Below are 56,134 nucleotides of genomic sequence, written 5' to 3' on the forward strand. Positions count from 1 at the left end.
CGGTCTGATCCGCGCCAACCAGATCCTCGGCTTCGCCTTCTGTGAGGCGCTCGCCCTCATCGGTCTGGTCATGCCGTTCGTCTACAGCTGACGAACCGCGACCACTAGTCCGATTAGACGAAAGGCACTGATGTGAACCTCCTGGTTCTCGCGGCAGAGACGGAAAACCCGCTCTTCCCGCCGATCCCCGAGCTCGTCATCGGTCTGATCGCCTTCGTCATCGTCTTCGGTGTCCTCGCGAAGAAGCTCCTCCCGAACATCAACAAGGTTCTGGACGAGCGTCGCGAGCAGATCGAGGGCGGTATCGAGAAGGCTGAGGCCGCTCAGACCGAGGCCCAGAGCGTGCTGGAGCAGTACAAGGCCCAGCTCGCCGAAGCCCGGCACGAGGCCGCGCGCCTGCGCCAGGAAGCGCTGGAGCAGGGCACTGCGCTCAAGGAAGAACTGCGCGCAGAGGGCCAGCGGCAGCGTGAGGAGATCATCGCTGCCGGCCACGCCCAGATCGCGGCCGACCGCAAGGCCGCCTCTCAGGCGCTGCGCCAGGACGTGGGCAAGCTCGCCACCGACCTGGCCGGCAAGCTCGTCGGCGAGTCCCTCGAGGACGCCGCCCGGCAGAGCCGCACGATCGACCGCTTCCTCAGCGAGCTTGAGGAGAAGGCCGAGGCGGCCCGATGAACGGAGCGAGCCGCGAGGCGCTGGCCTCCGCGCGCGAGCGTCTCGACGCGCTGACGGACAACACGTCCGTCGACGCGACGAAGCTCGCCGGCGAGCTGGCAGCCGTCACCGCGCTGCTCGACCGTGAGGTCTCGCTGCGTCGGGTCATCACGGACCCGGCGCAGTCCGGCGAGGCCAAGGCCGAGCTGGTCGGCCGTCTGCTGTCCGGCCAGGTGGGCGGGGAAACCCTCGACCTGGTGTCCGGCATGGCGCGCTCCCGCTGGTCGCAGTCCCGCGACCTGGTGGACGCGCTGGAGGAGCTGGCGGCCACCGCCGACCTCACGGCGGCCCAGCAGACCGGTGCGCTCGACAACGTCGAGGACGAGGTGTTCCGCTTCGGCCGGATCGTCGCCTCGAGCACCGAGCTGCGTTCCGCGCTGACCGACCGCGCGGCCACCGCCTCCGCCAAGAGCCAGCTGCTGCGCAGCCTGCTCGGCGGCAAGGCGAACGCCGTCACGGAGCGCCTGGTCATCCGTCTCGTCACGCACCCGCGTGGACGTAGCCTGGAAGCGGGACTCGAGTCCCTCTCCAAGCTCGCCGCCGAGCGCCGTGACCGCATGGTCGCCACCGTGACCAGCGCGGTTCCGCTCAGCGACGTGCAGAAGCAGCGTCTCGGCGCGGTGCTGGCCAAGCTGTACGGCCGCCAGATGCACCTGAACCTCGACGTGGACCCCGAGGTCCTCGGCGGGATCTCGGTGCGGGTCGGCGACGAGGTCATCGACGGCACCATCGCGGACCGCCTTTCCGAGGCGTCCCGCCGCATGGCCGGCTGACCTCAGCCACCAATAGAACAACGCATTCCTAGCGGCCCGGTTGGGCCGTGCAGAACTTGCAGAAGATTCCTGGGGGTCGCCCCCAGACCCCTAAGAAGCTTCAGGCCCAACAAGGAGAGCAGGGAACCCAGATGGCGGAGCTCACGATCCGGCCGGAGGAGATCCGGGACGCACTGGAGAACTTTGTCCAGTCGTACCAGCCGGACGCGGCCTCGCGCGAGGAGGTCGGAACGGTCAGCGTTGCCGGCGACGGCATCGCGAAGGTGGAGGGCCTGCCCTCCGCCATGGCGAACGAGCTGCTGAAGTTCGAGGACGGCACCCTCGGTCTCGCCCTCAACCTCGAGGAGCGCGAGATCGGTGCGGTCGTCCTCGGCGAGTTCAGCGGTATCGAGGAGGGCCAGCCGGTGCAGCGCACCGGTGAGGTTCTCTCCGTAGGCGTCGGCGAGGGCTACCTCGGCCGCGTCGTCGACCCGCTCGGCAACCCGATCGACGGTCTCGGCGAGATCGCGACCGAAGGCCGTCGCGCCCTCGAGCTGCAGGCCCCGGGCGTCATGGTCCGTAAGTCGGTGCACGAGCCGATGCAGACCGGCTACAAGGCCATCGACGCGATGGTGCCGGTCGGCCGTGGCCAGCGTCAGCTGATCATCGGTGACCGTCAGACCGGCAAGACCGCTCTGGCCGTCGACACGATCATCAACCAGCGCGACAACTGGCGCTCGGGTGACGTGAACAAGCAGGTCCGCTGCATCTACGTCGCGATCGGCCAGAAGGGCTCGACCATCGCGTCCGTTCGCGGCGCCCTGGAAGACGCCGGCGCGCTCGAGTACACGACGATCGTCGCCGCCCCGGCGTCCGACCCGGCCGGCTTCAAGTACCTGGCGCCGTACACCGGTTCCGCCATCGGCCAGCACTGGATGTACGCCGGCAAGCACGTCCTGATCATCTTCGACGACCTGTCGAAGCAGGCCGACGCCTACCGTGCCGTGTCGCTGCTGCTGCGCCGCCCGCCGGGCCGTGAGGCCTACCCGGGTGACGTCTTCTACCTGCACTCCCGTCTGCTGGAGCGCTGCGCGAAGCTCTCCGACGACATGGGTGCCGGTTCGATGACCGGTCTGCCGATCGTCGAGACCAAGGCGAACGACGTGTCGGCGTTCATCCCGACCAACGTAATCTCCATCACCGACGGCCAGTGCTTCCTGGAGTCCGACCTGTTCAACGCGGGCCAGCGCCCGGCGCTGAACGTCGGTATCTCGGTCTCCCGCGTCGGTGGCTCCGCCCAGCACAAGGCCATGAAGCAGGTTTCCGGCCGTCTGCGCCTGGACCTCGCCCAGTACCGTGAGCTGGAGGCGTTCGCCGCCTTCGGTTCCGACCTGGACGCCGCGTCGAAGGCTTCGCTGGAGCGCGGCAAGCGTCTGGTCGAGCTGCTGAAGCAGGGCCAGTACCAGCCGATGCCCGTCGAGGAGCAGGTCGTCTCCGTCTGGGCCGGTACCACCGGCAAGATGGACGACGTTCCGGTCGGCGACATCCGTCGCTTCGAGTCGGAGCTGCTGGAGCACCTGCGCCGCGAGCGCAAGGACCTCCTCACCTCCATCGCGGACGGCGGCAAGATGTCGGACGACACCCTGTCCTCCATCGCGGACGCCATCGCCGGCTTCAAGCAGCAGTTCGAGACCTCGGACGGCAAGCTCCTGGGCGAGGACGCGCCGGCCGTCAACGTCTCCAAGTGACGACGGAAGGGACCTGACTCATGGGAGCGCAGCTCCGGGTCTACAAGCGTCGCATCCGTGCCGTCACGGCGACCAAGAAGATCACCAAGGCGATGGAGATGATCGCCGCCTCGCGCATCGTCAAGGCGCAGCGCAAGGTGGCGGCATCGATGCCGTACGCGACCGAGCTCACCCGTGCGGTGACCGCGGTGGCGACCGGTTCGAACACCAAGCACGCCCTGACGACCGAGGTCGAGACGCCGACCCGTGCCGCGATTCTGCTCATCACGAGCGACCGCGGTCTGGCCGGCGGCTACTCCTCCAACGCCATCAAGCAGGCGGAGCGGCTCACCGAGCGGCTGCGCGGCGAGGGCAAGGAGGTCGACACGTACATCGTCGGCCGTAAGGGTCTGGCCTACTACGGCTTCCGCGAGCGCAAGGTCGCGGATTCGTGGACCGGCTTCACCGACAGCCCGGCCTACGCCGACGCCAAGCGCGTCGCGGGACCGCTGATCGAGGCCATCCAGACGGAAACGGCCGAGGGCGGCGTCGACGAGCTGCACATCGTCTACACGGAATTCGTGTCGATGATGACGCAGAACGCGGTCGACGGCCGGATGCTGCCGCTCAGCCTCGACCAGGCTCCGGAAGAGGACGGTGCGAAGGGCGAGATCCTTCCGCTGTTCGACTTCGAGCCGTCGGCGGAGGACGTCCTCGACGCCCTTCTGCCGCGCTACGTCGAGAGCCGCATCTACAACGCACTGCTGCAGTCGGCCGCTTCCGAGCACGCCGCCCGCCGCCGCGCGATGAAGTCGGCGACCGACAACGCCGGGGATCTCATCAAGAGCCTCTCCCGGCTTGCCAACGCGGCCCGCCAGGCCGAAATCACCCAGGAAATCAGCGAGATCGTCGGTGGCGCGAGCGCCATGGCTGACGCGACCGCGGGGAGTGACAAGTAATGACGACCACTGTTGAGACGGCCGCCGCCACGGGCCGCGTCGCCCGGGTCATCGGCCCGGTCGTCGACGTGGAGTTCCCCGTCGACGCCATGCCCGAGATCTACAACGCCCTCAAGGTCCAGGTCGCAGACCCGGCCGAGGACGGCAAGCTCAAGACCCTGACCCTCGAGGTCGCGCAGCACCTGGGTGACGGCCTCGTCCGTACCATCTCGATGCAGCCGACCGACGGTCTGGTCCGCCAGGCCGCGGTCACCGACACGGGCGCGGGCATCACCGTCCCCGTCGGTGACTTCACCAAGGGCAAGGTCTTCAACACCCTGGGTGAGGTGCTCAACTACCCCGAGGCGAACGCCGAGGTCACCGAGCGCTGGCCCATCCACCGCAAGGCGCCCCGCTTCGACGAGCTTGAGTCGAAGACCGAGATGTTCGAGACCGGCGTCAAGGTCATCGACCTTCTCACCCCGTACGTCAAGGGTGGAAAGATCGGTCTGTTCGGTGGTGCCGGTGTCGGCAAGACCGTTCTGATCCAGGAAATGATCTACCGCGTCGCCAACAACCACGACGGTGTGTCGGTCTTCGCGGGCGTCGGTGAGCGTACCCGTGAGGGCAACGACCTCATCGAGGAAATGGCCGACTCGGGCGTCATCGACAAGACGGCGCTCGTCTTCGGCCAGATGGACGAGCCCCCGGGCACGCGTCTTCGCGTCGCGCTCGCCGGTCTGACCATGGCGGAGTACTTCCGCGATGTGCAGAAGCAGGACGTGCTCTTCTTCATCGACAACATCTTCCGTTACACCCAGGCCGGTTCGGAGGTGTCGACCCTTCTGGGCCGCATGCCGTCCGCCGTGGGTTACCAGCCGAACCTGGCTGACGAGATGGGTCTGCTGCAGGAGCGCATCACCTCGACCCGCGGTCACTCGATCACCTCGATGCAGGCGATCTACGTCCCCGCGGACGACCTGACCGACCCGGCGCCGGCCACCACCTTCGCCCACCTCGACGCGACGACGGTTCTCTCCCGTCCGATCTCCGAGAAGGGCATCTACCCGGCCGTGGACCCGCTGGACTCGACGTCCCGCATCCTCGACCCGCGGTACATCGCGGCGGACCACTACGCCACGGCGATGCGCGTCAAGGGGATCCTCCAGAAGTACAAGGACCTCCAGGACATCATCGCGATCCTCGGTATCGACGAGCTGGGCGAGGAGGACAAGCTCGTTGTCCACCGTGCCCGTCGCGTCGAGCGCTTCCTGTCGCAGAACACCCACGTGGCGAAGCAGTTCACCGGCGTGGACGGTTCGGACGTTCCGCTCGACGAGTCGATCACCGCGTTCAACGCGATCTGCGACGGTGACTACGACCACTTCCCCGAGCAGGCGTTCTTCCTGTGCGGTGGCATCGAGGACCTGAAGGCCAACGCCAAGGAGCTGGGCGTCTCCTGATCCGGCGCGCTCCTCGCGGAGCGCTTCCGGTTCGCAGGTTTCGCGGAGAGGGGCGGGTGTGTCCCGTCCCTCTCCCCACGCCCATTAGAATTTGACCCAACACCCGGCTGACCCGCCGGGTGGTGACCCGAGGAGCCACCTTGGCTGCTGAGCTGCACGTCGAGCTGGTCGCGGCGGACCGCAATGTCTGGTCCGGCGAGGCCACCCTTGTTGTCGCCCGCACCACGTCCGGCGACATCGGCGTCATGCCCGGTCACCAGCCGCTTCTCGGTGTGCTGGAATCGGGCCCGGTGACCATCCGTACCAGCGAGGGCAACACTGTCGTCGCAGCGGTGCACGGCGGTTTCATCTCGTTCGCGGACAACAAGCTGTCCCTGCTGGCCGAGATCGCCGAGCTCGCTGACGAGATTGACGTCCAGCGGGCGGAGCGGGCACTGGAGCGCGCGAAGTCGGAGGCCGATGCGGCCGCCGAGCGTCGCGCCGATGTCCGGCTGCGCGCGGTCACGGGGCACTGAGCCCCGTACCGAACAGGTTTGAGACCTCAGCCGCGGTCCGGTCTGGAATTTTCCAGACCGGGTCGCGGCTGAGGCGATGCAGGTCGTTTTTCGTTTGAGGTATTCGATGAGCGAGGAGGTCGGTGAAGATGCTCCTCGCTCTGCTTGTGAGCGGCCTGGTCGTAGCCCTGGTGGTGATCGGGCTGTTTGTCTTCGGGCTGCGCCGCAGACTGATCCAGCGATCCGGTGGCACGTTCGACTGCAGCCTGCGCTGGGGAGTGTCCGAGGAACCCGACATCTCCGGCAAGGGCTGGGTGTACGGGGTCGCTCGCTACAGCGGTGACCGCATCGAGTGGTTCCGCGTCTTCTCGTACTCTCCGCGGCCGCGCCGGCTGCTGGAGCGCTCCTCCATCGAGGTCGTCGCCCGCCGCGCCCCCGAGGGCGAGGAGGAGCTGGCACTGCTGTCCGACGCCGTCGTGCTCGGCTGTCTCCACCGTGGGACCCGCCTGGAGCTGGCGATGAGCGAGGACGCGCTGACGGGTTTCCTGGCCTGGCTGGAGGCGGCGCCTCCCGGCCAGAGGGTGAACGTGGCCTGAGGGTCGGCGGGGCTGGATTGTCGCCGCCGGACGGAGTCCGGCGCAGTGGCGCGAAGCCGGGGAGGCCCCCAGGGGCCGAGCCGTGCGAGTGGCGCGTCAAGAAGGAGAAGCCGGGGAGACGGGGGCGGACCCGTCTCCCCGGCTTCGTCCGTGTTACTGGAGTCCGGCGTGGATCGCGCCCGCGAGCTCGCCGTTCGCCGTGTCGCCGCTGAACTCCCAGAAGAAGGCGCCCTTGAGGCCCTGCTGCTTGGTCCAGTTCATCTTCCCGGCGATGGTGGCGGGGGTGTCGTAGCTCCACCAGTTGCTGCCGCACTTGGCGTAGGCCGTGCCGGCGACGGTGCCGGTCGCCGGGCAGCTGCCCTTGAGCACCTTGTAGTCCTCGATGCCCTGCTCGTACGTGCCCGTGGCGGGCCCGGTCGCGGTGCCGCCGGGGGCGTCCTGGGTGACGCCGGTCCAGCCGCGGCCGTAGAAGCCGATGCCGAGGTTCAGCTTCGAGCCGGCGATGCCCTTGCCCTTGAGCTTGGTGATCGCGGCCTCGGAGTTGAAGCCGGCGATCGGGATGCCGGCGTACGAGGTGAGCGGGGAGTGCGGGGCGGTCGGGCCCTTGGCGTCCCACGCGCCGAAGAAGTCGTACGTCATGACGTTGTAGAAGTCGACGTACTGGGAGGCGCCCGCGTAGTCCGCGAGGTCGAGCTTGCCGCCGTTGGAGCCGTCGGCGGAGATCGCGGCGGTCACCTGGTTGCTGCTGCCGAACTTGGTGCGCAGCGCGGACAGGACGTTCTTCAGTGAGGCGGCGCCGCTGGTGTCGCAGGACAGGCCGCAGGCGTTCGGGTACTCCCAGTCGATGTCGATGCCGTCGAAGACGTCCGCCCAGCGCGGGTCCTCGACCAGGCTGTAGCAGGAGTCGGCGAAGGCGGCCGGGTTGGCCGCGGCCTGGCCGAAGCCGCCGGACCAGGTCCAGCCGCCGAAGGACCACAGCACCTTGATGTTCGGGTACTTCGCCTTGAGCTTGCGCAGCTGGTTGAAGTTGCCGCGCAGCGGCTGGTCCCAGGTGTCGGCGACCCCGTCGACGCTCTGGTCGGCGGTGTAGGCCTTGTCGTAGTCGGCGTAGGAGTCACCGATGGTGCACTTGCCGCCCTGGACGTTGCCGAACGCGTAGTTGATGTGGGTGATCTTCGCGGCGGAGCCGGAGGTGACCAGGTTCTTCACGTGGTAGTTGCGCCCGTAGACGCCCCATTCGGTGAAGTAGCCGAGCTTGACCTTGCCGCCCGGGTCCGGGGGAGTGGTGCCGCCGCCGGTCGTGGTGACCGAGACGGAGCCGGAGGCCGGGCCCGTCTGGTCGGCGGTGTCGCGGGCGATGATGCTGTACGTGTACGTCGTGCCCTTCGTCAGGCCGGAGTCGTCGTAGCTCGTACCGGTGACGGTCGCCACCTTGGCGGCGCCGCGGTAGACGTCGTAGTTCTTGACGCCCTTGTCGTCGGTGGCCGCGGCCCAGCCGATGGTCAGCGAGGTGTCGGTGACCCCGCTCGCGGTGGGGGTGCCGGGGGCCGACGGCGGGCTGTCGGTGGGGGTCGATCCGCCGTCGCAGGAGCCGCCGTTGACCTTGCAGCCGCTGGGGGCGCCGGAACCGGCGCCGTTGAAGCCGAAGCTGATCGTGGCACCGGGGGCGAGGGTGCCGTTCCAGCCCACGTTCTTGCCGGTCCAGTGGGTGCCGGAGCTGGTGACGGTGGCGTCCCAGGCGGAGGTGACCGTCGTGCCTGAGGGGTAGTCCCACTCCACGGTCCAGCTGGTGAGGGTGGTGGTGCCGGTGTTCTTCACCGTCCACTTGCCCTCGAAGCCGGTGCCCCAGTCGGAGACCTTGGTGTACGTGGCCGTCGCGGAGGCGGCGGCCTGGGCGGGGCCGGCCAGGGCCACGAGTCCGGTGATGGGCAGGGCGAAGGCGGCCACGGTCGCGGCGAGCCTTCGCAGCAGTCGCATGCGGGGTGGGGGTGCCGTGCCTGTTGCGCTTGCTGTGCTCAAGGGTGCTCCTCCGTAGGTCCGTCGCGGTCGTGGGGCCGACCGGGACTGGGGATGGGACCTGCGCCGCCCGTGAGCACGCTTGTCATGGCACGCTCACCACAGTTGCCGCGAGCGTAGAAAGGTCTGGACCAACCGTCAAGAGGTCCAGACCTTCGCTCCGGTGGGCCTCTAGAGGCCCAACTCCTGGGCCAGCACGGCCGCCTGGACCCGGCTGCGCAGCTCCAGCTTCCCCAGCAGCCTGCTGACGTGCGTCTTCACCGTCGCCTCCGCCATCACCAGCCGCAGCGCGATCTCCGCGTTCGAGAGCCCCTCGCCCAGAGCGCCGAGCACCTCCCGCTCCCGCCGCGTCAGCGAGGCCACCGCCGCGGCCGTCTCCGGCGACACCGGGGCCTTCACGGGCCGCGGAGCGGAGAACTCGGCGATCAGCCGCCGGGTCACCGCCGGGGCGATCAGGCCCTCCCCGCGCGCGACCGTCCGTACCGCCTCGATCAGCTCCGCCGCGTCCGCGTTCTTCAGCAGGAAGCCCGCCGCCCCCGCACGCAGGGCGCCGAACACGTACTCGTCCAGGTCGAAGGTGGTGAGGACCAGGACGTCCGCCAGCCCCTCCCCGACCACCTGGCGGGTCGCCGACACCCCGTCGAGCCGCGGCATCTGCACGTCCATGAGGACGAGGTCCGGCCGCAGCTCCCGCGCCAGGCGCACCGCCTCCTCCCCGTCCGCCGCCTCGCCCACGACCTCGACGTCCCCCGCGCTGCGCAGGATCAGCACCAGCCCGGCCCGTACGGCACTCTGGTCCTCGGCCACCACCACCCGGATGTTCATCCGGTCACCGCCTTCTCTTCCGCGGGCAGCTCCGCCCGCACCAGCCACACCGATCCCGTACGGCCCGCCGCGAACTCGCCGCCCAGCAGCTCCGTCCGCTCCCTCATGCCGATCAGCCCGGCCCCCGAACCGGGGGCGCGGGGGCCCGGCCGGTCCCCGTACGGGGACTCCACCCGTACGGTCAGCAGCCCGTCCGCGCGCGCCACGCCGACCCGGACCGTGCCCGGGGCGGCGTGCTTGAGGGTGTTCGTCAGCGACTCCTGGACGATCCGGTACGCCGCCAGCTCCACGGGGGCCGGCAGCTGCTCTCCGGGCGGCCGGTCGTCGAGCAGTACGAAGTCCAGCCCGCTCGCGGCGCCGTTGACACGGGCCTGCTCCAGCAGGGCGTCGAGCCCGCCGAGGGAGGGCGTGGCGACCGCCTCCTGCTCGGCGCCCGCCTCCCGCAGCAGCCCGATCAGGCGGCGCATCTCGGCCAGCCCCTGCACGCTGTTCTCCCGGATCACCCCGAGGGCCTCCCGGCTCGTCCCGGGGGAGTCGATGGACAGTGCGGCCGTGGAGTGGATGGCGATGGCGGAGAGGTGGTTGGCCACCATGTCGTGCAGCTCGCGGGCCATCCGGGCGCGCTCGGCGACGACGGCCTGGCTGCGGTCCATTTCGGCCAGCAGCGCGGTCTGCTCGGCGCGCAGCCGGGCGGCCTCGGCGGCCTCGCGGTGGTTGCGCAGGGTGGCGCCGGTCACGGCCGGGCCGAAGCAGACGATGCCGGTGATCACGCCGATCATCAGGGACTGCGGGGTGCGCAGCCAGGCCACGGCGGCGATGGTGACGGTGATGGTGGTCAGTCCGGTGGACACCGGGAGCCGCCGGGCCATGGCGGGTTTGCCGTAGACGACGGCCGCGTACATCAGGTCCGTGAAGATCAGGACCGTGGCGAGATTGCCCACGGTGAACTGGTCGGCGACCACGCCGATCGTGCCGACGGCCAGGGTGGTGTTGGGCGCGGTGCGGCGCAGCAGCTCCATCGGGCCGAGCACGAGGAGCGGGACGAGGGCGGCCCACGGGGGGAAGAAGTGCCGGTTGCTCGTGCTGTAGATGCCGAGCGACCAGAGCAGCAGGCCCGCGAGCACGCTGAACACCGCGAGGAGGACGTCGTCGCGGTGGGGGCGGAAGGTCCTGGCGGGCGTCGCAGGGGCGATGGTCGGGGTCACGGTCCCATCCAACAGGGTGGCGGAGGGCTGGGCGTCGCCTCCGGGGCGGAGCCCGGGCGGGGCGGCGCTACACCGAAGGATGCAGTCACGGTTCGTCACCGGCGACGACGAAGCGGTACGGATCGGGCGGGAGGCTGGATGCACCGGTTGTCGAAGCGGCAACGGAAGGGAGAATCCGGTGCTCGTCGTACTGATCATCGCCTGCGAGGTCGGCTTCTGGGTGCTGCTGGCCGGAGGACTGGCGCTGCGCTACCTCGCGAAGATGCCGAGGCTGGGGGCGACGGTCCTGCTGTGCGAGCCGCTGCTGGAGCTGGTCCTGCTGGTGGCCACCGCCGTGGACCTCAAGAACGGGGGTGAGCCGAGCTGGAGGCACGGCCTGGCCGCGCTCTACATCGGCTACACCGTCGGCTACGGCCACTACACGGTGGAGTGGCTCGACCGGCACGCGGCGTACCGCCTCGCCGGGGGCCCGAAGCCGCCCGGCCCGAAGTACGGCAAGGCCAGGGCGGTCCACGAGTGGAAGCTGTGGACGCGCACGCTGCTCGGGGCGGCCGTCGCGCTCGGGCTGCTCCAGGGCGCGATCTGGTACGTGGGCGACGCGGCCGACACCGGCAGCCTCCAGAGCTGGCAGTACGTCGCCCTGCGCGTGCTCGGCATCCAGGCCGTGATCGCCGCCTCGTACACGTTCTGGCCGCGAAAGCCCCCTGCGGCCCGGCCGCAGGAGGAACGGGCCGCGGCCGAGCGCCGGAGCCGGCTCTAGCGCTCGCCGCCGGGCACCCAGAGGACGTCGCCGACCTCCTTGTTGGCCGTACGGGCCAGGATGAAGAGGAGGTCGGAGAGGCGGTTGAGGTAGGTCGCGGTCAGCGGGTTCATCACCTCGCCGTGCACCTCCAGGGCCGCCCAGGTGGAGCGCTCGGCGCGGCGGACCACGGTGCAGGCCTGGTGCAGCAGGGCCGCGCCGGGGGTGCCGCCGGGGAGGATGAAGCTGCGCAGCTTCTCCAGCTCCTCGTTGAAGGTGTCGCAGTCGGCTTCGAGCTTGTCGACGTAGAACTGCTCGACGCGCAGCGGCGGGTACTCGGGGTTCTCGACGACCGGCGTGCACAGGTCGGCGCCGACGTCGAACAGGTCGTTCTGCACCCGTACCAGGACCTTCACGACATCCTTCGGCAGCCCGCCGAGGGCGATCGCCGTGCCGATGGCCGCGTTTGCCTCGTTGGCGTCGGCGTAGGCGGAGATCCGCAGATCGGTCTTGGCCGTCCGGCTCATGTCACCGAGAGCGGTCGTGCCCTTGTCGCCGGTGCGGGTGTAGATGCGCGTGAGGTTCACCATGCGGCCAGCCTAGTGAGCCGTGCTGGAATCCCGCACGCGGACCTCTCGGCGGTGCGCCTCGGTGGTCTCCGGGTGAACTGGCTGCGGGCGGGGGGACGCTGGGCCGGATCGGTGTGATGTCCGTCAGTTGAGACGTGACGCGTGTTACTTCGCGGTCACACGAACCTCCGCTGGCGCTAGTCTCCGCCGGAGAGGCTTACGAGACTGGGCCGTATGGAAGAACGTGGGGTGTGCAGTGGCTGGGAAGCTCGCCGTCATCGGTGCCGGACTGATGGGTTCCGGAATCGCTCAGGTCTCCGCTCAGGCGGGGTGGGACGTCGTACTGCGTGATGTCACCGACGCCGCGCTGACCCGCGGCACCGACGGCATCAAGGCCTCGTACGACAAGTTCGTCTCGAAGGGCAAGATGACGGCCGGGGACGCCGAGGCCGCGCTCGCCCGCATCAAGACCACCACCGACCTCGACGCGGTGGCCGACGTCGACATCGTCGTCGAGGCCGTCTTCGAGAAGCTCGAGGTCAAGCACGAGATCTTCCGTGCGCTCGACAAGCTCGTACGCGACGACGCGATCCTCGCGTCCAACACCTCCGCCATCCCGATCACCAAGATCGCGGCCGTGACGGAGCGTCCGGAGCGCGTCGTCGGCGCGCACTTCTTCTCGCCCGTCCCGATGATGCAGCTCTGCGAGCTCGTCCGCGGCTACAAGACGAGCGACGAGACCCTCGCGACCACCCGCGCGTTCGCCGAGTCCGTCGGCAAGACCTGCATCGTCGTCAACCGCGACGTCGCCGGTTTCGTGACGACCCGTCTGATCTCCGCCCTGGTCGTCGAAGCCGCGAAGCTGTACGAATCGGGCGTGGCCTCCGCCGAGGACATCGACATCGCCTGCAAGCTGGGATTCGGCCACGCCATGGGGCCGCTCGCCACCGCCGACCTCACCGGCGTCGACATCCTGCTGCACGCCACCAGCAACATCTACACCGAGTCCCAGGACGAGAAGTTCGCGCCGCCGGAGCTCATGCGCCGCATGGTGGACGCCGGCGACATCGGCCGCAAGAGCGGTCAGGGCTTCTACAAGCACTGAAGCGACACTGAGCGCCAGTTCGAATATCCGCACCCGCACGGGTGAATTAGGTATCGGTTCGCTCACGGTCGGCAACCTCGCTGCCCGAACGGCAGTCAGATGCAGTGAGAGTTGCCGACCGCGGACCAGTCGGATCCCTACGTACCCGTACCCAGGACTGCCGGGAGCACATATGCACATCAGGGGCGACCACGCCGAACTCGCTGTCGGGGGCCGCCTCGACGTGCGCAGCGCGGCGGACGCCCGTACGGCCCTCCACGCCGCCCTCGACGACGGCCACGGCGACCTCGTGCTGGACCTCACCGGTCTCGACTCCTGGGACGCGACCGGGCTCGGCGTGATCATGGGAGCCCACCGGCGGGCCGGCCGGACCGGCCGCCGCCTCGTCCTGCGCGGGGTGCCGCCGCAGATGCAGCGCCTCCTCGTCGCCACCCGGCTGCACCGCATCCTCGCGATCGAGGGCGGGCTGGAAGCGGAATCCCTCCCGAGGGTCTGACGCGGCCACCGTCCACCATTCCTGCGGAAACGTAACGGTCCGGTGGTGATGGCACCCCTGCGGTTCCGTGCACGACCGGGCACCGTCTAGGGTTCGGGCGGTAACCGGACCCGTAGCGACAGCGGAATGTGCGAAGGCCGGACGGTACGACACGACGGCTAGGCGCAGGGCGCGATCGGGGGACTAGGTCATGGACCGCACGCAGGGGCAGCCCGAACCGGTGGAGCAGCCCGCGGCGGCACCCGTGCCTCCGGTGAAGGCGCCCACGGCGACGGCTTCCGCGGCGCCCGCACCGGCTCCCGCCGGCCCCGCCGTCGCGCGCGTCGTCACCCTCACCGCCGGGGACTTCACGCTCACCGTGAACCCCGTCGACGGCAGCGAGATAGAACCGCGCCGGCCCGGCACCGGCGGCACCGCCCCCGCCAAGCGCGACGCCGCCGACCGCGCCGCCCGGGACGCCGCCTCGCGGCCGCCCCTGTTGCCCGGCCCCGCCGCCCCGGCCCCGCCGCTCCTCGCCCGCGAGGAGGAGCGCGAGCGCCTCGTACGGCTGCTGGGCCGCGGCCGCTCCGTACGGCTGACCGGCCCCGCGGGCTCCGGCCGCAGCGCCCTGCTCGACGCGGTCTCCGTCGACTGCGCGCGCCTGGCGCCCGACGGCGTCGTACGGCTCAGCGGGTACGGGCACCAGCAGCCCGGCGAACTGCTGCACGCGCTGTACGCCGCCGTGTACGAGGCCTCGCAGGAGCGGCCCGAGCGCACCCAACTCCTCGCCCGCGTACGGGACATCGGCGCCATCGTGCTCCTCGACGACCTGGAGATGGGCGGCGCCCCCCTCGACGAGCTGCTGCGCGCCACCCCCGAGTGCGCCTACCTGCTGGCCGCCACCCCCGACACCCGCGCCCCCTCCGACGACTCGCACCTGGAGGAGGTCTTCCTCGGCGGGCTCGGCCGGGCCGACTGCGTGCAGCTGCTGGAAGCGGGCATGGGCCGGGCGCTGACCGAGGAGGAGACCGCCTGGGCGGGCGACCTGCGGTTCGCGTCGGAAGGACTGCCGCTGCGCTTCGTCCAGGCGGCGGCGCTGCTGCGCCAGCGCGACGAGCGAAACCTTTCCTCGGCTGGGGACGAGGACGAGGAGCCGGGAGTCTTCGAGGAGCGGCCGCGCGACGCCGCGTTCGTGGCGCTGCCGACCCTGGCCGAGGGCGCGGCCCCCGCCGAGCTGCTGGCCTCCCGGGTCAGCGAGTCGGCGCGGGCGGCGCTGCGGATCGCGTGCGCGCTGGGCGGGGAGCTCCCGCACCACGCCCACCTGCCGGCGCTCGTGGGGGACACCCACGCCGACGCGGCGGTCGCGGAACTGCTGGGCTGCGGACTGCTCACCCCGGTCGGCACCCGCTACCGGCTGGCCGCCGGGGTCGCACGGCAGCTGGAGGAGGCCGGGTACGCGGACACCGCGGCGGAGGAGGCCCGTACGGCCGCCCGCCACTACGCCTGGTGGACCGGACACGCCTCGGTGACCCCGGAGCGGGTCGCGGCGGAGGCCGACGCGGTGCTGGCGGCGCTGGCCGGCGCGGACGTGGTGGCCGCCGTAATGCTGGCCCGGACCGCGGCCCCGGCCCTCGCGGCCTCGCGGCACTGGGAGGCGTGGGAGCGGGTGCTGCGCTCGGGGGCCGAGGCGGCGCGCAAGGCGGGAGAGGTAGCGGAGCAGGCGTACTTCCACCACGAGCTCGGCGTACTCGCGCTGTGCGAGGGGCGCCTGGACCGGGCGCGGGCCGAACTGGAGGCCTCCATAGGCCTGAAGGGCGCGCTCGCCGACAAGCGGGGCACCGTGGCGGGGCGGCGGGCGCTCGCGCTGGTCGCCGACCGCGAGAAGGCGGGGGTGGAGGTGTCGCCGCCACTGCGGCTGGAGGCGCCGGCGCCTGCGGGGGCTCCAGGGGCCACAGGGGCTGCGGAGGCGGTGACGACGGCGCTGCCCGTGGCCGCGTCCACGGCGCCACAGGTGCCCGCAGCGGCAGCGGTGGCCGCAGTGGCGCCGGTCGTGCCGGTGATCGGCCGATCGGAGGCCCCGACGACCCTCACCGAGGTGTTCGAGGAGGCCTTCCCCCTCACCCCGAAGCCGGCCCCGACGATGGCGCCCGTACCCGCGCCGGCGCCGCGCAAGCAGCCGCGCCGCAAGCCGGTGCTGCTGGCCGCGGCGGGAGCGCTGACGGTGGTGGCGCTGGGCACGGTGATGGCCCTGGCGATGACGGGCTCGGACGGCGACCCCCAGACCCCGGCGGGCGGGGACGGCCCGGCGGTGTCGTCGACGCCGAAGCCTCGGGCAACGGTGCCTGGTGTGGCGGGCACGAGCGGGAACGATCCTGCACCGGACCCGGGAACTCCGGCCCCCGAAGCCTCGGATCCGGGATCCCCGGAATCGACCCTCACCCCCGACCCGAACCAGCCGCAGCGTCCCCCGTCGCGCAAGCCGGTCACGCCGCCGCCGTCGCAGAAGCCGTCTCCGACCGGACCGAAGCCCCCGTCCCCGGACCCGTCGCCGAGCACGCCGACGGCGGATCCCACGCCGACTCCGACTCCGACGCCCACCGCGACGGCCACACCGGCCAGCCCGTCGGCGACGGCGTAAGCCGCGCCGGGCGGGCCCGCCGGGGCCCGCCGTTGGCCCGGCGCGGCCGTCAGAACAGGCGGAGCTTGTCGTCCTCGATGCCGCGCAGGGCGTTGTAGTCCAGGACCACGCAGTCCATGCCGCGGTCCGTGGCCAGAACGCGGGCCTGGGGCTTGATCTCCTGGGCCGCGAAAACGCCGCGCACCGGCGCCAGATGCGGGTCCCGGTTCAGGAGCTCCAGGTAGCGGGTCAGCTGCTCGACGCCGTCGATCTCGCCGCGCCGCTTGATCTCCACCGCCACCGTGCCGCCGGAGGCGTCCCGGCACAGGATGTCCACCGGACCGATCGCCGTCATGTACTCGCGCCGGATCAGCGTGTAGCCGTCGCCCAGCGTTTCGATGCGGTCGGCCAGGAGCTCCTGGAGGTGTGCTTCCACGCCGTCCTTGATCAGACCCGGGTCGATGCCCAGCTCGTGGGAGGAGTCGTGGAGGACTTCCTCCATGGTGATGATGAGCTTCTCGCCCGCCTTGTTGACGACCGTCCAGACGCCGGCCTCGTCCCCGCTCCCCTCCTTGAGGGTGCAGGGGGGCGACATCCAGTTGAGCGGTTTGTACGCCCGGTCGTCCGCGTGGATCGAGACACTGCCGTCGGCCTTCACGAGGATCAGACGGGGTGCCGAGGGCAGATGGGCGGTGAGCCGGCCCGCGTAGTCGACGGAGCAGCGGGCAATGACGAGACGCATGGTCGGCAACGCTACTCGACGAGAAGCCCTCCACGCGATTCGCCCCCGAAAGCCCCGTTCGCCGATGGCGCGTTGTATGCGCATTCTCCTGGTGCGCCACCCACGGGGCGCCTACCGTGGTGAGCAGGAGGTGGCGGAGCGTGCACTCTGCGTCGCGGCCTCCTTCCCTGCCCGTAAGACTCCGGCAACCCAAACGGCCGGGGTCGCGAGAGGAGAACCCATGTCGCTCGACGTCTCACCGGCCCTACTCGAACAGGCCGAGCGAGGCGAGGTCGACGAAGCCGCTTTCGTCGACTGCGTCCGGACCTCCCTGCCCTTCGCATGGGAGATGATCAGCTCGCTGGTGGCACAGCTGAAGGTGGACGGCGGAGAGTTCGCCGACAACCAGACGCCGCCGCCCGACGAGCAGGCGCGTGGACAGCTGCTGCGCGCTCTCGCGAGTGACGCGATACGTGGTGCGCTGCAGCGGCACTTCGGGGTGCGCCTGGCGTTCCAGAACTGCCACCGGGTGGCCGTGTTCCCGCTGGATCCCTCGTCGGACGACCGGCTCGCCAAGTTCACTTCGATCCGCGGCCAGCTGCTCAACCAGTCGCCCGAGCTCCGGGACTGCTGACCGTACGACCGGTATGACCCGTGACCCGCATGACATGCCTGACGTGCAATGACATGCACAAGATCCGCACGACCGCACTTCGCTGCCGCTCCGTATCGGGGGAGGTGCCATTGATACCGGGGCGGCAGCCTCAGCCGAGACGGGGCAGGACCTCGGCGCCGAGGCGCCGTACGTTCTCCTCCGTCGCGGCGAGATCCCCGGAGCCCTCCGACAGCAGCGCGAACCGCGTGATGCCCGTCCGCTCCGAGGTGGCCGCCAGCCGGTTCGCCGCCAGTCGCGGGGTGCCCACGGGGTGCAGATCGCACAGCAGCTCGGTGTAGGCAACCGGGTCCCGCATCGCGCGCTCCCGGCCGTCCACCGTCAGGTGCGCGTCCAGCCCCTGCTTCAGCCAGCCCGGCATCGCCTTCAGCAGCGCCTCGCGGGCGTCCGCCGTACGGTCCGCCAGCTGGCACACGCCCGCCGACACGTGCGGGGCGTGCGGGTCGTGGCCCGCCGCCGCGGCCGTACGCCGGTACAGCGCGACCATCTCCGCCTTGTCCTCGTCCCCGCAGTGCATGCCCAGCAGCATCGGCAGCCCCCGCTCCGCGGCCAGCCGCACCGACGCGGGGGAGGTGCACGCGACGATCACTTCCGGCCCTGATCCGTCCCCGTCCAGCGCCTCCGACGGACGCGGTACGACGGCCACTTCGCGGAACCCGTACCGCTCGCCGGCGGCCGCCACCCGCGGCTCGGCAAGCCAGCGCCGCAGCAGGTCCAGGCCCTCCGGGAACTCCTTCTCGTAAGCGTCCAGGCCGCCGCCGAACACCTCCAGGTCCACCCAGGGCCCGCCCCGGCCCACCCCCAGCGTGAACCGGCCGCCCGAGGTCAGGTGCAGCAGCGCCGCCTGCTCACCGAGGGCCACCGGGTGCGTGTTCGGCAGCACGCTCACCGCCGTGCCCACCCGCAGCCGCCGCGTCCGCCCCAGCAGCAGCGCCGCCAGGGTCACCGCCGACGGGCAGACCCCGTAAGGGACGAAGTGGTGCTCGGCGAGCCACACCGAGTCGAGCCCCGCCTCCTCGGCCACCTCGGCGGTCCGCACCGCCCGGTGCAGCGCCTCCCCCTGTCCCTGGCCCGGGAACTGGGCCGCCAGTACAAACGCTCCTACGCGCATCGCCTTTACCCTCCTCGTGGCTGACGCGGCCTCCCCCAGGTGGACCGGTTCATCTGATGGCAACAACGTCTGACACGTGCCAAAGGCACGGCCTGACACGAAAGTTATTGGGATAGTCGGGTCGGCCGACTGCGAGCCTCTCGCCGTCGGCCGACCTCTGTCAGCCACCCTGCGGGTACCCGGCCTCGCTGCGCGTAGTCTGGGAGAAAGTCACTTCCGTTCGCCCATACGTGAGGTATACGTGTCACCGCGCCACAACCGCCCCAGGGGCGGCGAGACTCCGGAAGAACGCCCCCACACCGGCCTCGACCGCTTCGGGCTGGAACGCACGGAGGAGTACCAGGGCGAGGAGTGGAAGGTCCGGCACGTCGCGGGCGCGAGCGCGGCGGGCAAGCGCTACCGCTGCCCGGGCTGCGACCAGGAGATCCCCTCGGGCACCCCGCACCTGGTGGCCTGGCCGGAGTACGGCGGCGTGGACGACCGCCGGCACTGGCACAAGGCGTGCTGGAACGCGAAGGACCGCCGCACCTCGCGGGTGCAGCGGTCCAGGAACGCTCCCAAATACTGACTCCCGCGTACGGGATCAGACGTCGCGGCGGCCGACCACCAGGTACGAGCCCGCCACCGCGGCTCCCGTCACCAGCAGGAGCAGCAGCACCTGGGCCGCGCTGCCGGGCGAGTTCCCCGTGTCGGCGTTCGGCAGGCCGAACAGCCGCATGAGGGCGACCGGGGCGTTGTAGCGGAGCACGGTGCTGCCGATCGGGGCCAAGGTCTCCCACATGCTGAGCATCGCCCCTATCACCGGCGGCAGCGTGACCAGCCCCAGCATCACGGCGATCGCCCCGGCGGAGTGCCGCAGCATCGCCCCGATCGCCAGGCCCAGGACCCCGAGCACGGTGACGTAGACGCAGCCGGCCAGCGCGTGGGCCCATTCGCCGGCGCCGTGAGGTCCGGAGGCGGCGCCGCCGCGCAGGATCGCGGAGGCCAGTCCCACGACCGCCACCGAACCGAAGACGGCGAGGAAGGCGGCGGTGGCGAACACCAGGTACTTCGCGGTCAGCACCCGAGCCCGGTCGGGGGCGGCGGTCAGGGTCGTACGGATCATCCCGGTGCCGTACTCGGAGGTGATCGTCAGGACGCCGAGCACCATCACGGGGATCTGGCCCACCAGCAGCCCGAACAGCGCGGGCGCCGTGAGCGGCACGTCCCGGTAGTCGGCGGCGCGGGTCTCGGAGACGGCGAGCAGCCCGATGCCGACGACGAGCAGCACCAGGGAGCCGAGCGTCCACACGGTCGAGCGGACCGAGACCAGCTTCGTCCACTCGGAGGCCACGGCGTGCCCGAGGTGCGGCCGGGGCGTCTCCAGCGGCGAGCTGTAGCTCTTCGGCCGGTCCGCGGTGCTCGTGGGGCTCGCGGGCGTCGTGGGGCGGCCGGTCATCGGGTGTCCTCGCGGGTGTCCTTGGGGGTGTGCTGGGGGTTGCTCTGGGCGGTCCCGGAGGTCCCGGCGAGCTCGCCGGGGTCGGCGGGCATCAGGAAGGGCTGTCCGCCCGCCCCGGGCGGCGGGGGAGCGAAGAAGGCGCCCCGCGGCACCTCCGGCGCCTGGAGCTCGTCCTCCCAGGCGGGGACGGTGAGCGGCTCCGGCTCCCACAGCTCGGCGCGCGGGTCCTCGGTGGAGGTGTACTCCACGTCGGCCTGGGTCATCCGCATGTAGGCCTCCTCCAGCGAGGCCCGGTGCGGGGACAGCTCCCACAGCCGTACGCCCACCTCGTGGGCGAGGTCGGAGATCCGCGGCAGCTCCAGGCCGGTCACGCGCAGTGCCCCGTCGGGCTCCTGGAGCACCCGGCCGCCGGCCTTGGTCAGGGCTTCACCCAGTGCATCCCGGCCACCGTGATCATTGTCGGCCGCGCGCACCCGCGCGAATCCGGCCGAGTTGTGCGCGATGAATTCCTGGGTGCCCATGTCGGCCAGCAGCCGCCCGCGGCCGATCACGATGAGGTGGTCGGCGGTCAGCGCCATCTCGCTCATCAGGTGTGAGGAGACGAACACCGTGCGGCCCTCGGCGGCGAGCCGGCGCATGAGCGTGCGCACCCAGAGGATGCCCTCGGGGTCGAGCCCGTTGACCGGCTCGTCGAACAGCAGCACCTGGGGGTCGCCGAGGAGGGCGGAGGCGATGCCGAGCCGCTGGCCCATGCCGAGCGAGAAGCCCTTCGTACGCTGCCGGGAGACGTCCTGGAGGCCGACGACGGCCAGCACCTCGTCCACGCGCTTCTCGGGGATGCCGGAGAGCTGGGCGAGGCAGAGCAGGTGCCTGCGGGCGCGGCGGCCGCCGTGCACGGCCTTGGCGTCGAGCAGGGCCCCGACGTGCCGCTGGGCGTTCGGCAGCTGCCGGAAGGGCAGGCCGTTGATCGTCACGCTGCCCGACGTGGGCCGGTCCAGGCCGAGGATCATGCGCATGGTGGTGGACTTCCCGGAGCCGTTCGGCCCCAGGAATCCCGTCACGTGACCCGGCCTGACCTGGAAGGACAGTTGGTCGACGGCGGTCTTGGCGCCGTAGCGCTTGGTCAGGCCGACAGCCTCGATCATTGCTCTGCCTCTGCTCTGCCCCTTGCCAGGACCGGACGGCTTTCGTCCGCGTAAGAGTTAAGAGGATATCGAGTCGCCTACGGTTCCACCCCGGGCCGGATCCCTGAGCTGTCCCTGACTCCGACCCGGGGATGACCCGTAGTACCTGCGGCGTCCGTCGGGGGACGGACGCCGCTCGCCCGTAGGGATCAGGCGTCGCGCTTCTTCAGCACCAGGTAGCCCCCGAGTACGGCGGCCAGCACCCACAGGGCCATGATCCCGAAGCCGCCCCACGGTCCGTAGGGGGCCTCGCCGCTGTCCATCGCGCCCGGGACCACCTGCATGATCTTGGAGCCCGCCTGGTCCGGGAAGTACTGGGCGACCTTGCGGGTGGCGCTGACCGCCCCGAGGATCGTCGAGACCAGGAAGAAGAACGGCATCAGGATGCCGAGCGACAGCATCGAGCTGCGCAGGATCGTCGCCACGCCCATCGAGAACAGGGCGATCATGGCCATGTAGAGGCCGGCGCCGATCACGGCGCGCAGCACGTTCGGCGCGTCGATGCCGATGCTGCGGTCGCCCAGGATGGCCTGCCCCAGGAAGAAGGACAGGAAGCTGGTGACGAGGCCCACGACCAGTGCGAGGCCGGTGGCCACGATGAGCTTGCCGGCCAGGAAGTTCGCCCGGCGCGGCACGGCGGCCAGCGAGGTGCGGATCATGCCCGAGCTGTATTCGGTGCCGACCACCAGCACGCCGAAGACGATCATGGCGAGCTGGCCGAGGGTCATGCCCGCGAAGCTGGCCAGGGTCGGGTCGAAGGTGACCTGCTGCTCCTGCGGCATGTCGTTGAAGGTGGCGTTGAAGACGGCGCACAGGCCGGCGCTCACGCCGACCGTGACCACCAGCGCTGCGACCAGGGTCCAGGTGGTGGAGGCGACGGTGCGGATCTTGGTCCACTCGGACCGGAGGACGGCGGGGAAGGAGGACATGATCACTGCCCGCCCTTGCGCGTCGCCTCGTACCCGGCGCCCCACGCGGGGGCGTCGACGGCGGGGCCGGGCCCCGGAGGCAGCCCCGGTTCTCCCGGTGCGTGGGCGTGGTACTCGACGGAGTCCGCCGTCATGCGCATGAACGCTTCCTCCAGTGAAGCCCGTTGCGGGCTGAGTTCGTGCAGCACGATCTGGTGCTGGGCGGCCAGTTCGCCGAGCCGCTCCGGGGCCACCCCGTCGATCTCCAGCACGCCGGTGGCCGGGACGCTGATGGCGTCGATCCCGGCTTCGTGCAGGACGTCCTTGAGCCGCTCCTGCTGCGGCGAGCGCAGCCGGACGTAGCTGCGCGAGTTCTCGTGAATGAAATCAGCCATAGACATATCGGCCAGAAGCTTTCCCTGGCCGATGACGATCAAATGGTCCGCGGTCAGCGCCATTTCGCTCATCAGGTGGGACGAGACGAAGATCGTCCGCCCCTCGGACGCCAGCCCCTTCATAAGATTTCTGATCCAGAGAATTCCCTCCGGGTCCAGACCATTGACGGGCTCGTCGAACATGAGGATCTCCGGGTCACCCAGCAGGGCAGAGGCGATTCCCAGCCGCTGGCCCATGCCCAGCGAAAATCCTTTCGACTTCTTCTTCGCCACCGGCGTCAGCCCGACAAGATCCAGTACCTCCGCGACCCGGCGCTCCGGGATGCGGTTCGACTGGGCAAGGCAGAGAAGGTTGTTGTATGCGCTGCGGCCGCCGTTCATGGCTTTCGCGTCCAGCAGCGCCCCGATGTGCTTCAGCGGCTCCGGCAGGTCCCGGTAGTGCTTCCCGTCGATCCGGACCGTACCGCTGGTCGGGTTGTCGAGGTCGAGCATCATGCGCATGGTCGTGGACTTCCCGGCCCCGTTGGGGCCGAGGAAGCCGGTCACCACCCCCGGTCTGACCTGGAAGCTGAGGTGGTCCACGGCGGTCTTCGCGCCGAATCGTTTCGTAAGGCCCTCAAGCTCGATCATGCCGCTCACGCTAGAACGCCCGAGGGCCCCACGCCACCTCAAACAGGTGACATAGGGCCCTCGGGCAGGACGTTCGTCCACGAGCCGGTAGACGGAGGCCGTCCGACCGGTCGACCGCCGGTGAACTGCCGTACGTACCAGCGCGCGTACCGGCGTGCGTACTAGCGGCTCTGCTGCGCCGGAACGCCGCGGGTGACCGGCTCGTCGTCGACGATCGGGTTGGCCGCCGCGACGGCCGCACCGGTCAGCGTCGCCAGCATCTCGCGGACGTTGGTGAGCTGGGCGTTGATCGAGTCGCGGCGGTTGGTGAGCGCCGCCAGCTCGCGCTCGGACTCGCTGCGGATACGGTCCGCCTTCGCGTTGGCGTCGGCGACGATGTCCTCGGCCTGGCGCTGCGCGGTCTCGACGGTCTGGCGGGCGCGGCGCTCGGCGTCCGTACGGAGCTTCTCGGCCTCCAGGCGCAGCTGCTCGGCGCGGTGCTCGATCTCCGCGAGGCGCTTCTCGGCCTTGGCCTGACGCGAGGCCAGGTCGCGCTCGGACTGCTCGCGGCGCTTGGCCAGGTTGGTCTCGAAGTCCGCGGCGGCCTGGGCGGCCTTGGCGCGGGTCTCCTCGAACAGGGCGTCGGCCTCCTCGCGCTTGGAGGCGGCGTCCTTCTGGGCCTCGGCGCGCAGGGTGGAGGCGTCGCCCTTGGCCTTCTCGACGATGCGGACGCCCTCGTCCTCCGCCTTCGACTTGCGGTCGGCGGCGAACGACTCGGCGTCGTTGCGCACCTGCTGGGCAGCCGACTCGGCGAGCTCGCGGTGCTGCTCGGCCGCGCGACGGGCCTCCTCGCGCAGGTCCTTCGCCTCCTCCTCGGCCAGGCGCAGGATCTTCTCGACCCGGGCGCCGAGGCCGGCGTACGACGGCTCGGCGTCGCTCACCTGGGCCTGGGCGTTCTGCGTCTCGAGGTGCAGCTCCTCGATCCGCTTTTCCAGAGAGTTGATACGTCCAAGGGCGCTGTCGCGGTCGGAGACCAGCTTGGTAATGCGGTCGTCCACCTGACCGCGGTCGTAACCACGCCGCACGAGCTCGAAGCCGAAGGGGGAGGAAGTGTCGCTCATGGGGTTCCTGTCGAATGAGACCGATGAGGTGCTACGTGAGGTGTTAGGGGAATCCTAGGCGCCCGAACGGCGTGTCATCGAGTCAATCCACGTTTGATCTGGACAATGACACCCCATTTGAGTGGCAAGGCGGCAGAATGCTTGTCACCCGTTCGCCTGAACCTCCATCAGGAACACACATCCTGATCGATTGCTAGCCCTCCGATGCCTTGCCACCCGAACGAGTGGAACCGGCTGTGGCTCCGGCCTTCACGCCCCCCGCGCCCTGACCGCCTACCGCCGGCTTTCCGCCGCCCGAAGGCGCCTCGAATGATTCCAACGCCTCAAGAACGTCCTGGACACGGGAGATCTCCGCCTGAATGTCCTCGCGCCTGCGCACCAGGACCTCCAGCTCACGGCGCCCCTCGTCGACCAGCCGCTCCGCCTCCGCCTGCGCCTCCGCGAGGGCCTTCTCGGCCACCCGCGACAGCTCGGCCTTCTTCTGCTCGGCCTCCTTGAGCAGCGCCTCCGCCTTGCGCACCGCCGCGATCCGGACCTTGCTCGCCTCGCTGCTCGCGTCCGACACCAGCGCCTTGGCCTTCGCCTCGGCCTCGACGCTCTGCTCGGTCGCCGCCCGCACGAGCTTGTCCACGCGGTCGCCGGCCGACTTCATCTGCTCGGCGGACTCCCGGCGGGCCCGCTCGTGCAGCTCCTCGACCTCGCCCTCGACGCGGGAACGCAGTTCTTCCGCCCGCTCCCTTATGGCGGCCGCATCGCTGCGGGCGCCGACCAGCAGCTCGTCCGCGTCCGTACGGGCCTTCTCCACCAGGGAGTTGCCCTCGACCGTCGCCTCGGACGAGATCCGCGCGGCCTCCTTGCGGGCCGCGTCGACCATCGCGTCGGCCTGCTCCTCGGCCGCCGTCGTCGCGGCCAGGGCCTGCGCCTGCGCGTCGCCGGTGAGCATGTCCGCCTCGGCCGCCGCCTCGGTGATGAGCCGGTCCACCTGCTCCGCGGCCTCGCTGCGCCGCTTGTTGGCGGCTTCGCGGGCCTCGTCCAGCAGCCGCTCGGACTCCGCGCGGGCCTCCGTACGCGTGCGCTCCGCCTCCGTCGCCGCCTCGGCCTTGTCGCGGTCGGCTTCCGACCGGGTACGGGTCGCGTGCTCCTGCGCCGAGGCCAGGGCCTCCGAAGCCTCCGCGCGCAGCCGTTCGGCCTCGGCCTGCGCCTCGCCGACCGTGCGCTCGTTGTCCCTGCGGGTCTGCTCGGTGAGCTTGTCCGCCTCGGACGCCGCCTCCGTGATGAGCCGGTCCGCCTGCTCGGCGGCCTCGCCGCGCAGCCGGCCCGCCTCGGCGCGCGCGTCGTCGAGCGTCTGCTCCGACTCCCGCTCGGCGCTCGCCAGGGTCTCGTTCGCCGCGACCGTGACCCGGTCGGCCTCCGCGGTGGCCTCGCCGATGATCCGGCCGCCCTCCGCGCGGGCGTCGTCCAGGGTCCGCGCCGCCTCGGCGCGCAGCCGCTCGGCCTCGGCCGCGGCCTCGCCGACCGTGGCCTCGTTGGCCGCACGCGTCTCGTCGACCAGCCGGTCGCCCTCGTTGCGGGCGTCGACCAGGACCCGCGCCGCGTCCCGCTCGGCCGCGGCCAGCATGTCGGACGCCTGCCGGGTGAGCCGCTCGGCCTTCGCCGTCGCCTCCCCGACCGTGGCCTCGTTCGCGGCGCGCGTCTCCGAGGTGAGCTTGTCCGCCTCGGACGCGGCCTCGGTGATGAGCCGGTCCGCCTGCTCGGCGGCCTCCGTACGCAGCCGGTTGGCCTCGGAGCGGGCCTCGTCCAGGATGCCCGCAGCCTCGGTGCGGGTGGCGTCGGCGGCCAGGGCCGCCTCGGTGGTGAGCCGTTCGGCCTCGGCCGCGGCCTCGCCGACCGTCACGGCGTTCGCCGCCTCGGTCTCGCCGGTCAGCCGCTCGGCCTCCGCCGTCGCCTCCGCGACGATCCGGCCGCCCTCGGCGCGCGATGCCTCCAGGGCCTCCGCCGCCTCGCCGCGGATCCGGTTCGCGTCGGCCCGGGCGTCGGCCCGGGTACGGGCCGCGTCGCGCTCGGACGCGGCCAGCGCGTCCGTCGCCTCCGTACGCACCCGCTGGGCGTACTCGGCGGTGTCGCCGCGCAGCTGCTCCGCCTCGGCGATCGCGTCGCCGACCGTACGCTCGGCCAGGGCCTTCGCCGCGTCCGTCTCCGCCCGCGCCTCGGTACGGATCCGGTTGGCGTCCTCGGTGGCCCGCTCGCGCTCGTCGTAGGCGTCCGCGCGGACCCGCGCGGCCTCCTCCTCGGCCTCCGTCTTCGTACGCTCCGCCGCGTGCTCGGCGGCGCTGCGCAGCCCGGTGATCTCCTCCTCGGCCTCCTCGCGCAGACCGGCCACGGAGTCCCGTACCTGCTGGGCGGTGGCTTCCGCCGCCGAAACCAGCTCAGCGGCGCGCCGCTCCGCCTCCTCGGTCAGGCGGGCCGCCTCGGCCTGCGCCTCCTCGGAGCGCTTGCGGGCCGAGGCCAGCAGTTCCTCGCTCTGCTCGCGGGCCTGCGCCCGCTCGCTGTCCGCGTCCGTACGGGCCGACGCAAGGGTCCCCTCGGCCTCCCGGCGGCGCCGGGCGGCCTCCTCCTGCGCGGCGGCCAGCGCCTCGGCGGCCTCCGCGGCGACCCGCTCGGCGGCGGCCTTCGCCTCCGCGCGCAGCCGGTCCGCGGTCTCCTGCGCCTCCGTGCGCACCCGCTCCGCCTCGGACTCCGCCTCGCTGCGCAGCCGTACGGCGACCTGCTCGGCCTCCGCACGGGTGCGCCCGGCGTCGTCCGCCGCGTCCGTGCGCAGCTGGTCGGCCTCCGCCTCCGACTGCGCCTGGAGGCTGCGGATCCGCTCCGCCGACTCGGCGCGCTGCCGGTCGGCCTCCTCGGCGGTCTCCCGGCGGATGTTCTCCGCCGCCCCGCGGGCGTCGCGCAGCGTCTGCTCGGCCGTGCCCAGTCGGCTTTCGGCCTCCGCCTGCAGGCGTACGAGCTCCTCGTCGGCCTCCGCCCGCTTCGCCGCGATGGCCTGCTCGGTCTCCTCGCGCCGCGCCCGGGCCGCCGCGTCGGCCTCGGCCCGTACGGACTCCGCCTGCTCCTCGGCCTCGCCGCGCAGCCGCTCCGCCTCGGCGCGCGTGCGCTCCAGCGTCTCCGCGGCCTGCTTGCGCAGCAGGGTGGCCCGCTCGACGGCCTCGGCACGGACCCGCTCGCTCTCGGCGCTCGCGCCGCCGCGCAGCTCGTCCGCGTCCGACTTGGCCTTGCCCAGCAGCTCCTCGGCGGTCCGGGCCGCCTCCTCGATCTGCTGGACGGCCTCGCGGCGCGCCTCGCCGCGGATCCGCTCGCCCTCGGCGACGGCCTCGGCGCGCAGCTGCTCGGCCTCGCCGCGCAGCCGCCGGGCCTCCTCCTGGAGCTCGACGGTCCGGGCCCGGTACTCCTCGGTGTCGTCCTTCGCCGCGCCCTTGAGCTCTGCGGCCGTGGTCGCCGCCTGGGCGCGCAGCCGCTCCGCCTCGGACTCGGCCTCGCGGCGGATCCGCTCGGCCTCCTCGGAGGCGGCGCGGGTGGTGGCCCGCGCGTCCTCCGAGGCCTTGTTCAGTACGTCCTCTGCGGTGCGGGCCGCCTTGGCCAGCTGGGCGGCCGTGTCCTCGGCCGCCGCCGCGCGGGCCTGCTCCGCGGCCTCCGCGCGCAGCCGCTCGACGCCGGCGCGGGCGTCGGCGAGGGTCTGCTCGGCCTCGGCCTTGAGGACCTCGGCCTCCTTGGTGGCCTCGCCGACCAGCCGGGCCACCTGCTCCTTGGCCGTGCGGGTGCGCTGCTCGTTCACCGACTCCGCCGAGGCGAGCTGGCGGGCGGAGCTCTCCTTGGCGTCCGCGAGGAGCTTCTCGGCCTCGGCGCGCGCGGTGCGCAGGGCGCCGTCGGCCTCCTGGACCCGCTGCTCGGCCACCCGGCCGAGGTCGAGGGTCTGCTGGCGGGTCTGCTCGGCCTCGGCGGTGGTGCTGCTGCGCAGCCGCTCGGCGTGCTCGGTGGCCTCCTGGGCCTGCGAGGAGGCGGCGGTCAGCAGCCGCTCGGCCTCCTTGCGGGCGCGCAGCAGGGTCGCCTCGGTCTCCGCACGGGCGGCCTCGGCGTCGGCGGTCAGCCGGCGGCGGGTCTCCTCGGCGATGCGGGCGGCCTCGGCGCGGGCGGCGTTCAGGGACTGCTCGGCCTCGGCGCGGGACTCGTCCATGAGCCGGCGGGCCTGGGACTCCGTACGGGCGCGCAGCTGCTCGGCCCAGGCCACGTTCTCGTTGACGTGCGCCTCGACGGTCTGGCGGCGCTCGTTGAGCTCCTGGTCCAGGCGCTGGCGGCGATTGACGGCCTCGGCGTGCAGCTCGGCCTGCAGGCGCGCCTGGTGCTCGGCGTGCTCCTGGAGGATGCGCTGGGTCTGCGCCCGGGCGTCACGCAGTTCGCGCTCGGCGTCCGAGCGCATCTGGTCGGCCTGGATCTGGGCGTTACGGAGCAGCTGCTCCGCCTGGTAGCCCATGTCCGCACTGTCGTAGGCGGGGCGGGACGCCAGATTACGGCGTACCTCATGGAGCTTGGCGCGCAGCACCTCGACCTGATAACCGAGGTCTTCGGCGTGCTGGACGGCCTTCCCGCGCTCCTTCTTCAGCCGCTCCATCTCGGCTTCGAAGCGCGAGAGATGGTCGGCTTCAGCCTGATGGCTCTCCTGGCTTTCGTAGCCCCGCACAGCGCGGTCCCATCCGTCCCCTGGTCGCAAGCTCACTCCCAATTGAGCATCGCTCGCCCGCTGAACGACGCCCCCGGGGGAATGGTGTCAGATGCCGGGGCAGGGGTTCGGGCCCCGACCCCGTCTCCGCACCGAACCCCGGCCGAGCCATGGCCACTCTACCGGCCGGGGAATCGGGCCATCAGTGGTCCGTCAGTGGTCGGGGTTCGAGGTGACCAGTTCGGTGAGGACTCCGTGGCAGTCCTTGGGGTGCAGGAAGGTGATCGAGGAGCCCATCGAGCCCGTGCGGGGCTGGTCGTAGAGGACCCGGACGCCCTTGCCGCGGATGGCTTCGGAGTCGCCCAGAACATCTTCGGTGCCGAAGGCGATGTGGTGCACGCCCTCGCCGTTCTTGGCCAGCCACTTGCCCACCGCGGAGTCCTCGCGGGTGGGTTCGAGGAGCTGGAGGTAGGAGGCGCCGCCGTCGGAGGTCTCGTTGATCTTGAGCATGGCCTCGCGGACGCCCTGCTCCTCGTTCACCTCGGTGTGGAACACCTCGAAGCCGTACGTGGCACGGTAGAACTCGACAGTCTTGTCCAGGTCGAAGCAGGCGATCCCGATGTGGTCGATTCTTGTCAGCATGGGACCAGTGCACCGCTGCGGAGGGCCGTCACGCAACGTGCCAGCGATCACACCGACTGCCCGGTGACGGCGCGGGTACCGCTCAGTACATTCATGTAAACCCTCGTTCACCCTCATCTTCAAGGGGCTGTGCTCCATGTCCGGAACGAACAACACCACGTCAGTGATCGTCGCCGGGGCCCGCACCCCCATGGGGCGGCTGCTCGGCTCGCTGAAGTCCTTCTCGGGCGCCGACCTCGGCGGGTTCGCCATCAAGTCCGCGCTGGAGCGGGCCGGCATCGCCGGTGACCAGGTGCAATACGTGATCATGGGCCAGGTGCTGCAGGCCGGCGCGGGGCAGATCCCCGCCCGCCAGGCGGCGGTCAAGGGCGGCATCCCCATGAACGTCCCGGCGCTCACGATCAACAAGGTGTGCCTCTCCGGCCTCGACGCGATCGCTCTGGCCGACCAGCTCATCCGTGCGGGCGAGTTCGACATCGTGGTCGCGGGCGGCCAGGAGTCCATGACCAACGCCCCGCACCTGCTGCCGAAGTCTCGAGAGGGCTTCAAGTACGGCGCGATCGAGATGCTGGACGCGATGGCCTACGACGGCCTCACCGACGCCTTCGAGCACATCGCGATGGGCGAGTCCACCGAGAAGCACAACACCCGCCTGGGCATCGAGCGCGCCCCGCAGGACGAGTTCGCCGCCGCCTCGCACCAGCGGGCCGCCGCCGCGCAGAAGAACGGCGTCTTCGAGGCCGAGATCACCCCGGTCGAGATCCCGCAGCGCAAGGGCGAGCCGGTCGTCTTCTCCCAGGACGAGGGCATCCGCCCGGAGACCACGGCCGAGTCCCTCGGCAAGCTGCGTCCCGCCTTCGCCAAGGACGGCACGATCACGGCCGGCACCTCCTCGCAGATCTCCGACGGCGCCGCCGCCGTCGTCGTGATGAGCAAGGCGAAGGCGGAGGAGCTGGGTCTGGAGTGGATCGCCGAGATCGGCGCCCACGGAAACGTGGCCGGTCCCGACAACTCGCTGCAGTCGCAGCCGTCGAACGCGATCCTGCACGCCCTGAAGAAGGAGGGCCTTCAGGTCTCCGACCTGGACCTCATCGAGATCAACGAGGCCTTCGCGGCGGTCGCCGTGCAGTCAATGAAGGACCTCGGCGTGACCCCGGAAAGGGTGAACGTCAACGGTGGCGCCATTGCCCTGGGCCACCCGATCGGCATGTCCGGCGCCCGCGTGGTGCTGCACCTGGCCCTGGAGCTGGCGCGCCGGGGCGGCGGGACCGGCGCGGCCGCGCTGTGCGGCGGCGGCGGCCAGGGCGACGCCCTGATCGTCCGGGTCCCGAAGAAGTAACCCTTCCCCTAGGTCGTGTCGTCAAAATCCCGTCTGGTCGGCGGGGTCTGGCACGCACGCTCGCCGCGTTGTCGTCGGTCACCGACGCTCCGCGTCGATTCCCTCCTCCGCCTTGCGATCGCACGCACCAGACCCCGCCGACCACCGCCCTTCGGGCGGCCCGACGCTACTTTGACGACAGTCCCTAGCCGAACCGAGGAGCGCAGCACGTATGACGGTGGACGTCCCCCAGCTGGTGGCCCAGGCGCGTGAGGGCAGGCCCAGAGCGGTGGCCCGGCTGATCTCGCTGGTCGAGGGGGCGTCCCCGCAGCTGCGCGAGGTGATGGCGGCCCTGGCCCCGCTGACGGGCGGGGCGTACGTGGTGGGCCTGACCGGCTCCCCGGGCGTGGGCAAGTCCACGTCCACCTCGGCGCTGGTCTCCGCGTACCGCAAGGCGGGCAAGCGGGTCGGCGTCCTGGCCGTCGACCCGTCCTCGCCGTTCTCCGGCGGTGCGCTGCTGGGCGACCGGGTCCGGATGTCGGACCACGCCTCCGACCCGGGGGTCTACATCCGCTCCATGGCCACCCGCGGCCACCTGGGCGGTCTCGCCTGGGCCGCCCCGCAGGCGATCCGGGTGCTGGACGCGGCCGGCTGCGAGGTGATCCTGGTCGAGACGGTCGGGGTGGGGCAGTCGGAGGTGGAGATCGCGGCGCAGGCCGACACCTCGGTGGTGCTGCTGGCCCCCGGGATGGGAGACGGGATCCAGGCCGCGAAGGCGGGCATCCTGGAGATCGGCGACGTCTACGTGGTGAACAAGGCCGACCGGGACGGCGCGGACGCCACCGCCCGGGAGCTGAACCACATGCTGAGCCTGGGCGAGTCCCGGGGCAAGGGCGACTGGCGGCCGCCGATCGTCAAGACGGTGGCGGCCCGGGGCACGGGCATCGACGAGCTGGTCGAGGCCCTGGAGAAGCACCGGGCGTGGATGGACGAGCGCGGGGTGCTGGCCGAGCGGCGTACGGCCCGGGCCGCGCGCGAGGTGGAGACCATCGCGGTGACGGCCCTGCGGGCCCGGATGGCGGACGTGCGCGGGGACGCGCACCTCGACGCCCTCGCGGCCCGGGTCGCGGCCGGCGAGCTGGACCCGTACGCGGCCGCGGACACCCTGCTGGCGACGCTGACGGAGGCCTGAGCGGCCGTACGGCGTACGCACGCGAGAGCCGCGCCCCGTTCTTGCGGGGCGCGGCTCTCGTACGTCTGCGGACGGACCGGTCAGGCGTTGGGACGCTTGCCGTGGTTCGCCTTCTTCTTCTTGCGTGCTCGCTTCTTGTTGCCGCGCTTGGCCATGACGCCACTCCCTCGAAGATCGGGGTAATCCGGGCGTTCGCCAGTCTAGGGGCGCCCGATCCGGTCCGCACGGGAACCCGCGGACCGGCGCGTGTCAGTTGTTGTCGTCGTTGCCGTCGCCGTCGGAGTCCGATCCGGACACCGTCGCCTTGCCCGACGTGGCGTCGACGTGGACGTTGGTGGTCTTGTCGCCGGACTTGATCTCGACGTTCCAGTAGCGGGAGCCGTTGTCGTCATCGTCGTCCCATTCCACGGACGTGACCTGGCCGGCATGGGCGGCGACGGCCGCCTTCATCGCCTGCTGGGCGGTGACCTTCGCGGCGACCACCGCCTTGTTCCCGCCGTCGTCGCTGTTGTCGTCCGTGTTGTCGGCGTTTTCGGTGAACACCTTGCCGCTGCGGGTGTCGACCGTCAGTTCCGCGTGCTTGCCGTTCTTGGCGATGACGTCGACGTGCCAGACGGCGCCGTCCTTGTCGAGGGACTCCACGACACCGGGGTACTTCTTCAGCGCCGCGGCGACCGCCGCCGCGGCGTCCACGTCGGCGCGGGCCGGGGCGGCCGCGGGGGCGGTTCTCGCCGCGTCGGCCGTGTGTGCGGCGGCGGCCGCCGCCGGGCCCCCGGCCAGCAGGACCACGGCCGCGGCCGTGCAGACGTACGCCTTGTGCTTGCGGTGCATGGCTGACCTCCTCTGGCCGGCCATGCGCTTACGGTTGCTCGGCGGGCGGCCGGCGAGCGAGCGTTACCCCTCATTCTCCGGGCCGCCACCCCGGATGGCACCCCGGAGAAGGGCGCCGTCCGGCCGGTGTCAGACCTTGCCGCGCTGGCCCCGCAGGTGCGTCGCGACCGGCTCCAGCGAGGCGCGAAGCGCCGCCAGGGCCTCCGGCGGCAGCAGGTCGATGAAGTGCCGGCGGACGGACGCCACGTGGTGCGGGGCGACCTTCCGCATGAGCTCCATGCCCTCGTCGGTCAGGACGGCGTACAGTCCCCGGCGGTCGGACTCGCAGTTCACCCGGACGACCAGGCCCGCCGTCTCCATGCGGGTGATCTGGTGGGACAGCCGGCTCTTGGACTGCAGCGTCGACGTCGCGAGATCGCTCATCCGCATCCGGTGGCCCTCCGACTCCGAGAGGTTCACGAGGATCTCGTAGTCGTTGTTGGTGAGTCCGAAGGGCTGGAGATCCTTTTCCAGCTGGTGCATCAGCAGCCTGCTGACGTCCAGATGGGTGCGCCAGGTGCACTGCTCGGCCTCGGTCAGCCAGCGTGTGGCCGTCTCGGTCTCCATGGTCTCCATGAATGAACTCTACCTAAGAAGTTGAATTACGTACAAAAAAGGGGCAACAAAGATCAAGTCGAGGGATCACAGGCCGAGGCGCCGCTGGATGTCACCCAGCTGTCCCGGCATGCGCGGCACGCCCAGCTGCCCCAGCGGGCCCTGCTGCCCGTGGCCGCCGCCATACCCGGCCCCGGGCACGCCCGCCGACTCCGCGCCCGCGCCGACGGCCCCGATCGCCTGCTCCGCCATCAGCATCTCCGAAGACTGCAGCAGCACCGTCCCGGCCCCGACGAACTCGAACTGGTGCTCCTCGCCGGAGCTGCCGCCGATGCCCGTCAGCGAGCGCAGCCCGCCGATGACGCCCGACATGTAGCCGTGGTCGTAGTGGTGGCAGGGGGACGGGCAGTCCGCCCAGCCCACCAGCGCCTGCGGGTCCACGCGCAGCGGCGGCTCCATGAACACCACCGGCCCGTTGGACGCCGCCACGAACTTCCCCGTTCCGATCAGGGTCAGGAACCCCGGCACGATCGACTGCTTCAGGGCGAGCGAGGGCTGGTAGGCCAGCAGGTTGCCCGACCTGATCGTCAGGTTCCCATTGTCCAGGTCGTACGAGTTCACGTCGAATGCCCGGTCGGCCAGCAGCATCTTGCCCGAGCCCTCGGCCACCACCCAGTCGGCGGCGTGCATCGGCGAGTGGAAGCTGGTGCGCAGCAGCCGGTCGAAACGGCCGTTGCCGACGCCGTTGAACTCCATCCGCCCGTAATAGGCGATCATCTTGCCCTTCTGCAGGAACCACTGGCTCCCCTTGAGCTCCACGCAGAAGGTGTACGCGTTCACGTTGTCGTCGGAGGGCAGGGTGTGCGGGTCGAAGACCGTCGGGCCTCCCGGCCCGCCGATGACCGGACCAAAGTTCACAGCTTCTCCTCCGAGGCCTGTACGTACACCGCTCCCTGGCCCGACAGCTCCAGCTGGAACGCCTCGCCCGAGCCGCGCCCCACCATGTCCCGCCAGCCGAGCGCGGTGGAGAGCTTGTTCCTGACGTCCCCGTGGTGGGCCACGTACGCCTGCGGGTCGACGTGGATCGGACGGTTCGGGGTGATGGGGAGCTCGATGACCCCGCCGTGGGCCATCACGGCGACCGATCCGTGCCCCTTGAGGGTGGTGGTGAACAGGCCCTGGCCGGTCACCTGACCGCGGACCATGCCCATGACACCCCCCTGCGAGCCCATGAACATGGTGCCCTGCTGGAGCGTGCCGTCGAAGGCGAGCAGCCGGTCGGCCTCGACGTACAGGGTCTCGCCGGTCAGGTTGATCACCTGGATGTGGTGGCCGCCGTGGCCGAACATCACGGTGCCGCTGCCCTCGACCGTCATCAGCGGCGTCTGCTCGTTCGCCACGCGGCGCCCGATCATGCCCATCACCCCGCCCTGACCGCCCGTCAGGCTCGGGGTGAAGGAGACGTCGCCGCGGTACGCGAGCATCGCGCCGCGCTGGCTGAACATCCTCTGCCCCGGGATCACCTGGGCCTCGACCATCTTCGAGTTGATCTCGCGGAACGGCATCAGATGTCGCCCCCGATGGTGTTGCGCTCGCTGGGCTGCACGTAGACCAGGCCCTCGCCCTCGAAGCGGATCTGGAACGCCTCGCCCGAGCCCTCGCCGATCAGGGTGCGGAAGTTGATCCCCGACTGGAAGGACTGCTGGAGGTTCCCGGTGTGCGCGATGTACGCCCCCGGGTCGACGGAGAGCGGGTACTGGCCGCTGACGCGCAGCACCACCGCCGGACCGTCGGACATGATCGCCGCCTGCCCGGAGCCCTCGACGGTGGTGGTGAACAGGCCGTTGCCCGTCGCCCCGCCGCGCAGGCCGGTGAAGGTGGTGCCGGTGCGCAGGCCGGCGTCGGTGCACAGGAGGTTGCTGGACTCCACGTACAGCTTCTCGCCGCGCAGGTTGACCAGATTGATTTCGCTCGCGCGGTCGGCGAAGAAGCAGGTGCCGTGCCCCTGCACTTCCATCACGGTCATCTGTTCACCCGTCAGTCGACGGGTCACCATGCCGCGCAAACCTTCGCCGCCGCCGGTCATCTTCTTGAAGGCCATCTGACCGTCGTACGCGACCATGGAGCCGTTCTTCGCTTTCACGGCATCCCCGGTCAGGTCGACGGCGAGCACCTTGCTGCCTTGGAGTCGGAACTGAGCCACGGGATGACGTTATCGGCAGCGGGCGAAGGCGAACAGGGCCCGGTGGCCGATATCCGGCGACTGCGGCATCTCGCACACCTCGGGCAGCGGCCCCGCCTCAAGATCGGGCAGGGCGGCTGAGACACTGGAACGGCCCCCCGGCCACCACCCCGAAGGTTCATCGTGGACATCAAGACCGCTTCCGCCCTGCACCGGCTGCGCCTCATCTCCGTACCGGAGGCGCTGTCGTTCCCGGCCCTGCTGATCTTCGGATCGGTGCTGAGCCGGATCTCCGACATCGACTACCTGATGATGCCGCTCGGCATCCTGCACGGGATCCTGTTCGTCATCTACGCGGTCTTCCTGCTGGACGTGTGGAACAAGGCGAAGTGGCCGGTCAAGAAGGTCGCCCTGTTCTTCCTGCTGGCGCTGCTGCCCTTCGGCGGCCTCTACGGCGACAAGCTGCTCAAGCGCGAGGAGGCCGACAGCGTCATGGCGGCCCGCGCCCGGCGCGAGGCGGCGAACGCAGCGTGATCGTCGCGTTCTCGGTGACCCCGCTGGGGGTCGGTGAAGAGGTCGGCGAGTACGTGGCCGACGCGGTGCGCGTCGTACGGGAGTCGGGGCTGCCGAACCGCACGGACGCCATGTTCACCTCGATCGAGGGGGAGTGGGACGAGGTGATGGACGTGGTCAAGCGCGCGGTGGCGGCCGTGGAGGAGCGGGCGCCGCGGGTGTCGCTGGTCCTCAAGGCCGACATCCGCCCCGGGGTGGTCGACGGGCTGACGTCCAAGGTGGAAACGGTGGAGCGCCACCTGGCCTAGTCCGGCCCCTCGTTCCCGCCACCCGGACGGCCCTGTCCGGGGGCGGGTGTGCGGAACCCCTCGTTCGGCCGAGCCCCGTTCGACACGCTCAGGGTTTGTCACCTTTTGTGGTGATATCAAACCCTGGGCTTCGAGCACTGGAGGGGCCGTGCGGCCGGAAGGCTTCGACTACGAGACCCACAGCCGCCTCGCCGGCCCGTTCGCGGAGCCGGACCGCACCCCCACCGCCGCCGGCACCCACACCGCCTACCGGGTGGGCTACCGCTCCCTGTTGTCGCGCGAGCAGCTGCGCACCCGAATACGCGCCGTCCTCCTCATGGCCCTGGCCCCCGTCGCCGCGGCCGGGCTGCTGCTCTACCTCGTCTGGCCCACGCACCGGACCGTCCGCGAGGGCGGTGAGCGCTGGCTGATCCGCCTCGACGCCGTGATGCTCGGCTCCATCGCGCTGATCATGCTGTTCATGCTGGTCAACGTCCTGTCGGTGGCCCACGCCACGATGGTCGCCCGCGACCCGGTACCGGTGCCGCCCCAACCCGGCACCAAGGTCGCCTTCCTGACCACGTACGTCCCCGGCAAAGAGCCGCTCGCCATGGTGCGCGGCACCCTCCTGGGGGCGGTCGCCCTGCGGCACGACGGCCCGCTCGACGTATGGCTGCTGGACGAGGGGGACGACCCCGAGGTCCGGGCCCTGTGCGCGGAGATCGGCGTACGGCACTTCACCCGCAAGGGCATCGCCGGATGGAACACCCGCAAGGGCCCCCACCGGGAGCGGACCAAGCACGGCAACTACAACGCCTGGCTGGTCGCGCACGGCGACGACTACGAGTTCTTCGCCTCCGTCGACACCGACCACGTCCCGCTGCCGAACTTCCTGGAGCGGATGCTCGGCTACTTCCGCGACCCGGACATCGCCTTCGTCGTCGGCCCGCAGGTGTACGGCAACTACACCGGCGCCGTCACCAAGGCCGCCGAATCCCAGCAGTACCTCTTCCACGCGCTGATCCAGCGCGCCGGCAACCGCTACGGCGCCCCCATGTTCGTCGGCACCAACAACGCCGTACGGATCAGCGCCCTCAAGCAGGTGGGCGGGCTCTACGACTCCCTCACCGAGGACATGGCCACCGGCTTCGAGCTGCACCGCAGGCGCAATCCGGCCACCGGGCGGTTCTGGCGCTCCGTCTACACCCCCGACGTGCTCGCGGTCGGCGAGGGCCCGGCCTCGTGGACCGACTTCTTCACCCAGCAGCTGCGCTGGTCGCGGGGGACGTACGAGACCCTCTTCCGGCAGTACTGGAGAGGCTTCCTCCGGATGCCCCCGGGGCGGGCCCTCAACTACACCCTGATGCTCGTCTACTACCCGATGACCGCCGTCAACTGGCTCCTCGGAATCCTCGGCTGCGTCCTGTTCCTGTGGTTCGGCGCCTCCGGGACGCAGGTCTCGTCCGAGGTGTGGCTCATGCTCTACGCCGACGCCGCCGCCCTCCAGGTGGGCCTGTACCTGTGGAACCGCCGGCACAACATCTCCCCCCACGAGCCCGAGGGCTCCGGCGGCCTGGCCGGCATGGCGATGTCCGCGATCTGCGCGCCCGTCTACCTCGCGTCGCTCGCCGCGGCCCTGCTGCGCATCCGGGGCGGGTTCGTCGTCACACCCAAGGGCGGCGACGCCAGCCCCGACCGGCTGCCGACCTTCCGGATCCACCTCGGCTGGGCCGCCGTCCTCGCCCTCTCCCTCGCGGCCTCGGTCCGCCTGGGCCACACGCAGGCCGCGATGCGCACCTGGGCGGTGCTCGCCCTGCTCATCGCCCTCGCGCCGGTGGCCGTGTGGGCCTGGACCCTGCTGCGCGAGCGCCGGGCCGGAGCCACCGCCCGGGCCCGGGCCGCCGGATCGCCGGCCCTCGGGCTCGGTCACGGTCACGGTCACGGCCACGGGCCGGGCGAGGAGCCGGAGCCGGTGTTCGCCGCGCCGACGGGAGGGAACTGACCCATGGCCTACCGGCCGTCGAAGCAGTTCAAGAACACCGTGCTGGGCACCGGGGCCGTGGTGGTGCTGGCCGCGCTCAACGCGCCCGCCGCGCTCTCCTTCGCGCAGGAGCGCTACCACTCGTACAAGGTCGGGCAGTCCACCTACAAGATCCAGTACGGCTCGTGGGGGCAGGTCCGCCTCCCCGAGGAGTACCGGATCAACGCGATGCACGCGGCCCTGCTGCACACGGGCAAGGTGCTGCTGATCGCCGGTTCCGGCAACAACCAGAAGAAGTTCGACAAGGGCACCTTCGACACCGTCCTGTGGGACCCGAAGGACGACAGCTTCAAGAAGATCCCGACACCGGAGGACTTCTTCTGCTCGGGCCACAGCCAACTGCCGAGCGGCCGGCTGCTGGTGGCGGGCGGCACCGCCCGGTACGAGGTCCTCGACGGCAAGGTCACCCGCGCGGGCGGCGGAATGCGGGTCAAGAACGAGAGCCCCGACAAGGTGGTCCGGCTGAGGAAGGGCACCCGGTTCCGGTCCCCGTCCGGGGTCGAGTACGTCTCGAAGTTCGACGTCACCGTGGAGAAGGCCAAGCGCGAGTTCGAGATCACGTACGGGCGCAAGGGGCACCTGAAGCCCTGGCAGAGCAAGGTGGTGGCCTCGGAGGCGCGGGTCTTCGTCGAGGCCGTCGAGGCCGGCGCCGAGGGGCTGACGACCGAGGCCGCGCAGTACCGGATCCTCGGCCTCAAGGGGAAGGACGCCGACAACGTCTACGGGCTCGCGGAGCGGCTGAGCGTCGAGAAGCAGGACTTCCAGGGGATCAAGTCGGCGTACGAGTTCGACCCGAGGGCCGAGAAGTACGTCCCGGTCGACCCGATGAAGGACGCCCGCTGGTACCCGACCCTGGTGGCGCTCCAGGACGGGCGGGTCCTCGCGGTCTCCGGGCTCAACGACGTGGGGGACGTGGTCCCCGGCGACAACGAGTTCTTCGACCCGAAGACGGAGAAGTGGACCCGGGGCCCCTCCCGCTACTTCCCGACCTACCCCGCGCTCTTCCTCGTACAGGGCGGCAAACTGCTCTACACCGGCTCCAACGCGGGCTACGGCCCGGCGGAGAAGGGGCGCGAGCCCGGAGTGTGGGACCTGAAGACCAACGCGTTCACGCAGGTGCCGGGGCTGGCGGACCCCGACCAGCTGGAGACCTCGTCCTCGGTGCTGCTGCCGCCGGCCCAGGATCAGCGGGTGATGGTGCTGGGCGGCGGCGGGGTCGGCGAGTCGAAGCTGTCGTCGAGCCGGACGGCGATCGTGGACCTCAAGGAGGACAACCCGGTCTTCCGCTCCTCGGCGCGGCTGCCGCAGGGCACCCGGTACCTGAGCAGCGTGCTGCTGCCGGACGACTCCGTGTTCACCACCGGCGGCTCCCGCGACTACCGCGGCCGGGGCGCCAGCGACGTCCACAAGGCGCAGTTCTACTACCCGCGCACCGACTCCTTCGTGGCCGCCGCCGATCCGGAGGTGGGCCGCAACTACCACTCCGAGGCGCTGCTGCTGCCCGACGGGCGGATCGCGACGTTCGGCTCCGACCCGCTCTTCGCGGACAAGGACAACACCCGGCTCGGCAAGTTCGAGCACCGGCTGGAGGTGTACTCGCCGCCCTACCTGTACCGGGACCCGGCGCTGCGGCCGGTCCTGGGGGCCGGGCCGGCCGAGGTCGGACGGGACGGGCGGGCCACCTTCACGACGCCGCACCCGGAGCGGATCCGGCGGGCCAGGCTGATGCGGCCGAGCGCGGTCACGCACACCACGGACGTGGAGCAGCGCTCGATCGAGCTCGGGCTGGCGCGGTCGGCCGGGGCGGTGACGGTGGACGTGCCCACGGATCCGACGCTGGTGCCGCCGGGCTGGTACATGCTGTTCGTGACGGACGCGGACGGGACGCCTTCGGAGGCGAGGTGGATCCAGGTACGGGAGCCGAAGGCGCGGCCGCAGCCGGTGGAGGCGCCGGACGGGTAGCCCCTCGCGACGCGCCGGACGAACAGCCCTCGCGGGGCCTACTCCTTGGCGCGGGCGGCCAGACCGAGCGCGTAGTCCGGCCACCACCGGCCGGCCGCCGGGCCGCCGCGGCAGGGCCCGTCGGACTCGCCGGGCCGCTTGATCCAGAGGTACGCGTCGACGAGCGGGTCGCCCGTCCTGTCGGTCGGCGCGATCCCGAGGGCGCGCCCGGGCGGATTGCACCAGGCCTCGTGGCCGCCGCCCGTGAGCGGGCCGTCGCCGTTGCGGCTGGTGTCGATGACGAAGTGCTTGCCGTGGGAGGCCGCGGAGATGCGGGCGCCGTACTCCCGGCCGGCCGCGTCGGGCTGGAAGTTGGAGACGTTGAGGGAGAAGCCGTCGGCCCGGTCGAGCCCGGCCTTGTAGAGGGGTTCGACCAGGTTCATCGGGTCCGGGATCCAGGCCGGATTGCCGGCGTCCAGGTAGACCCTCGTGTTCCGGTTCTTCTTCAGCCGGACGACGGCCTCGGAGAGGAGCCGCAGGCGCTCCTCGTGGTGGGCTGCCTGGGTGCAGCCGTCCACGATGTGCGGGACGGCGTCCGGCTCCAGGACCACCACCGCCCTGGCGTCACCGATGGCGTCGGCGAAGGCTCCGATCCAGTTGCGGTACGCGGTGGCGCCCGTGGCCCCGCCCGCCGAGTGCCGGCCGCAGTCGCGGTAGGGGATGTTGTACGCGGTGAGCACCAGGATCCGGCCCGCCGCCCTGGCGCCCTTCGCGGCCCGGCGGATCGCGGGACCGGGGTCGTCGCCCGGTCCCCACAGGGCCATGGGCCGTTCCGAGATCCGGCGCAGCAACTGGGCGTCGCTGTTGCGGCCCTGGGCCTCCCAGGCGGCGACCTGCCGGGCCGCGTCGCTCTCCGGGTCCACCCAGTACGGGGATCCTGCGGGCGCGGCCTGCGCCGCGGCCTCGGGCGGCGCCTCTGCGGGCGCCTGCGAGGGGGCGGACTCCTTGCTCCCGCAGCCGGGGGCCGCGGCGATCAGCACCGCGAGTCCGAGCGCGGCGGCGAGGGCTCTGGGGCGGGGTCGGACTGGCATCCGGGTTCCTCGAAGGGTCGACGCACGGAATCACGACCGGCATATCGTGACATGACGGTCGGTGACCCCCGCCCCGCGACACCGCGCACGCCTACGTCCGGGGCGCACCGCCCGTCGTCAGGGCGATGGCGAGAGGGGTGCGCTCGTACAGGATCCGGTGGCCGTGCCTGGCCGAGATCAGCAGACCCGCGCCGTGCAGGGCCTTCAGGTGCGCCGAGACCGTGGCCGGGGCGAGGCCGAGCCGGTGGGCCAGCGCCGTCGTGGAGGCCGGCTCGTCGAGCGCGCACAGTACGTCGGCCCGGCCGCGCCCCAGCAGCCGCGCCAGCGCCTGCGGGGTCGGCCCCGCCGACGACGTCCACAGCGCGCCGATGCCCCGCGCCGGGTACACGAGCGTCGGCTGCCAGGGCGGGTCGTACCCGCCGACCACCTCCGGCCACACGAACGCGCTCGGCATGAGGAGCAGGCCCTGCCCGTCCAGGGAGCGGTCGTGGTGGGTCGGGCGGTCGATGGTGAGCGTCCCGTCCGACCACCTCAGGTCCGGGTGGAGGCCGTCGAACAGCGCCTCCAGCCCGCCCGCCGCCAGCCGCCGCGAGTGGAACAGGATGTCGGCCTCCAGCAGGGCCCGCAGCCGCGGCCAGTGCGGGGCGACCAGCGCGGCCCAGGCCTGCTCGTAGAGGTCGGCCAGCTCCCGTACGGCGCGGGCCGGGTCGGCGAGCATCCGCCGCCCGAGGTCGCTCTCGGCGGCGCCCGGGGTGCAGACGAGGGCGCGCCGCAGGTCCTCCCGTACGGCCTGCGGATCGGCGGCCGCGGACCGGACCCGCGCCAGCTCCTCCTCGAAGGTGACGGAGAGTCCGACCGGCGGCGGGCCCAGGAAGTCCGGGTTGTGGCCGGCTCGCGGCATCAGCAGCCACAGGGGCCGCAGGTCCAGTCCGTCGGCGGCCGCCCGCACCTGCCGGAGCCAGGGCAAGTGGTACGCCTGCCGCCCCGGCCGGAGCAGGGTCCGCACCGCCTCCTGCGTCTCCCAGCGCGGCGAGACGGAGAACCGGCACCGCAGCAGGTCCCCGGCCCCGAACCGGAAGTGGAACGCCATGTCTCTCCCTCCGGGCTCCGAGCTCCGGGCGATGTGATTCGGCACAGACCGAATCACTGCCGTGCGCCCACCGTAGTCCCGCAGGGTCGCCGTATGTCCCTCACCGTCAACGAGGCCGCCGGCGGATACCGGTCCGTCTTCCGGGTCCGGGAGTTCCGGCCCGTGTTCGCCGCGCACCTGCTGTCCGTCCTCGGCATCGTCGTCGCCGAGATCGCCCTCACCGTCCTGGTGTTCCGCGCCACCGGATCGCCCCTGATGAGCGCGCTCACGTTCGCCCTCGGCTTCCTCCCGTACGCCCTCGGCGGGACCCTCCTCGCCGGGATCGCCGACCGCCGGCCCGCCCGCCGGGTCCTCGTCGGCTGCGACCTCGTCTGCGCCGCCTGCGCGGCGGCCATGGTCCTGCCCGGCACCCCCGTCGCCGGGCTGCTCGTCCTGCGCTGCGCCATGGCCTTCGTCGCCCCCCTCTTCCAGGGCACCCGCAACGCCTCCCTCGCCGACATCCTCGGCCCCGGCGACGCCTACGTCCTCGGCCGCTCCCTGATGCGGATGGTGGCCCAGAGCGCCCAGCTCATCGGCTTCGGCCTCGGCGGGCTGCTGCTCACCGTCCTCGCCCCGCGCGCGGCCATCGCGCTGACCGCCGCCGGATTCCTGTGCTCGGCCCTGCTGCTGCGCTTCGGCACGGCGGCGCGGCCGGCCCGGGCCGCCGCCGGGCGCACCTCCCCGCTCGCCGGGCTGCGCGCCGTCCTCGGCGAGCGCCGCCTGCGCGCCCTGACCCTGCTGTTCTGGCTGCCGCCCGTCTTCGTCATCGCCCCCGAGGCGCTGCTCGTCCCGTACGCCGACGCCATCGGCGCCGGCACCGCCGCCCTGGGAGTGATGATGTGCGCGCTGCCCGTCGGCACCATCGCGGGTGAACTGTGGGCCGGCTCGGTGCTCGGCCCGCGGGCCCGCTCCCGGCTCGTTGCCCCGCTCGCGGCCGCCGGCCTGCTGCCGCTGCTCGTGTACGCGTTGCGGCCCGGGGTGATGGCCGTACTGGCCGCCCTGCTGCTGGCCGGCCTGGCGCACGCGTACACCCTCGGCCTGGACCAGTGGTACGTCGACGCCGTCCCGGACGCGCTGCGCGGCCGGGCGATGACCCTGCTGAGCACCGGGCTGATGACCCTCCAGGGCGTCGGAATGGCCCTGGCCGGGCTGGCCGCCGAGTTCCTGCCGGTGCACGTGGTCGTCGCGGGCGCGGCCGTACTCGGCACGGCGGTGGTGCTGCTCCTCCTCGCCGAGCTGCGGGCCGCGGGCCGTGGGCCGTCGGGACGGCCGACCGAAGAATGAGACGGGGCCCGCCGCCAACTGACCGCCCGGTAGGGTCGGGTGCGTGTCCAAGCCGCTCAGCCTCCCCTTCGATCCCATCGCCCGCGCCGACGAGCTCTGGCAGCGGCGCTGGGGACCGGTGCCCTCGATGGCCGCCATCACCTCGATCATGCGCGCGCACCAGATCCTGCTCGGCGAGGTCGACGCGGTGGTCAAGCCGTACGGGCTGACCTTCGCGCGGTACGAGGCGCTGGTGCTGCTCACCTTCTCCAAGGCCGGCGAACTGCCGATGTCGAAGATCGGCGAGCGGCTGATGGTCCACCCGACGTCGGTGACGAACACGGTGGACCGGCTGGTGCGGTCCGGGCTCGTGGCCAAGCGGCCGAACCCGAACGACGGCCGCGGCACGCTCGCGTCCATCACGGAAAAGGGCCGTGAGGTCGTCGAGGCGGCGACGAAGGACCTGATGGCGGTCGACTTCGGGCTCCGCGCGTACGACGCCGAGGAATGCCAGGAGATCTTCGCGCTACTGCGCCCGCTGCGGGTGGCCGCGGCGGACTTCGAGGAGTAGCAGGAGTAGTGGAGGAGCGGCGGACCGCGGTCGCCGGGCCCCCGTCAAGATCGAGCAAATCGGACGGTTAGGCTCATCGGCATGAAGAAGAGCGTGCTGACCCGCTACCGGGTCATGGCCTATCTGACCGCGGTCATGCTGTTGATCCTCTGCACCTGCATGGTTTTCAAGTACGGCTTCGACACCGGCGCCGACCTGACCCTCGCGGTCTCGCAGGTGCACGGCGTGCTGTTCATGATCTACCTGGTGTTCGCCTTCGACCTGGGCTCCAAGGCCAGGTGGCCGTTCCCGAAGCTGCTCTGGGTGCTGGTCTCCGGCACGATCCCGCTGGCCGCCTTCTTCGTCGAGCGCAAGGTCCGCGCCGAGATCGAGCCGCTGGTCGTCGACGCGATGGCGACCGCCGACGCCTAAAGGCGTCCTGGAGCGTCGCTCGTACGCGGGCACCCCGGGGATACTCCCCGGGGTTTCCCATCGACATTTACTAGGACGTCCTAGTAAATTCATGGGTATGGACGCTGACGCCATCGAGGAGGGCCGCCGCCGCTGGCAGGCCCGCTATGACAAGGCCCGCAAGCGCGAGGCCGATTTCACCACGCTCTCCGGGGATGACGTCGATCCCGTCTACGGACCCCGGCCCGGCGACGCCTACGAGGGATTCGAGCGCATCGGCTGGCCGGGGGAGTACCCGTACACCCGAGGCCTGCACGCCACCGGATACCGCGGCCGGACCTGGACCATCCGCCAGTTCGCCGGCTTCGGCAACGCCGAGCAGACCAACGAGCGCTACAAGATGATCCTGGCCGCCGGCGGCGGCGGGCTCTCCGTGGCCTTCGACATGCCGACCCTCATGGGGCGCGACTCCGACGACCCCCGCGCGCTCGGCGAGGTCGGCCACTGCGGGGTCGCCATAGACTCCGCCGCCGACATGGAGGTCCTGTTCCAGGACATCCCGCTGGGCGACGTGACCACCTCGATGACGATCTCGGGCCCGGCCGTACCCGCCTTCTGCATGTACCTGGTCGCCGCCGAACGGCAGGGCGTGGACCCGGCCGTGCTCAACGGCACGCTCCAGACCGACATCTTCAAGGAGTACATCGCCCAGAAGGAGTGGCTCTTCGAACCCGAGCCGCACCTGCGCCTCATCGGCGACCTCATGGAGTACTGCGCGAAGGGCATCCCGGCGTACAAGCCGCTGTCCGTCTCCGGCTACCACATCCGCGAGGCCGGGGCGACGGCCGCGCAGGAGCTCGCGTACACCCTGGCCGACGGCTTCGGGTACGTGGAGCTGGGCCTGTCCCGCGGTCTGGACGTGGACCACTTCGCGTCCGGCCTCTCCTTCTTCTTCGACGCGCACCTCGACTTCTTCGAGGAGATCGCCAAGTTCCGCGCCGCCCGCCGGATCTGGGCGCGCTGGATGAAGGAGGTGTACGGGGCGCAGAGCGAGAAGTCGATGTGGCTGCGCTTCCACACCCAGACGGCCGGCGTCTCGCTGACCGCGCAGCAGCCGTACAACAACGTCGTGCGCACCGCCGTCGAAGCCCTCGCGGCCGTCCTCGGCGGCACCAACTCGCTGCACACCAACGCCCTCGACGAGACCCTCGCGCTGCCGAGCGAGCAGGCGGCCGAGATCGCCCTGCGCACGCAGCAGGTGCTGATGGAGGAGACCGGGGTGGCCAACGTGGCCGACCCGCTGGGCGGTTCCTGGTACGTGGAGCAGCTCACCGACCGCATCGAGGCCGACGCCGAGAAGATCTTCGACCAGATCAAGGAGCGCGGCCTGCGCGCCCACCCGGACGGGCAGCACCCGATCGGGCCGATCACCTCGGGCATCCTGCGCGGCATCGAGGACGGCTGGTTCACCGGGGAGATCGCCGAGTCGGCCTTCCAGTACCAGCGCTCGCTGGAGAAGGGCGACAAGCGGGTCGTGGGCGTCAACGTGCACCACGGGTCGGTGACCGGGGACCTGGAGATCCTGCGCGTCAGCCACGAGGTGGAGCGCGTACAGGTGGAGCACCTGGCGGCGCGCAAGGCGCGGCGCGACGACGCGAAGGTGAAGTCCTCGCTGGACGCGATGCTGGCCGCCGCCCGCGACGGGTCGAACATGATCCCGGCCATGCTGGACGCGGTGCGCGCCGAGGCCACGCTGGGGGAGATCTGCAACGTGCTGCGGGACGAGTGGGGCACGTACACGGAGCCGCCGGGCTTCTGAGCCCCGTCCGTGTGGTGGAAGGCCGGTCGCGGGTCCCCTTTCCGGGGGCCGCCGCGACCGGCCTTCGCCGTGTGGGGGGCCGGCGCGAGGGGGCCGGCGTTGAGGGGGGTCAGGCGTGGGCCGGGCCCCGGAGGCCGTGCATCAGGAGGGCGGTGAAGGTGGACACCCAGAGCTCGTCCACCGGTTCCGAGCTGACCAGCGCCCGGTGCACCACCGTGCCGGCGATCACGTCGAAGATCAGGTCCGTGGTCCGGCCGGCGAGGCTCTCGTCCTCCTCGTACGGGAGTTCGCCGCGGGCCTGGGCCCGTTCGCGACCCAGTACGACGAGACGTTTCTGCCGGTCCACGATCGCCGACCGGATCCGGTCGCGCAGGGCCTCGTCCCGGGTGGACTCGGCGACGACCGCCATCAGGGCCGTACGGGCCTCCGGCCGCCGCAGCAGCGCCGCGAACTGGAGGACCACGTCCTCTATATCGGCTTCGAGGGAGCCCCGGTCGGGGAGTTCGAGGGAGTCGAAGAGCTCCGCGACGGCGTCCACGACCAGCTCGTTCTTGCCGGCCCAGCGGCGGTAGAGGGTGGTCTTGGCGACCCCGGCCCGGGTCGAGACGTCGCCCATCGTCAGCTTCGACCAGCCCAGCTCGACCAGCGCGTCCCGCGTCGCGGCGAGGATCGCGGCGTCCGCGGCGGCGCTGCGGGGGCGGCCGGTGCGTCCGGTCGGGGAGCTGGGGTTGCGCATGGCCGAGACCATACCCGTCGGTAGCCAAGGCGGCGGGTCCCGAAATGCTGTGCTTCAGATCACGGGGCGCGAAGGGGCGCGGGGAGTTACGCTACGGCTCGTAGCGTAAGAGCGACGACCACGCGAAGAGCTACCGGCGCCAGGTGGGGACCCGGCGCCAACACCGCACCACCGAGGGTACTCAAGAAGGCATTTCGGCCGATCTTTTTCGTCGGCGCGCACACACGGGGGAGGATGTACGCATGCAGCCCAGAAACATGTCCATGAGCGGCGTCGTCGACCTCGCCGCTGTGAAGGCGGCCGGCGAGGCCAAGGCGAAGGCCGAGCAGGCCCGTGCCGAAGCGGCCCGGCAGGCCGCCCAGGGCGGCCTGCCCGCCTCCGCGGGTGCCGTGCCGCCGTCCGCGCTCGTGATCGACGTCGACGAGGCCGGCTTCGAACGCGACGTCCTCCAGCTCTCCGCCGAGGTCCCGGTCATCCTGGACTTCTGGGCCGAGTGGTGCGAGCCGTGCAAGCAGCTCAGCCCGCTGCTGGAGCGCCTGACCGTCGAGGCGAACGGCCGCCTCCTGCTGGCCAAGGTGGACGTCGACTCCAACCAGATGCTGATGCAGCAGTTCGGCATCCAGGGCATCCCGGCCGTGTTCGCCGTCGTCGCGGGCCAGGTGCTGCCGCTGTTCCAGGGCGTGGCGCCCGAGCAGGAGATCCGGGCCACCCTCGCGCAGCTGGTCCAGGTCGCCGAGGAGCGGTTCGGGATCATCGGCATCGAGGTGGACCCGAACACCGAGGGCGGCCCCGCGGGCGCCCCGGCCGCCGATGAGGACGAGACCCCGGCGGGCCCGTACGACGCGCTGCTGGAAGCGGCCGTCGTCGCGCTGGACGCCGGTGATCTGGGCGGCGCGGTGCAGGCGTACAAGAACGTACTGGCGGACGACCCGGCGAACACCGAGGCCAGGCTGGGCCTGGCCCAGGCCGAGCTGCTCGCCCGGGTCAAGGACATGAACCCGCAGGCGGTGCGCGCGGCGGCGGCCGAGGACCCGAAGGATCCGGCGGCCCAGATCGCCGCGGCGGACCTGGACCTGGTCGGCGGTCACGTGGAGGACGCTTTCGGGCGCCTCGTGGACACGGTGCGGGTGACGGCCGGCGCGGACCGGGACGCGGTACGGGTCCGGCTGCTGGAGCTGTTCGAGGTCATCGGGGCGGACGACCCCCGGGTGGCGGCGGCCCGTACGGCGCTCGCGCGGGTGCTGTTCTAGCCGCCGACGATTTATTGACAGATAGGGAAACAGCGGCTGCGCTTTACCAAAACTTGGTAATCGCAGCTGCTGTTACTCGCAGTAAGTGGAACCCCGTGATCTGTCCGGTGTATCCGTAAATCCGCCACTCTGTCGTGGCCTTCGGTGACACCCAGCGTCGTCACCCGATGGCGCCGGGTCGATCCCCGGTTATCTTGCCGTTACCCGCCAGTAACGAACCCCCTTGTGCCCCGGCCTGGAATGGACCACGATCGGCGACGCTCGGTCCTTCCCGCAGAGCCGCTCATCCGGAGCCGCGGCGTAGGGTCCCCACCGGGCCGGCCGGTGCCAGGGGTGCCGGCTGCTGGACAGGGGGGTCTTCGCCGCACCGGCGGAGCCTGTCCTCCTGGTTGCGCGAACGCGTGACCCAGTGGTTGTCGCTCGGGGGTGAACGCCGGTGTATCGGACGCGGCTGTGCCGCGGCTCGGCCGCCTGCGCTCCTTCCCGAGGACGTAGCACTTCTCCCATCCCAGGACGGGTACGGCCCGGACCGGAGATGTACGTCCGAGAAGGAGGAACGAATAATGAGTTCTCAGGTTCGTGGCGGGACCAGATGGAAGCGCTTCGCGCTCGTCATGGTGCCGAGCATCGCGGCCACCGCCGCGGTCGGTGTGGGTCTGGCGCAGGGTGCCCTCGCGGCTTCCTTCAGCGTCTCCGGCCAGGACTTCAAGGTCTCGGCCGACAAGCTCGACGGTGACGACCTGCTCCAGTACGGCAGCGTCGCCAAGGGCAAGGGCCTCGACGGCAAGGACGCGGCGCACCCGGTCACCATCTCCGGGTTCCGTCACGCCGAGATCACCAACATGTGCCAGTCGCTGGTGACCCCGATTCCCGGCCTCGGCAACATCACGATGCAGCTGCGCACGGGCAACAAGGGCAAGCCTGCGGTCGCGGACAACATCTACCTGGATGTTGCGGAGCTCGACACCGACGCCACGTTCACCGACCTGGACATCGGTGTCGCGGTCGGTGCCGCGGCCGACGACAAGCACCCCACCGCGCCGCAGGCCGGCACGGTGGCGAACGGCGCCCTGTTCTCGCAGCGCGCCAAGAAGGCCGTGCTGACGAACGTGCGTCAGAAGGCCTGGGCGACGACGGCGGGCACCTTCACGCTGCCCGACCTCAAGCTGCGCCTGCTCAGCGGCGACCAGCCGTGCTACCAGGACGAGAAGTAGTCCGTCCCGGGGCGTGACCGGTAGAGGCGGGTGGCGGCCCGTGGCCGCCGCCCGTCCCACCGGGCTCCCCCAGTTCTCCGTACCACCGTTTCCAGGGAGCTGTTGTCCATGAACCCCCAGGCCCCGGTTCGCGCCGCAGACGACGCATGGCTCACCGCGGTGTACCACCGCTTCCACGCCTGGAGTGGTGGCCGGCCCTTCTGGGCGGGCCTCTTCACTCTCATCGGGGGCGTTCCCATCGCGTACTTCCCGTACGCGGACCTCCGGCTGGGCAACGTCACCATCGCCATGGCGACGACCGCGGGCGCGGGATCGCTGATCATCGGCATCCTGCTCATCACCCTCGGCCTGGCCCTCTGGTTCCAGCAGGGCATCCGGGTCTTCGCCGGAGTGGCGTCGATCCTGCTCGCCCTGGTCTCCCTGCCGGTGTCGAACCTGGGCGGCTTCTTCCTCGGCTTCCTGTTCGCCCTGGTCGGCGGAGCCCTCGCGCTGTCGTGGGCGCCGGGCAAGCCGGAGGGCGCGGCGCAGGCCAAGGCGGAGTTCGTGGACGGCCCCCTGGGAGTGCCCGGCCCCCGCGACACGGAAACGGCTTACGCGACCGAGACGACTGCCCACGCCGATGGCGGGAGGAACAGTGCGGGGTGACGAGACGCAGCGGGACGTGGCCCCGAGCGCAGAGTCCCGTGAACGAAGGGGTCCGCGGCACGCCGCGCCCCGGAAGTCGCTGCTGAACAAGATCCAGATACCCGTCGGCAAGACGATGGCGCTGGCGGCCATGCCGACCGCGGTCTTCGTCGGGATGGGCATGGCGCCGAAGCTGGCGCTCGCCGACGAGGAGATCCCCTTCGCGCCCGGTCCGTGTGTGACGCGGTCCGACGAACCCGCGGAGTCGGCCTCTCCGAGCCCGTCGACGTCGACGTCGCCCTCGCCGAGTTCGTCGCCCTCCGCGACTCCCTCGCCGGGTGCCTCGAAGGCCGGGAAGACCCCGAAAGCCCCGGAGCCGTCCGCAAGCAAGTCGGCGGATGCCACCACCCAGTCCAAGCAGACGGCTCCCTCGGCCCCGGCCGCGACGCCGTCCCCGTCCAAGACGCCGAACCCGCTGGACCCCCTGGGCATCGGCGACAAGGTCAAGGGCATCGTCGACGGCATCACCACCCCGATCCTGGGCGCGCACCCGTCGGCCACCCCGACCCCGACGCCCACGCCGACCAAGCCCGCCACGACGACGCCGCCGACGACGAAGCCCGCCCCGGCGCCGGACCCGGCCGCGGACGCGATCCGCGACGCCGCGAAGCAGGCCGGTGTCGACGTCAAGGAGCTGTCCAAGGACGTCAAGGACACCGAGAAGACGCCGAAGGACGAGACGGGCAAGGCGGCCGACGAGGACAAGTCCAAGACCGAGGAGACGAAGGACGCGGACGGGAAGCAGCCCTTCCCCTGTCCGACGTACGACGCCAAGGCGCTGGCCGACGCCGAACTGGAGCCGGGGATCCCGCTCCTGCCGGACGAGCCCTGGTACCTCGACAGCTCGCTGCTGACTCTCTACGGCCTGGATTACCACGGCATAGTCGAGGTGAAAACGGCAGGCGGCAAGACGAAGAAGGTCCTGAAGTTCACGGCGGACTCGCTGGACATCAAGGACCTCTACCAGACGGTCGGCAAGTCCGGGAACGTCGCCCACCTGAAGTCCCGCCCGGGCTCCACCTCCAAGATCCGCGGCGGCACGGTGACGATGTACACCGAGAGCCTCAAGGGGAACCTCTTCGGCCTGATCCCGATCGAGTTCACCCCGAACAGCCCGCCGCCCCTGAACGTCCCGTTCGCGTTCTTCTCGAACGTCAAGGTCGTCCAGGCCGGCCAGTTCGGCGGCACCCTCACGGTCCCGGGCCTCCACAACTACGTCGGCCCGCCGGAGTAGACCCGTACGGCACACCGCACCGCGCGCGACAACGCACCGAGGGCGGCACCCCTGATCCTTCGTGGATCGGGGGTGCCGCCCTCGGTCTCTGTGCGGCAGAGGCGCGGCGGGCGTCAGGCCTGGGGCTGGCCGCCCAGGTGGTGGACGCGGACCATGTTGGTCGTGCCCGGGACGCCGGGGGGCGAGCCGGCGGTGATGACCATCGTGTCGCCGGCGTTGTGGCGGCCCAGCTTCAGCAGTTCGCCGTCCACCAGGTCGACCATGGCGTCCGTGGTGTCCACGTGCGGGACGATGTACGACTCGACGCCCCAGCTCAGCGTGAGCTGGTTGCGGGTGTTGACGTCGGTGGTGAAGGCGAGGATGGGCTGCGTCACGCGGTAGCGCGACAGGCGGCGGGCCGTGTCCCCGGACTGGGTGAAGGCGATGAGCGCCTTGCCGTCGAGGAAGTCCGCGATCTCGCAGGCCGCGCGGGCGACGGAGCCGCCCTGGGTGCGGGGCTTCTTGCCCGGGACCAGCGGCTGGAGACCCTTGGAGAGGAGCTCCTCCTCGGCCGCCATGACGATCTTCGACATCGTTTTGACGGTCTCGATCGGGTAGGCGCCGACCGAGGACTCGGCCGACAGCATGACCGCGTCCGCGCCGTCGAGGATCGCGTTGGCGACGTCGGACGCCTCCGCGCGGGTCGGGCGGGAGTTGGTGATCATCGACTCCATCATCTGGGTCGCGACGATCACCGGCTTGGCGTTGCGGCGGCACATCTCGATGAGCCGCTTCTGGACCATCGGGACCTTTTCGAGCGGGTACTCGACGGCCAGGTCACCGCGGGCCACCATGACCGCGTCGAAGGCGTCGACCACGGCCGCCATGTTCTCGACGGCCTGCGGCTTCTCGACCTTGGCGATGACGGGGACCCGGCGGCCCTCCTCGTCCATGACCTTGTGGACGTCCTTGACGTCGTTGGCGTCGCGGACGAAGGACAGGGCGACCATGTCGCAGCCCATCCGCAGGGCGAAGCGGAGGTCGTCGACGTCCTTCTCCGACAGGGCGGGGACGTTCACGGCGGCACCCGGCAGGTTGATGCCCTTGTGGTCCGAGATGACACCGCCCTCGATGACGATGGTCCTGACCCGCGGGCCCTCGACCTCGGTCACCCGCAGCTCGACGTTGCCGTCGTTGATCAGGATCTGGTCGCCCTTGGCGACGTCGCCCGGCAGGCCCTTGTAGGTGGTGCCGCAGATGGACTTGTCGCCCGGGACGTCCTCGGTGGTGATGGTGAACTCGTCACCGCGCACCAGCTCGACGGGGCCCTCGGCGAAGGTCTCCAGACGGATCTTGGGGCCCTGGAGGTCGGCGAGGACGCCGACCGCGCGCCCGGTGTCCTCGGAGACCTTCCGGACGCGGTCGTACCGCTCCTGGTGTTCTGCCTGGGATCCGTGGCTGAAGTTGAATCGGGCCACGTTCATACCTGCCTCGATGAGCGCTTTCAGCTGCTCATACGAGTCGACGGCGGGGCCCAGCGTGCAGACGATTTTGGAACGGCGCATGGAGCGGATCCTATCCGTTTGTTTCGTAGCGGAATATTCCGTCTGGTGGAAAGTCCAAGTGACTAGCGGGTAACCAGCGCGTACGCCTGGGTGGCGATCTCCAGTTCCTCATCCGTCGGGACCACGGCCACCGCCACCCGCGCGTGGTCCGGCGACACCAGCCGCGGCTCCGAAGAGCGCACGGCATTGGCCTCCAGGTCCAGCGCGAGCCCCAGCTCCGCGAGGCCGTCGACGGCAGCTTCCCGGACCTGGTGCGCGTTCTCGCCGACCCCCGCCGTGAACGCCACCGCGTCCACCCGGCCGAGCACCGCCGAGTAGGCGCCGATGTACTTCTTCAGGCGGTGGACGTAGGCCGCGAAGGCGAGCCGCGCCGACTCGTCGCCCTCGCCCGCCCGCCGCAGCACCTCGCGCATGTCGTTGTCCCCGCACAGGCCCAGCAGACCGCTCTTCTTGTTCAGGAGCGAATCGATCTCATCCACCGAGAAGCCGCCCACCCGCGCCAGGTGGAAGACGACCGCCGGATCCAGGTCGCCCGAACGGGTGCCCATGACCAGACCCTCCAGCGGGGTCAGGCCCATCGACGTGTCCACGCACACCCCGCCCCGGACCGCCGAGGCCGAGGCCCCGTTCCCCAGGTGCAGCACGATCACGTTCACGTCCTCCACCGGCCGGCCGAGCAGGGCGGCCGTCGCCCGCGAGACGTACGCGTGGGAGGTGCCGTGGAACCCGTACCGCCGGATGGCGTACTTCTCCGCCGTCGCGGCGTCGATCGCGTACCGGGCCGCGTACTCCGGCATCGTCGAGTGGAAGGCCGTGTCGAAGACCGCCACCTGCGGGATGTCCGCGCGCAGCGAGCGCGCCACCTCGATGCCGGTCACGTTCGCCGGGTTGTGCAGCGGGGCGAGGGGGATCAGGCTCCGGATCTCCGCCAGCACCTCGTCGTCGATCACCGTCGGTTGCGTGAACCGGGTCCCGCCGTGCACCACCCGGTGCCCGACGGCCGCCAGTTCGGGGGAGTCCAGGCCCAGCCCGTCGGCGGCGAGCTCCGCCGCGACGGCCTGGAGCGCGGCCTCGTGGTCCGCGATCGCCCCGAGCCGCTCGCGCTTGCCGCCGTCTGCGCCGAGGCCGGTGAGCGGCTCGTGCACGAGGCGCGAGGTCTGCTCCCCGATCCGTTCCACCAGGCCGACGGCGAGGCGGGCGGAGTCCGCCATGTCGAGCAGCTGGTACTTCACCGACGAGGAGCCGGAGTTGAGGACGAGTACGCGCGATGCGGTGGTCACGATGGGCGTCTTTCCTTCGGAGTGGGGGCGGGGCAGGGCGGGGCGGTACGGGGGTCAGGCGGTGGGCGCCTGCGCACCCTGCGCCTGGATCGCGGTGATCGCCACGGTGGTGACGATGTCCTGCACCAGCGCGCCGCGCGAGAGGTCGTTGACCGGCTTGCGCAGACCCTGGAGCACCGGGCCGACCGCGACGGCGCCCGCCGAGCGCTGCACGGCCTTGTACGTGTTGTTGCCCGTGTTGAGGTCCGGGAAGATCAGCACGCTCGCGCGGCCGGCCACCTCCGATCCGGGCAGCTTGGTCGCGGCGACCGAGGGCTCGACGGCGGCGTCGTACTGGATCGGGCCCTCGATCAGCAGGTCGGGGCGGTGCGCGCGGACGAGCTCGGTGGCCTTGCGGACCTTGTCCACGTCGGCGCCGCTGCCCGAGGTGCCGGTCGAGTACGAGAGCATCGCGATCCGCGGCTCGACCCCGAAGGCGGCCGCGGTCGCCGCCGACTGGACGGCGATGTCGGCGAGCTGCTCGGCGCCCGGGTCCGGGTTGACCGCGCAGTCCCCGTAGACGAGGACCCGGTCGGCCAGGCACATGAAGAAGACCGAGGAGACGATCGAGGCGTCGGGTTTCGTCTTGATGATCTCGAAGGCGGGCCGGATGGTCGCGGCGGTGGAGTGCACCGAGCCGGAGACCATGCCGTCGGCGAGGCCCTCCTGGACCATCAGGGTGCCGAAGTAGTTCACGTCGGCGACCACGTCGAGGGCCAGCTCGACCGTCATGCCCTTGTGGGCGCGGACCTGCGCGTAGTACTCGGCGAAACGTTCCCGCAGGGGAGAGGTCGCCGGGTCGATGAGCTGCGCGGCGGAGATGTCGATGCCCAGGTCGGCGGCCTTCTTCAGGATCGCCTGCTCCTTGCCCAGCAGGGTCAGGTCGCAGACCCCGCGGCGCAGCACCACGTCCGCGGCGCGCAGCACGCGCTCCTCGGTGCCCTCGGGGAGCACCACGCGGCGGCGCTCGGCGCGGGCCCGCTCCAGCAGCTCGTGCTCGAACATCATCGGCGTGACGCGCTCGGAGCGGGCCACCGACAGCAGCCCCCGCAGCTCGGCGGTGTCCACGTGCCGCTCGAACAGGCCGAGCGCGGTCTCCAGCTTGCGCGGGGTCGCGGAGTTCAACCGGCTCTGCAGCGAGAACAGTTCGGCGGCGGTCGGGAAGCTGTTGCCGGCCACCGAGACCACCGGGGTGCCCGGCGCCAGCTTCGACGCCAGGGTCAGGATGTCCGGGCCCGGACGCTCGTTC

General features: G+C 71.2%; 53 protein-coding genes (2 of these 53 cut by a window edge). 28 read left to right on the forward strand and 25 right to left on the reverse strand.

The features are described 5' to 3' along the window. The 8 genes from OG509_RS25835 to OG509_RS25870 all read left to right on the forward strand — a co-directional run. Positions 1-91: the 3' portion of an ATP synthase subunit C gene (locus OG509_RS25835; RefSeq protein ID WP_030153776.1), read on the forward strand. 146 nt of this gene lie to the left of the window's left edge; the window shows 91 of its 237 coding nt (coding positions 147-237); the start codon falls outside the window, past its left edge; it ends in the stop codon at positions 89-91. Positions 92-132: 41 nt separating this feature from the next. After that, positions 133-672 (forward strand): F0F1 ATP synthase subunit B, encoded by a 540-nt coding sequence (locus OG509_RS25840; RefSeq protein ID WP_385584326.1) that lies wholly within the window; start codon positions 133-135, stop codon positions 670-672. Then, complete coding sequence (locus tag OG509_RS25845) at positions 669-1,484, forward strand: F0F1 ATP synthase subunit delta (RefSeq protein ID WP_266625408.1); 816 nt, start codon at positions 669-671, stop codon at positions 1,482-1,484. Before OG509_RS25840 ends, OG509_RS25845 begins: the two co-directional genes overlap by 4 nt. 131 nt (positions 1,485-1,615) lie before the next feature. Then, entirely contained in the window at positions 1,616-3,211 is a 1,596-nt protein-coding gene (gene atpA / locus OG509_RS25850; protein WP_327361627.1) for a F0F1 ATP synthase subunit alpha, read from the forward strand. Between the two features lie 20 nt (positions 3,212-3,231). Further along, positions 3,232-4,149: a F0F1 ATP synthase subunit gamma gene (locus tag OG509_RS25855; RefSeq protein WP_385584331.1), complete on the forward strand. Its 918-nt coding sequence runs from the start codon at positions 3,232-3,234 to the stop codon at positions 4,147-4,149. After that, positions 4,149-5,591 carry a F0F1 ATP synthase subunit beta gene (gene atpD, locus OG509_RS25860; protein ID WP_387284671.1) on the forward strand — a complete coding sequence of 481 codons (1,443 nt, stop codon included), beginning with the start codon at positions 4,149-4,151 and terminating at the stop codon, positions 5,589-5,591. Before OG509_RS25855 ends, atpD begins: the two co-directional genes overlap by 1 nt. 140 nt (positions 5,592-5,731) lie before the next feature. Further along, the gene (locus OG509_RS25865) at positions 5,732-6,106 is read left to right on the forward strand and encodes a F0F1 ATP synthase subunit epsilon (RefSeq protein WP_008738187.1); all 375 of its coding nucleotides are present in this window, start codon (positions 5,732-5,734) and stop codon (positions 6,104-6,106) included. A 128-nt stretch (positions 6,107-6,234) separates the two neighbouring features. Further along, positions 6,235-6,681, forward strand: a complete 447-nt coding sequence (locus OG509_RS25870; RefSeq protein ID WP_030153784.1) for a DUF2550 domain-containing protein — start codon at positions 6,235-6,237, stop codon at positions 6,679-6,681. A gap of 153 nt (positions 6,682-6,834) precedes the next feature. On the opposite strand, the gene OG509_RS25875 is transcribed toward OG509_RS25870, so the two are convergent. The 3 genes from OG509_RS25875 to OG509_RS25885 form a co-directional block, all read right to left on the reverse strand. After that, on the reverse strand, positions 6,835-8,658 hold the full coding sequence (locus OG509_RS25875) for a glycosyl hydrolase family 18 protein (RefSeq protein WP_406184896.1): 1,824 nt from the start codon (positions 8,656-8,658) through the stop codon (positions 6,835-6,837). 210 nt (positions 8,659-8,868) lie between these two features. Next, the gene (locus tag OG509_RS25880) at positions 8,869-9,522 is read right to left on the reverse strand and encodes a response regulator (RefSeq protein ID WP_406184897.1); all 654 of its coding nucleotides are present in this window, start codon (positions 9,520-9,522) and stop codon (positions 8,869-8,871) included. Next, entirely contained in the window at positions 9,519-10,727 is a 1,209-nt protein-coding gene (locus tag OG509_RS25885; protein ID WP_406184899.1) for a sensor histidine kinase, read from the reverse strand. The genes OG509_RS25880 and OG509_RS25885 overlap by 4 nt, the downstream gene beginning before the upstream one ends. A 178-nt stretch (positions 10,728-10,905) precedes the next feature. Between OG509_RS25885 and OG509_RS25890 the strand changes: the two genes are divergently transcribed. Beyond that, positions 10,906-11,487 carry a hypothetical protein gene (locus OG509_RS25890; RefSeq protein WP_406184900.1) on the forward strand — a complete coding sequence of 194 codons (582 nt, stop codon included), beginning with the start codon at positions 10,906-10,908 and terminating at the stop codon, positions 11,485-11,487. Here the strand turns inward: OG509_RS25890 and OG509_RS25895 are convergent. Continuing rightward, positions 11,484-12,056, reverse strand: a complete 573-nt coding sequence (locus OG509_RS25895) for a cob(I)yrinic acid a,c-diamide adenosyltransferase (RefSeq protein ID WP_406184901.1) — start codon at positions 12,054-12,056, stop codon at positions 11,484-11,486. The two genes, OG509_RS25890 and OG509_RS25895, sit on opposite strands and share 4 nt — an antisense overlap. Positions 12,057-12,291: 235 nt before the next feature. On the opposite strand from OG509_RS25895, the gene OG509_RS25900 reads away from it, so the two are divergent. The 3 genes from OG509_RS25900 (at position 12,292) to OG509_RS25910 (ending at position 16,253) form a co-directional block, all read left to right on the forward strand. Next, the gene (locus OG509_RS25900) at positions 12,292-13,140 is read left to right on the forward strand and encodes a 3-hydroxyacyl-CoA dehydrogenase family protein (RefSeq protein ID WP_406184902.1); all 849 of its coding nucleotides are present in this window, start codon (positions 12,292-12,294) and stop codon (positions 13,138-13,140) included. A 172-nt stretch (positions 13,141-13,312) separates the two neighbouring features. Beyond that, a complete protein-coding gene (locus OG509_RS25905; RefSeq protein ID WP_133896866.1) occupies positions 13,313-13,636 on the forward strand; it encodes an STAS domain-containing protein in 324 nt (107 codons plus the stop codon). A 190-nt stretch (positions 13,637-13,826) separates the two neighbouring features. Beyond that, entirely contained in the window at positions 13,827-16,253 is a 2,427-nt protein-coding gene (locus OG509_RS25910; RefSeq protein WP_406184903.1) for an ATP-binding protein, read from the forward strand. A gap of 49 nt (positions 16,254-16,302) precedes the next feature. Here the strand turns inward: OG509_RS25910 and nucS are convergent, their stop codons facing one another. Beyond that, positions 16,303-16,974, reverse strand: coding sequence for an endonuclease NucS (gene nucS, locus OG509_RS25915; RefSeq protein ID WP_030153793.1), 672 nt, complete (start codon positions 16,972-16,974; stop codon positions 16,303-16,305). Between the two features lie 220 nt (positions 16,975-17,194). Between nucS and OG509_RS25920 the strand changes: the two genes are divergently transcribed. Next, on the forward strand, positions 17,195-17,587 hold the full coding sequence (locus tag OG509_RS25920) for an SCO5389 family protein (RefSeq protein WP_030153794.1): 393 nt from the start codon (positions 17,195-17,197) through the stop codon (positions 17,585-17,587). 130 nt (positions 17,588-17,717) lie between these two features. Here the strand turns inward: OG509_RS25920 and OG509_RS25925 are convergent, their stop codons facing one another. Further along, positions 17,718-18,737 (reverse strand): LLM class flavin-dependent oxidoreductase, encoded by a 1,020-nt coding sequence (locus OG509_RS25925; protein ID WP_406184905.1) that lies wholly within the window; start codon positions 18,735-18,737, stop codon positions 17,718-17,720. A 241-nt stretch (positions 18,738-18,978) separates the two neighbouring features. Here OG509_RS25925 and OG509_RS25930 point away from each other — a divergent pair, with 241 nt between their 5' ends. Beyond that, positions 18,979-19,305: a hypothetical protein gene (locus tag OG509_RS25930; protein ID WP_030153796.1), complete on the forward strand. Its 327-nt coding sequence runs from the start codon at positions 18,979-18,981 to the stop codon at positions 19,303-19,305. 15 nt (positions 19,306-19,320) lie between these two features. Here OG509_RS25930 and OG509_RS25935 read toward each other — a convergent pair whose 3' ends face one another. The 7 genes from OG509_RS25935 to mce form a co-directional block, all read right to left on the reverse strand. Next, positions 19,321-20,175 (reverse strand): ABC transporter permease, encoded by an 855-nt coding sequence (locus OG509_RS25935; RefSeq protein WP_406184907.1) that lies wholly within the window; start codon positions 20,173-20,175, stop codon positions 19,321-19,323. Next, on the reverse strand, positions 20,172-21,320 hold the full coding sequence (locus tag OG509_RS25940; protein WP_406184909.1) for an ABC transporter ATP-binding protein: 1,149 nt from the start codon (positions 21,318-21,320) through the stop codon (positions 20,172-20,174). The genes OG509_RS25935 and OG509_RS25940 overlap by 4 nt, the downstream gene beginning before the upstream one ends. 188 nt (positions 21,321-21,508) lie before the next feature. Continuing rightward, positions 21,509-22,288, reverse strand: a complete 780-nt coding sequence (locus OG509_RS25945) for an ABC transporter permease subunit (protein WP_403725915.1) — start codon at positions 22,286-22,288, stop codon at positions 21,509-21,511. A 2-nt stretch (positions 22,289-22,290) separates the two neighbouring features. Next, on the reverse strand, positions 22,291-23,292 hold the full coding sequence (locus tag OG509_RS25950) for an ABC transporter ATP-binding protein (protein WP_406184911.1): 1,002 nt from the start codon (positions 23,290-23,292) through the stop codon (positions 22,291-22,293). A gap of 161 nt (positions 23,293-23,453) precedes the next feature. Next, positions 23,454-24,392 (reverse strand): cellulose-binding protein, encoded by a 939-nt coding sequence (locus tag OG509_RS25955; RefSeq protein ID WP_030153801.1) that lies wholly within the window; start codon positions 24,390-24,392, stop codon positions 23,454-23,456. A gap of 193 nt (positions 24,393-24,585) precedes the next feature. After that, positions 24,586-29,121, reverse strand: a complete 4,536-nt coding sequence (gene scy, locus OG509_RS25960; protein WP_406184913.1) for a polarized growth protein Scy — start codon at positions 29,119-29,121, stop codon at positions 24,586-24,588. Between the two features lie 192 nt (positions 29,122-29,313). Further along, entirely contained in the window at positions 29,314-29,742 is a 429-nt protein-coding gene (gene mce / locus OG509_RS25965; protein ID WP_048476381.1) for a methylmalonyl-CoA epimerase, read from the reverse strand. A 136-nt stretch (positions 29,743-29,878) separates the two neighbouring features. Between mce and OG509_RS25970 the strand changes: the two genes are divergently transcribed. Together OG509_RS25970 and meaB are read left to right on the forward strand one after the other, a co-directional pair. Continuing rightward, entirely contained in the window at positions 29,879-31,081 is a 1,203-nt protein-coding gene (locus OG509_RS25970; protein WP_403724410.1) for an acetyl-CoA C-acetyltransferase, read from the forward strand. A 211-nt stretch (positions 31,082-31,292) separates the two neighbouring features. Continuing rightward, the gene (gene meaB / locus OG509_RS25975; RefSeq protein ID WP_406184916.1) at positions 31,293-32,252 is read left to right on the forward strand and encodes a methylmalonyl Co-A mutase-associated GTPase MeaB; all 960 of its coding nucleotides are present in this window, start codon (positions 31,293-31,295) and stop codon (positions 32,250-32,252) included. An 80-nt stretch (positions 32,253-32,332) separates the two neighbouring features. Here the strand turns inward: meaB and OG509_RS25980 are convergent, their stop codons facing one another. The 6 genes from OG509_RS25980 to OG509_RS26005 form a co-directional block, all read right to left on the reverse strand. Next, positions 32,333-32,407, reverse strand: a complete 75-nt coding sequence (locus OG509_RS25980; RefSeq protein ID WP_099895366.1) for a 50S ribosomal protein bL37 — start codon at positions 32,405-32,407, stop codon at positions 32,333-32,335. A gap of 94 nt (positions 32,408-32,501) precedes the next feature. Continuing rightward, the gene (locus OG509_RS25985) at positions 32,502-33,083 is read right to left on the reverse strand and encodes a PepSY domain-containing protein (RefSeq protein ID WP_406184918.1); all 582 of its coding nucleotides are present in this window, start codon (positions 33,081-33,083) and stop codon (positions 32,502-32,504) included. A 129-nt stretch (positions 33,084-33,212) separates the two neighbouring features. Beyond that, on the reverse strand, positions 33,213-33,689 hold the full coding sequence (locus tag OG509_RS25990) for a MarR family winged helix-turn-helix transcriptional regulator (RefSeq protein ID WP_406187684.1): 477 nt from the start codon (positions 33,687-33,689) through the stop codon (positions 33,213-33,215). A 75-nt stretch (positions 33,690-33,764) separates the two neighbouring features. Next, the gene (locus OG509_RS25995; RefSeq protein ID WP_385584391.1) at positions 33,765-34,595 is read right to left on the reverse strand and encodes an AIM24 family protein; all 831 of its coding nucleotides are present in this window, start codon (positions 34,593-34,595) and stop codon (positions 33,765-33,767) included. Beyond that, complete coding sequence (locus OG509_RS26000; RefSeq protein WP_030153809.1) at positions 34,592-35,242, reverse strand: AIM24 family protein; 651 nt, start codon at positions 35,240-35,242, stop codon at positions 34,592-34,594. Before OG509_RS26000 ends, OG509_RS25995 begins: the two co-directional genes overlap by 4 nt. Continuing rightward, positions 35,242-35,880: an AIM24 family protein gene (locus OG509_RS26005; protein ID WP_078621847.1), complete on the reverse strand. Its 639-nt coding sequence runs from the start codon at positions 35,878-35,880 to the stop codon at positions 35,242-35,244. Before OG509_RS26005 ends, OG509_RS26000 begins: the two co-directional genes overlap by 1 nt. 162 nt (positions 35,881-36,042) lie before the next feature. Here OG509_RS26005 and OG509_RS26010 point away from each other — a divergent pair, with 162 nt between their 5' ends. The 4 genes from OG509_RS26010 to OG509_RS26025 all read left to right on the forward strand — a co-directional run bounded on the left by OG509_RS26010 (position 36,043) and on the right by OG509_RS26025 (position 40,662). After that, positions 36,043-36,393, forward strand: a complete 351-nt coding sequence (locus OG509_RS26010; protein ID WP_030153811.1) for a DUF3817 domain-containing protein — start codon at positions 36,043-36,045, stop codon at positions 36,391-36,393. Continuing rightward, complete coding sequence (locus tag OG509_RS26015; protein WP_053689448.1) at positions 36,390-36,680, forward strand: MTH1187 family thiamine-binding protein; 291 nt, start codon at positions 36,390-36,392, stop codon at positions 36,678-36,680. The genes OG509_RS26010 and OG509_RS26015 overlap by 4 nt, the downstream gene beginning before the upstream one ends. A 148-nt stretch (positions 36,681-36,828) precedes the next feature. Continuing rightward, positions 36,829-38,661 carry a glycosyltransferase family 2 protein gene (locus tag OG509_RS26020; RefSeq protein WP_406184920.1) on the forward strand — a complete coding sequence of 611 codons (1,833 nt, stop codon included), beginning with the start codon at positions 36,829-36,831 and terminating at the stop codon, positions 38,659-38,661. Positions 38,662-38,664: 3 nt separating this feature from the next. Beyond that, positions 38,665-40,662, forward strand: coding sequence for a galactose oxidase-like domain-containing protein (locus tag OG509_RS26025; protein ID WP_406184922.1), 1,998 nt, complete (start codon positions 38,665-38,667; stop codon positions 40,660-40,662). Between the two features lie 38 nt (positions 40,663-40,700). On the opposite strand, the gene OG509_RS26030 is transcribed toward OG509_RS26025, so the two are convergent. Together OG509_RS26030 and OG509_RS26035 are read right to left on the reverse strand one after the other, a co-directional pair. After that, positions 40,701-41,732 carry a glycoside hydrolase family 6 protein gene (locus tag OG509_RS26030; protein WP_406184923.1) on the reverse strand — a complete coding sequence of 344 codons (1,032 nt, stop codon included), beginning with the start codon at positions 41,730-41,732 and terminating at the stop codon, positions 40,701-40,703. 91 nt (positions 41,733-41,823) lie between these two features. Beyond that, positions 41,824-42,822: a DUF5937 family protein gene (locus tag OG509_RS26035; RefSeq protein WP_406184924.1), complete on the reverse strand. Its 999-nt coding sequence runs from the start codon at positions 42,820-42,822 to the stop codon at positions 41,824-41,826. A gap of 93 nt (positions 42,823-42,915) precedes the next feature. Between OG509_RS26035 and OG509_RS26040 the strand changes: the two genes are divergently transcribed. From OG509_RS26040 to OG509_RS26055, 4 genes are all read left to right on the forward strand, one after another. Continuing rightward, positions 42,916-44,145 carry an MFS transporter gene (locus OG509_RS26040; protein WP_406184926.1) on the forward strand — a complete coding sequence of 410 codons (1,230 nt, stop codon included), beginning with the start codon at positions 42,916-42,918 and terminating at the stop codon, positions 44,143-44,145. A 43-nt stretch (positions 44,146-44,188) separates the two neighbouring features. Beyond that, positions 44,189-44,695, forward strand: coding sequence for a MarR family winged helix-turn-helix transcriptional regulator (locus OG509_RS26045; protein WP_406184927.1), 507 nt, complete (start codon positions 44,189-44,191; stop codon positions 44,693-44,695). Positions 44,696-44,776: 81 nt separating this feature from the next. Continuing rightward, positions 44,777-45,106 (forward strand): DUF3817 domain-containing protein, encoded by a 330-nt coding sequence (locus tag OG509_RS26050; RefSeq protein WP_385584404.1) that lies wholly within the window; start codon positions 44,777-44,779, stop codon positions 45,104-45,106. Between the two features lie 97 nt (positions 45,107-45,203). Continuing rightward, on the forward strand, positions 45,204-46,904 hold the full coding sequence (locus tag OG509_RS26055; RefSeq protein WP_406184929.1) for a methylmalonyl-CoA mutase: 1,701 nt from the start codon (positions 45,204-45,206) through the stop codon (positions 46,902-46,904). 109 nt (positions 46,905-47,013) lie between these two features. Here the strand turns inward: OG509_RS26055 and OG509_RS26060 are convergent, their stop codons facing one another. Further along, complete coding sequence (locus OG509_RS26060; protein WP_406184930.1) at positions 47,014-47,640, reverse strand: TetR/AcrR family transcriptional regulator; 627 nt, start codon at positions 47,638-47,640, stop codon at positions 47,014-47,016. A 242-nt stretch (positions 47,641-47,882) separates the two neighbouring features. Between OG509_RS26060 and OG509_RS26065 the strand changes: the two genes are divergently transcribed. From OG509_RS26065 to OG509_RS26080, 4 genes are all read left to right on the forward strand, one after another. Then, positions 47,883-48,890, forward strand: coding sequence for a tetratricopeptide repeat protein (locus OG509_RS26065; RefSeq protein ID WP_406184932.1), 1,008 nt, complete (start codon positions 47,883-47,885; stop codon positions 48,888-48,890). Between the two features lie 563 nt (positions 48,891-49,453). Next, the gene (locus OG509_RS26070; protein WP_030153823.1) at positions 49,454-50,104 is read left to right on the forward strand and encodes a DUF6230 family protein; all 651 of its coding nucleotides are present in this window, start codon (positions 49,454-49,456) and stop codon (positions 50,102-50,104) included. A gap of 108 nt (positions 50,105-50,212) precedes the next feature. Continuing rightward, positions 50,213-50,749: a DUF6114 domain-containing protein gene (locus tag OG509_RS26075; protein ID WP_406184934.1), complete on the forward strand. Its 537-nt coding sequence runs from the start codon at positions 50,213-50,215 to the stop codon at positions 50,747-50,749. Beyond that, positions 50,739-52,022: a hypothetical protein gene (locus OG509_RS26080; RefSeq protein WP_406184935.1), complete on the forward strand. Its 1,284-nt coding sequence runs from the start codon at positions 50,739-50,741 to the stop codon at positions 52,020-52,022. The genes OG509_RS26075 and OG509_RS26080 overlap by 11 nt, the downstream gene beginning before the upstream one ends. A 113-nt stretch (positions 52,023-52,135) precedes the next feature. Here OG509_RS26080 and pyk read toward each other — a convergent pair whose 3' ends face one another. The 3 genes from pyk to pta form a co-directional block, all read right to left on the reverse strand. After that, positions 52,136-53,566 (reverse strand): pyruvate kinase, encoded by a 1,431-nt coding sequence (gene pyk / locus OG509_RS26085; RefSeq protein WP_406184937.1) that lies wholly within the window; start codon positions 53,564-53,566, stop codon positions 52,136-52,138. Between the two features lie 62 nt (positions 53,567-53,628). Next, positions 53,629-54,846 carry an acetate kinase gene (locus OG509_RS26090; RefSeq protein ID WP_406184938.1) on the reverse strand — a complete coding sequence of 406 codons (1,218 nt, stop codon included), beginning with the start codon at positions 54,844-54,846 and terminating at the stop codon, positions 53,629-53,631. Positions 54,847-54,900: 54 nt separating this feature from the next. Beyond that, a protein-coding gene (gene pta / locus OG509_RS26095) for a phosphate acetyltransferase (RefSeq protein WP_406184939.1) crosses the window boundary here: on the reverse strand, positions 54,901-56,134 show its 3' portion. Its footprint extends 851 nt past the window's final position; only the last 1,234 of its 2,085 coding nucleotides appear in the window; the start codon falls outside the window, past its right edge; it ends in the stop codon at positions 54,901-54,903.

This window comes from Streptomyces sp. NBC_01006, from assembly GCF_045162725.1.
Classification (GTDB): domain Bacteria; phylum Actinomycetota; class Actinomycetes; order Streptomycetales; family Streptomycetaceae; genus Streptomyces.

What these genes read in the sequence shown, in the direction of transcription:
- OG509_RS25845 (WP_266625408.1), top strand. Translation starts at nt 669, where the DNA reads ATGAACGGAGCGAGCCGCGAGGCGCTGGCCTCCGCGCGCGAGCGTCTC.
- atpA (WP_327361627.1), top strand. Translation starts at nt 1,616, where the DNA reads ATGGCGGAGCTCACGATCCGGCCGGAGGAGATCCGGGACGCACTGGAG.
- OG509_RS25855 (WP_385584331.1), top strand. Translation starts at nt 3,232, where the DNA reads ATGGGAGCGCAGCTCCGGGTCTACAAGCGTCGCATCCGTGCCGTCACG.
- atpD (WP_387284671.1), top strand. Translation starts at nt 4,149, where the DNA reads ATGACGACCACTGTTGAGACGGCCGCCGCCACGGGCCGCGTCGCCCGG.
- OG509_RS25870 (WP_030153784.1), top strand. Translation starts at nt 6,235, where the DNA reads ATGCTCCTCGCTCTGCTTGTGAGCGGCCTGGTCGTAGCCCTGGTGGTG.
- OG509_RS25875 (WP_406184896.1), bottom strand. Translation starts at nt 8,658, where the DNA reads ATGCGACTGCTGCGAAGGCTCGCCGCGACCGTGGCCGCCTTCGCCCTG.
- OG509_RS25880 (WP_406184897.1), bottom strand. Translation starts at nt 9,522, where the DNA reads ATGAACATCCGGGTGGTGGTGGCCGAGGACCAGAGTGCCGTACGGGCC.
- OG509_RS25895 (WP_406184901.1), bottom strand. Translation starts at nt 12,056, where the DNA reads ATGGTGAACCTCACGCGCATCTACACCCGCACCGGCGACAAGGGCACG.
- OG509_RS25905 (WP_133896866.1), top strand. Translation starts at nt 13,313, where the DNA reads ATGCACATCAGGGGCGACCACGCCGAACTCGCTGTCGGGGGCCGCCTC.
- OG509_RS25910 (WP_406184903.1), top strand. Translation starts at nt 13,827, where the DNA reads ATGGACCGCACGCAGGGGCAGCCCGAACCGGTGGAGCAGCCCGCGGCG.
- nucS (WP_030153793.1), bottom strand. Translation starts at nt 16,974, where the DNA reads ATGCGTCTCGTCATTGCCCGCTGCTCCGTCGACTACGCGGGCCGGCTC.
- OG509_RS25920 (WP_030153794.1), top strand. Translation starts at nt 17,195, where the DNA reads ATGTCGCTCGACGTCTCACCGGCCCTACTCGAACAGGCCGAGCGAGGC.
- OG509_RS25925 (WP_406184905.1), bottom strand. Translation starts at nt 18,737, where the DNA reads ATGCGCGTAGGAGCGTTTGTACTGGCGGCCCAGTTCCCGGGCCAGGGA.
- OG509_RS25935 (WP_406184907.1), bottom strand. Translation starts at nt 20,175, where the DNA reads ATGACCGGCCGCCCCACGACGCCCGCGAGCCCCACGAGCACCGCGGAC.
- OG509_RS25940 (WP_406184909.1), bottom strand. Translation starts at nt 21,320, where the DNA reads ATGATCGAGGCTGTCGGCCTGACCAAGCGCTACGGCGCCAAGACCGCC.
- OG509_RS25945 (WP_403725915.1), bottom strand. Translation starts at nt 22,288, where the DNA reads ATGTCCTCCTTCCCCGCCGTCCTCCGGTCCGAGTGGACCAAGATCCGC.
- OG509_RS25950 (WP_406184911.1), bottom strand. Translation starts at nt 23,292, where the DNA reads ATGATCGAGCTTGAGGGCCTTACGAAACGATTCGGCGCGAAGACCGCC.
- OG509_RS25955 (WP_030153801.1), bottom strand. Translation starts at nt 24,392, where the DNA reads ATGAGCGACACTTCCTCCCCCTTCGGCTTCGAGCTCGTGCGGCGTGGT.
- mce (WP_048476381.1), bottom strand. Translation starts at nt 29,742, where the DNA reads ATGCTGACAAGAATCGACCACATCGGGATCGCCTGCTTCGACCTGGAC.
- OG509_RS25970 (WP_403724410.1), top strand. Translation starts at nt 29,879, where the DNA reads ATGTCCGGAACGAACAACACCACGTCAGTGATCGTCGCCGGGGCCCGC.
- meaB (WP_406184916.1), top strand. Translation starts at nt 31,293, where the DNA reads ATGACGGTGGACGTCCCCCAGCTGGTGGCCCAGGCGCGTGAGGGCAGG.
- OG509_RS25985 (WP_406184918.1), bottom strand. Translation starts at nt 33,083, where the DNA reads ATGCACCGCAAGCACAAGGCGTACGTCTGCACGGCCGCGGCCGTGGTC.
- OG509_RS25990 (WP_406187684.1), bottom strand. Translation starts at nt 33,689, where the DNA reads ATGGAGACCGAGACGGCCACACGCTGGCTGACCGAGGCCGAGCAGTGC.
- OG509_RS26000 (WP_030153809.1), bottom strand. Translation starts at nt 35,242, where the DNA reads ATGCCGTTCCGCGAGATCAACTCGAAGATGGTCGAGGCCCAGGTGATC.
- OG509_RS26025 (WP_406184922.1), top strand. Translation starts at nt 38,665, where the DNA reads ATGGCCTACCGGCCGTCGAAGCAGTTCAAGAACACCGTGCTGGGCACC.
- OG509_RS26030 (WP_406184923.1), bottom strand. Translation starts at nt 41,732, where the DNA reads ATGCCAGTCCGACCCCGCCCCAGAGCCCTCGCCGCCGCGCTCGGACTC.
- OG509_RS26035 (WP_406184924.1), bottom strand. Translation starts at nt 42,822, where the DNA reads ATGGCGTTCCACTTCCGGTTCGGGGCCGGGGACCTGCTGCGGTGCCGG.
- OG509_RS26040 (WP_406184926.1), top strand. Translation starts at nt 42,916, where the DNA reads ATGTCCCTCACCGTCAACGAGGCCGCCGGCGGATACCGGTCCGTCTTC.
- OG509_RS26050 (WP_385584404.1), top strand. Translation starts at nt 44,777, where the DNA reads ATGAAGAAGAGCGTGCTGACCCGCTACCGGGTCATGGCCTATCTGACC.
- OG509_RS26055 (WP_406184929.1), top strand. Translation starts at nt 45,204, where the DNA reads ATGGACGCTGACGCCATCGAGGAGGGCCGCCGCCGCTGGCAGGCCCGC.
- OG509_RS26060 (WP_406184930.1), bottom strand. Translation starts at nt 47,640, where the DNA reads ATGCGCAACCCCAGCTCCCCGACCGGACGCACCGGCCGCCCCCGCAGC.
- OG509_RS26065 (WP_406184932.1), top strand. Translation starts at nt 47,883, where the DNA reads ATGCAGCCCAGAAACATGTCCATGAGCGGCGTCGTCGACCTCGCCGCT.
- OG509_RS26070 (WP_030153823.1), top strand. Translation starts at nt 49,454, where the DNA reads ATGAGTTCTCAGGTTCGTGGCGGGACCAGATGGAAGCGCTTCGCGCTC.
- OG509_RS26075 (WP_406184934.1), top strand. Translation starts at nt 50,213, where the DNA reads ATGAACCCCCAGGCCCCGGTTCGCGCCGCAGACGACGCATGGCTCACC.
- pyk (WP_406184937.1), bottom strand. Translation starts at nt 53,566, where the DNA reads ATGCGCCGTTCCAAAATCGTCTGCACGCTGGGCCCCGCCGTCGACTCG.